This window comes from Streptomyces sp. NPDC050732 (assembly GCF_040654255.1).
Classification (GTDB): domain Bacteria; phylum Actinomycetota; class Actinomycetes; order Streptomycetales; family Streptomycetaceae; genus Streptomyces.
In genome coordinates this window covers 1-57,671 of record NZ_JBFAHP010000022.1, presented here as the reverse complement: position 1 = coordinate 57,671, position 57,671 = coordinate 1, and the positions used below count along the sequence as shown (strand labels likewise).

The window sequence follows — 57,671 nt, the reverse complement described above, 5'->3', positions numbered from 1 at the left end:
GCGGGCCATACGGGTGACTCGCTGTGGGCTGGCTCACAACATCACCGTTCAACATCACGTTCAACCAACTTGGTCCAGACCTATTGACGCACTGGTCTAGTCCTCTTAATCTCTGCGTCACCTCCGAGGAGCCGGAGCCGACGGTGTGCGCACACCGGGGCCCCAGAACGATTCACATCTCCACCAGTTGTGTTGTTCCGCCCCGCCTCTCCCCCGTACCCGCGTGCCGACCCTCCCCAGGAGGTCCCCTTGCCGTCCCTCATCCGTGCGAGACCGACGCTGCTCGCGTCCGGCGCAGCCGTCGCCGGCCTGCTGGTCAGCCTCGTCTCCGGCGGCGCCACCCAGGCTGCGGCCGCCGACAACGCTTCCTGCCGACCCGACGGCCTCTACAAGACGCCCGGCGTCGACGTCCCCTACTGCTCCGTCTACGACGGCGAAGGCCGCGAGAAGATGGGCGCCGACCACCAGCGGCGCGTCATCGGCTACTTCACCGGCTGGCGCACCGGCAAGAACGGCGAGCCCGCCTATCTCGCCAAGGACATCCCGTGGGAGAAGGTCACCCACGTCAACTACGCCTTCGGGCATGTGAACAAGGACAACAAACTCTCCGTCGGCTCCGACAGCGACACGAACCCCGCCACCGGCATGACCTGGCCGGGCGTCGCGGGCGCCGAGATGGACCCGGCGCTGCCCTACAAGGGCCACTTCAACCTGCTCAACAAGTTCAAGAAGAAGCACCCGAACGTCAAGACGCTGATATCCGTGGGCGGCTGGGCCGAGACGGGCGGCTACTTCGGGGACGACGGCAAGCGCGTCAACTCCGGCGGCTTCTACTCCATGGCCACCAACGCGGACGGCTCGGTGAACCACGCGGGCATCGACACCTTCGCGGACTCCGCCGTCTCCTTCATAAAGAAGTACGGCTTCAACGGCGTCGACATCGACTACGAGTACCCGACCACGATGAAGGACGCGGGCAACCCGCTCGACTACTCGATCTCCAACGCCCGCCGCGGCGGCCTCGTCAAGGGCTACGCGGCGCTGATGAAGTCCCTGCGCGAGAAGCTCGACAAGGCGGGCGCGGCCGACGGCAAGCACTACATGCTGACCGTGGCGGCCCCCTCGTCCGGCTATCTGCTGCGCGGCATGGAGACCTTCCAGGTCCAGAAGTACCTGGACTACGTCAACATCATGTCGTACGACCTGCACGGCGCCTGGAACGAGTACGTGGGCCCGAACGCCGCGCTCTTCGACGACGGCAAGGACGCGGAGCTCGCGGCGGCCAACGTCTACGGAAGCTCGCAGTACGGCGGCATCGGCTATCTGAACACCGACTGGGCCTACCACTACTTCCGCGGCTCGATGCCCGCAGGGCGCATCAACATCGGCCTGCCGTACTACACGCGCGGCCACAAGAACGTGCAGGGCGGCACCGACGGACTGTGGGGCAAGGCGGCGGCCACCAGCTGTCCGGCCGGCTCCGGCCTGACCAAGTGCGGTGACGGCGCGGTCGGCATCGACAACCTGTGGCACGACAAGGACGACAACGGCAAGGAGTCCCCGGCGGGCTCCAACCCGATGTGGCACGCCAAGAACCTGGAGAAGGGGATCGTCGGCGACTACGTCACCAAGTACGGCTTCCCCGCGGACACCAAGCTCACCGGCACGTACGCCCGCAAGTACAGCTCCTCGCTGGTCGCGCCCTGGCTGTGGAACGCGGACAAGAAGGTCTTCCTGTCCACGGAGGACGAGGAGTCGGTGGCGAAGAAGGCCGACTACGTGGTCGACCGGGGCATCGGCGGCACGATGGTCTGGGAGATGGCCGGTGACTACGACTGGAACGCGGCCAAGGGCCAGTACGAGATCGGCGACACGCTCACCTCGCTGATGTACGACAAGTTCAAGGCCGCGAAGCCGTACGGCGCGAAGGTCTCGAACAAGGAGCTGCCCACCAAGGCCGTCGACATCGGCGTGGACTTCGGCGACTTCAAGCTGGGCGACTCCAACTACCCGATCACGCCCAAGGTGAAGATCACCAACAACACGAAGACGGCGCTGCCGGGCGGCACGGAGTTCCAGTTCGACTACTCCACCGCGGCCCCGGGCAACGCATCCGACCAGTCCGGTTTCGGTACGAAGGTGATCAGCAGCGACCACACGGGCAGCAACGCCGGCGGCCTGAAGGGCGACTTCCACCGGGTCTCGCTGAAGCTCCCGGCGTGGCAGTCCCTCGCGCCCGGCGCCTCCGTGGACCTGTCCTTCAACTACTACCTGCCGGTCTCCACTCCGTGGAACTGGACGGTGGACATCAGCGGCACGACGTACGCGCTCGCCGGTGACCTGGCGCGCGGCACCACGCTCGTCGAGCCGGGAGGCGGCACAGGTCCGACCGACCCGCCGGGCCCGACGGACCCGCCGACGCCGGGCAAGTGCACGGCGCCCGCGTGGAGTGCGTCCGCCGAGTACGGCAGCGGGACCAGCGTGTCCCACAAGTCCCACACCTGGAAGGCCAAGTGGTGGACGAAGGGCGATGAGCCCGGCGCCGGCGGCGCGTGGGGTGTCTGGCAGGATCTCGGCGCCTGCTGACCGTCGCGCGTGCTCACGCCCGTAGGATTTGGCACCCTGTGGGCGTGAGCAGCGCAGCGGCACTGGCCGAGGAGTTCGAGTCCCACCGCCCCCGGATGTTCGGCCTGGCCTACCGCATACTCGGCTCCGCGCACGAGGCGGAGGACGCCGTGCAGGACGCGTACCTGCGCTGGAACGGCGCCCGGCGCGAGGACATCGCGCAACCGGCCGCCTGGCTGGCCAAGACCGTCACGAACCTCTGTCTGACCAGGCTGACCTCGGCCCGCGCCCGGCGCGAGCAGTACGTGGGGACCTGGCTGCCCGAGCCGGTGATCACCTCCGGCGGCACCCTCGGCCCGCTGGAGTCGGCCGAGCAGCGGGAGGCGGTGTCGATGGCGCTGCTCGCCCTCCTGGAGCGGCTCACGCCCAAGGAGCGTGCCGTGTACGTGCTGCGGGAGGCGTTCGCGTACAGCCACCAGGAGATCGCCCGCGTCCTCGACGGCAGCGAGGCCAACTGCCGCCAGCTGTACCGCAGGGCGGTGCGGGCGGTCGCCGAGGCGCGGTCCCGCTTCGAGCCGGGGCACGAGCTGCGGCAGGCGTTCGTGGAGTCGTTCGTCGCGGCGGCCCGCGAGGGCGACGTGGCGAGCCTGGAGAAGATACTGGCCAGGGACGTGACGTGGTGGGGCGACGGCGGCGGCAAGGCCGCCGCGACCCGCACACCCGTCCTCGGACGCAACAACGTCCTGCGTTTCCTGGTCGGCGTCATGGCGGACTTCGCGGCCGACGAGGTGTCGTACGCCGAGGTCAACGGCGCCCCCGCGCTGGTCGTGCGCGCGGCGGGGCATCTGAGGGCCGTCGCCGCGTTCGAAGGGGGCGACGGGCTGGTCACCGGGGTGCGGTCGGTCGTCAATCCGGACAAGCTGGGGTTCGTGGAACGCCAGCTGGCCGCCGCCTGACGGCGAACGAGCGCCCCCGGGGCCGCCCGCGCCTCAGTGACTCGTCGGCGGCCCGAACAGCTCGTCCTGCGCCGCGTCCCGCGCGGCGAGCAGCGCGCCCCGCAGCACCGCGGCGCCGCCGAGCGTACTCGCGCGGACCTCGGTGCGCAGGGGTGACATGGCGGTGACGCGGTCCGCGACCCGGGCGGCGAGCGCGGTGCCGCCCGCGCGGCCCACCTCGCCGCCCAGGACGACACAGCCGGGGTCGAGGATCGCGGCCATCGCGGCCGCGCCGACGGCGATCCGGTCGGCGACGGCGTCCAGGAAGGCGTCCTCCCCGGTCCCGACCGCGTGCCGCACCACGTCGGCGGCCGACATGCCGGGCCCCGACAGGCCGTGTTCCGCGCCGAGTTCGAGCAGGGCGGCGGCGCAGGCCAGCGAGTGGAAGCCGCCCTCGCAGCCGGTGGCCGACGGCAGGGAGCCCGTGCCCGGCACCGGCAGGAAGCCGATCTCGCCGGTGCCGCCCGACGCGCCCCTGCGCAGCACGCCGTCGAGCACGACGGCGGCGCCGACGCCGTCGCCGAGCCAGAGCAGCACGAAGGTGTCCCGGTCGTGCGCGGCGCCGTCGCGGCGCTCGGCGCGGGCCGCGAGGTTGGTCTCGTTCTCCACGAGGACGCGGGCGCCGAGCCGCTCCTGGAGGCTCCCGGCGAGGCGGCGGTGCCAGGCGGGCAGCGAGGTCGTGTCGTGCAGGTCGCCGGTGGCGGGGTCGATGAGGCCGGGGGCGCCGATGCCGACGGTGTGCAGCCGCTGGACGCCGCCCTCGCGCAGCGTGCGCCCGACGAGGTCGAGGACGCGCCCGAGGGCGGTCTCCGTGTCGCCGCCGACGGGCTCGGAGGCCTCGGCGAGCACCGCGCCGAGCAGGTCGGTGACGACGACGGAGACGCTGTCGGTGCGCACGTCGAGGGCGGCGAGGTGGGCCCGGTCGGCGACTATGCCGTAGAGCCGGGCATTCGGGCCGCGCCGCTGGGCACCCGCCTCCCCGACGACGGTGATGAGCCCGGAGCCCTGGAGCCGCTCGACGAGGTCGGCCACCGAGGGCCTCGACAGGCCGGTGAGCTGCTTCAGCTGGTTCGCGGTCAGGGGCCCCTCGCGCTGCAGGAGCCCCAGGGCGAGCCGGTCGTTGATGGCCCGGGCGGTCCTCGGTGAGGCAGGCGAGACAGGCATGTCCGGATCCTCCCACAGGAAAGCTTCTATTTATCAGGCAGGGTTCCTGATAGTTTACGTCGCCGTATCGGTGCGGCGCTCGGGAGGGGCGGAAACGTCATGAGTGAAGTGGTCTACGACAAACGCCGGTTGAAGCGGGCGCGGATCGCCGTGGCGGCCGTCTTCTGCGTGCACGGCGCGGTCGCGGGGTCCTTCGCGACGCGGGTGCCCTGGATCCAGGAGCACGCCGACGTCAGCGCGGGCATGCTCGGTCTCGCGCTGGCCTTCCCCGCGATCGGCGCCTCCGTCGCGATGCCTCTCGCCAGCCGGATCAGCCACCGCTTCGGCGCCCGGCCCGCGCTGCGCGGCCTGCTCGCCCTGTGGACGCTCGCCCTGATCCTGCCCTCGCTGGCGCCGAACCTGCTGACGCTCTGCGTGGCGCTCTTCGTGTACGGCGCCTCCTCCGGCATGTCGGACGTGGTGATGAACGCCCTGGGCGTCGAGACCGAGACCCGCATGCGGAAGTCGATCATGTCGGGCCTGCACGGCATGTGGAGCGTCGGCGCCCTGATCGGCTCGGCGGCCGGCACCGTCGCCGCCCACCTGGGCTCCGACGCCCGCCTGCACCACGTGCTCGCCGCCGTCGCGCTCACCGCGCTCGGCCTCGTGGCCTGCCAGGGCGTGCTCGACGTACAGGCGGAACCGGAGGAGGAGGCGCCGCCGCGGTTCTCGCTGCCGCCCAAGTCGGCGCTGCTCATCGGCGCCGTCGGGTTCTGCGCGGTCTTCGCGGAGGGCGCGAGCCTGGACTGGTCGGCGGTCTATCTGCGGGACGTCCTGGACACGTCGGCCGGTGTCGCCGCCGCGTCGACCACCGGCTTCACGCTCACCATGGCGATCGCGCGGCTCGCGGGCGACGCCGTGGTCGACCGGTTCGGCGCGGTGCGCACGGTGCGGGCGGGCGGCGTCCTCGCGGTGCTCGGCGGGCTGCTCGTGGTGCTGGCCTCCCATCCGGTCATGGCCATGGGCGGCTTCGCGCTGCTCGGCCTCGGCATCGCGGTCGTGGTGCCGCTCGCCTTCGCCGCCGCCGGGCGCAGCGGCCCGAACCCGAGCCAGGCCATCGCGGGTGTCGCCACCATCACGTACACCTCGGGTCTGATCGCCCCCTCGGCGATCGGCGGCCTCGCGGACGCGACGAGCCTCGTGACCTCGTTCGGCCTGGTGACGCTGCTCGCCTTCGGGCTCGTGCTCTTCGCCGGCGTGCTGCGCACGGACGGCCGCAGGGCGGCCGGGGCCGGGAGCCCGCAGCCGACCGGAGAGAAGTCGCACTGATGTCGCATTAACATGGCGTCGATCATTTCGGGCCACTCCCCACTGGAAGACGAACCACTGGAACGGCCCGGCCCGGCGCACAGAAAGCGACACTCACCATGGATCTCGGCGTGCGCTGGAAACTCCACGGCGACGGACGCACCCCCGCTCCCGGCGCGGTCGTCCGGCCCGACGAGCGCCTCTCCTGGCCCCGCACGTTCGGCCTCGGGGCGCAGCACGTGGTGGCCATGTTCGGGGCATCCTTCGTAGCACCCATCCTCATGGGTCTCGATCCGAATCTGGCCATCATGATGTCGGGCGTCGCGACCGTCATCTTCCTGCTCGCCACGCGCGGCCGGGTCCCCAGCTACCTGGGCTGCTCGCTCTCCTTCGTGGGCGTCGCCGCCGTCATCCGGGCGCAGGGCGGCTCCAGCGCGACGGTGACCGGCGCGGTCCTCGTGGTCGGTGCCGCGCTGTTCCTGGTGGGGCTCGCGGTGCAGAAGTTCGGGGCGCGGATCATCCACGCCGCGATGCCGCCGATCGTGACCGGCGCGGTCGTCATGCTGATCGGCTTCAACCTGGCGCCGGTCACCGCGTCGACGTACTGGCCGCAGGACCAGTGGACGGCACTCCTGGTGATGCTGTTCACCGGATTGGCCGTGGTCTGCCTGCGCGGCTTCTGGTCGCGCGTCGCGATCTTCCTCGGCCTGGTCTTCGGGTACGCCATCTCCTGGGTCCTCGACCAGGTCTTCGGGAAGATCCACTCGGCGGACGCCTCGGGGAAGGTCGTCGACCACTGGCGCCTCGACCTGTCCGCCGTGGGCCAGGCCGACTGGATCGGCCTGCCGTCCTTCCACGCGCCGAGCTTCGAGTGGTCGGCGATCCTCGTGGCGCTGCCCGTCGTCATCGCGCTGATCGCGGAGAACGCGGGCCACGTGAAGGCCGTCGGCGAGATGACCGGCGACAACCTCGACGACAAGCTCGGCACGGCGATCTCCGCCGACGGCGCCGCCTCCATGCTCTCCACCGCGGTCGGCGGCCCGCCCAACACGACGTACTCCGAGAACATCGGCGTGATGGCCGCGACCCGCGTCTACTCCACGGCCGCGTACTGGGCCGCGGCGTGCTTCGCCCTGCTCTTCGGGCTCTGCCCCAAGTTCGGCGCCGTCGTGGCCGCGATCCCCGGCGGTGTGCTCGGCGGCATCACCGTCATCCTGTACGGCATGATCGGCCTGCTCGGTGCCCAGATCTGGATCAACGCCAAGGTCGACCTGCGCAATCCGTTGAACCTCGTGCCGGCCGCGGCGGGCATCATCATCGGCGTCGGCGGCGTCTCCCTGAAGATCAGCGACAACTTCGAGCTGAGCGGCATCGCGCTCGGTACGATCGTCGTCATCACGGGCTACCACGTGCTGCGCGCCTTCGCCCCCGAGCACCTCAAGTCGCAGGAACCGCTGCTGGACGCGGGCACGTCGACGTACGACAAAGAGGAACGCTGATCGGTCGGAACGCCAATCCGTTGGACGTGGTGCGTGACGCCTGATTAGGGTGCGCACCATGTCCAGCCCCGAGTCCGACAGACTCCCGCCACCGGTCGTCCGGTGGCTTCTCGCACCGCCGCGCTGACGCGCCCGCGGCACCGCCACCGGACCACCGCTCCCGTGTCCTGATCGTCCCGATCGATCCACACCGTGGTTGCGGAGTCCTGCTGTGCCCTTTGCCCTCCATCTCCTCGGACTCGCCGTGTTCGCGCAAGGCACCTCCGAGTTCATGCTGTCCGGACTGGTCGCCGACATCGCCGCGGACCTGGACGTCTCCATTCCGTCCGCCGGCCATCTGACCTCGGCGTTCGCCGTGGGAATGATCGTCGGCGCGCCGCTGATGGCCGTCCTGAGCCGCCGCTTCTCCCGCCGGAGCACGCTCCTCGTCTTCCTGGTCACCTTCCTCCTCGTCCATGTCGCCGGCGCGCTCACCACGAGCTTCGCCGTGCTGCTCACGACGCGCGTCGTGGGAGCCCTCGCCAACGCCGGTTTCCTCGCGGTCGCCCTGGTGACCGCCACTGACCTGGTCGAGCCGGACGCGAAGGGGCGCGCGACCTCCGCGCTGCTCGGCGGCGTCACCCTCGCCTGTGTCGCGGGCGTGCCCGCCGGCGCGCTGCTCGGCGAGGTGTGGGGCTGGCGCTCGGCGTTCTGGGCCGTGGCCCTGATCTCCCTGCCCGCCGTCCTCGCCATCGCGCGGGCCGTGCCCGCCGGTGCGCCGGACGTCGCGGGGCCGAGCGCGCTCGGTGAGCTGCGCGCGCTGCGCCGCCCGCGACTGCTGGTGACGCTGCTGCTCGGCGCGCTGGTGAACGGCGCGACGTTCTGTACGTTCACCTACCTCGCGCCGCTGGTCACCGAGGTGACCGGCCTCGGCTCCGGCTGGGTCCCCGCGGTGCTGGCGCTGTTCGGCATCGGCTCGTTCGTCGGTGTCACCGTGGGCGGTCGCGTCGCCGACGTACGGCCCGTGCCGCTCCTGGTGTGCGGCTCGCTCGCGCTGCTCGCCGGCTGGGTCCTCCTCGCCGTGACCGCCGCGAACCCGGTGGCGGCGGTCGTGCTGGTCCTCGTTCAGGGCGCGCTGTCGTTCGGCGTCGGGTCCACGCTCATCGCGCAGGCGCTGTACGCGGCGGCCGACGCGCCGCACCTGTCGGGCGGGTTCGCCACGGCCGCGTTCAACGTGGGCGGCGCCCTCGGTCCGTGGCTCGGCGGCCTCGCGATCTCCGCGGGGCTCGGCTACCGCTCGCCGCTCTGGGTCGGCGCGCTCCTGGTGGCGGCGGCCCTGGCCGTCGGGGGTGCGGCGGCCGGCCTGAGCCGTCAGGCCCCGCGCGGCGGCCGTTCCCTCGTTTCGGGGAAGCGGCCGGTGCGCTGACGTCCGGGCGCGCCCGGGGCTGGGACCCTGCCCCCATGGCGCAGTTGGAGCGGTTCGCGGAGTTCAGGGCACCGACCGGTGGGGACGACGACGTCGACGCCGTGGCGGCACGGATGCGTGCGCTCGGCGCCGGCTGGCCGCCGCGCGACGGGGTCGCCGTCTTCAACCGCGTCTACCTCTCGGTGACGGAGGAAGTCGGCCGGCGTCTCGACGGCGGTGCGTTCCCCGACGCCCGTGCCGCGCTGACGCTGGCCGTCCGCTTCGCCGAACGCTATCTGGCGGCCGTCGAGGCGGCGACCGCCGGGCACCGCCCGCCCGCCTGCTGGCGCCCGCTGTTCCAGTACCGCCGGCATCCGGGCGTCAGCCCGCTGCAGTTCGCACTCGCGGGCATCAACGCGCACATCGGGCACGATCTGGCGCTGGCCCTCGTCGACAGCTGCCGCACGCTGGGCTGCGAACCGGCCGATCTGGAGGACGGGTTCGACCGCGTGGGCGATGTCCTCGCGTCGCTTGAGGAACGCATTCGCGAAGAGCTGATGCCCGGCCCCGACCTGCTCCAGGTCGGCGACCCGCTGACGCATCTGGCCGGTTCCTGGAGCCTGGAGCGCGCCAGGGACGGGGCGTGGGCGTCGGCGCGGGCCCTGTGGGCGCTGCGCGAACTGCCCGCTGTCGCCGAGGAGTTCGTGGAGCGGCTGGACGGGGCGGTGGGGTTGGTGGGACGCATCCTGTTGACGCCCCTTCCGGACTGAAGTCGCTGTACGTTGAATCGACTGGCGTTGCATCGACTGGCGTTGCATCGACGGACCCCGACGTGAAGGAGCACCGGAATGGCGACGCGACTCGGACTGAGTCTTCCGCAGGGCCGGCAGTACACCATCGGGCGTGACGTCCCCGCGGTCGCCCGGGCCGCCGAGGACATCGGCTACGAAAGCCTCTGGGTCTACGAGCGCGTCCTCTACCCCGAGCCCGCCACCCAGGGCCTTTACGGCATCCCGGGCCGCCCCTGGCCCGACACGTACCGCTCGGTCGCCGATCCCCTGATCACCCTGACGCTCGCCGCCGCGGCCACGGAGCGCGCCCGCCTCGGCACCAGCGTGCTCGTCGCCCCGCTGCACATCCCGTTCCAACTCGCCCGCGCGCTGGCCTCGTTGGACGCGGCGAGCGGCGGCCGGGTCGTCGCGGGTCTCGGCACGGGCTGGTCCCACGACGAGTACGCGGCCGCCTCGGTCGCCCCCTTCGAGCGGCGCGGCAAGGTCCTGGACGAGCTGATCGACGTCTGTCACGCGGTGTGGGGCCCGGACCCGGTGGCGTACGAAGGGGAGCTGACCACCATCGCGCCGTCCGTGGTGGGCCCCAAGCCCGCCCGGCCGATCCCGATCCTGCTGCCCGCCAACAGCCCGCGCGCGCTGCGCAGGCTGGTGGACCGCGCCGATGGCTGGATGCCGGTGGCGACGGGCGCCGACGCACTCGCCGAGCAGTGGGCCACGGTGCGCGAAGCGGCCGCCGAGCGGGGCCGCGAGCGACCGGTCCAGAGCGTGCTGCGGGCCAACACGCGCTACACACGCAAGGCGTACGACGGCCCCGACCGCGCCCCGTTCCGCGGCAACGTCGAGCAGATCGTCGAGGACCTCGCCGCGCACGCCGCGGTGGGCGTGGACGAGATCCTGATCGACCTCGGCGGCTCGGCGCGGGACGCACAGGAACTCAAGGACCTGGCGGCGCAGGTGTACGAGGCGGCGAGGGCGGCGGGGGTATAGGGCAGGCGCCCCGCAGGGGCGCGGCCCTAGGGGCGCGGGGAACTGCGCGACCAGCCACAACGGACCAGCACATGCCCCCGCACCCCACCCAAAACGGCGCCGTCAGTCCTCAGGCAGCTCGACGGGCGCAATCTCGTCGTAAACATCCCCCGGCCCGGGGTTGGTCGCATCCGTGGCCCCGCCGAAGTGGTGCATCACGCCCCACACCGCGTTGAGCGCGGTCTGAATCGCCCCCTCGGCCCAGCCGGCCGTCCACGAGATGTCGTCGCCTGCGAGGAAGATGCCCCGCTTGTCCTCGGGCAGCGACTCCTGCATGAAGTGCGTGAACAGCCGCCGCTGGTAGCGGTAGTGACCCGGCAGGTTCGCCTTGAACGCGCCCATGAAGTAGGGCTCGTTCTCCCAGGACACGGTCACCGGGTTGCCGATGATGTGCTTCCGGATGTCGACCTTCGGGTAGATCTCGCCGAGCGACTTGAGCATGACCTCCATGCGCTCGTTCGCCGACAGCGGCAGCCACTTCAGGCTGTCGTCGCACCAGGTGTAGGAGAGGCAGATGACGGCGGGCTTGTCCGGCCCGTCGTCGAGCAGATATGTACCGCGCGTCATGCGGTCGGTGAGGGTCATGGACATCACGTCGCGCCCCGTCTCCTCGTCCTTGTCCAGCCAGAACGGCCGGTCGACGGGCACGAAGAGCTTCGAGGACTCCATGTAGTGGGTGCGCTCCATCGCCGTCCAGTGGTCGATGGGGAAGAGCGAGTCGTCGCACTCGATCTTCGAGAGCAGCATCCACGACTGGGCGGTGAAGATCGCCGCCTGGTAGGTGCGGATGTCACCGGAGGCGTCCGTGACGGTGACCCGGTTGCCGGCGGTGCGGTTGAGCCGGGTCACGGCGGGCTTGGGCTCGCCGCCCTCGTGCAGCGACTTCAGGGACGTACCGGGCTCCCAGTGCACGATCTTCTGCGGCTCGCGCTCCCACAGGCGCAGCGGCAGCTGCTGGCTGCCGCCGACGATGCCGCGGTGGTGGTCGTCGGCCTCGGTGTAGACGACGCGCAGGATCTCCAGGATGGAGTTCGGGAAGTCGGTGTCCCAGCCGCCCGTGCCGAAGCCGACCTGGCCGAAGATCTCGCGGTGCCGGAAGGACTTGAAGGCCTCGGAGTCGCAGAGGAAGCCGTAGAAGGTCTGGTTGTCGAGCTTCTCGACGAGCTTCGACCAGATCTCACGGATCTTCGGCACGTCGCGCTCGCGCAGGGCGCGGTTCATGTCGGAGAAGTCCGCGCCCTCCTCCAGGCAGTCGGCCCAGGCCTTCGCCACGTCGCGGTAGACCTGCGGCAGGTCCTCCACGGTCTCGGCGTAGTGCGACTCGCCCTTGAGGTCGACGACCGTGGAGGGCGTCGACTCGGCGAGCGGGTTGGGGAACGCCCGCGTCTTCAGACCGACGAGGTCGATGTAGTGCTGGAGCGCCGTGGAGGACGGCGGGAACCGCATCGCGCCCATCTCGGCGGTGAGGTCGCCGTCACAGCCCTCGAAGCCCACGGTCCGCAGCCGGCCGCCGATCTGGTCGGCCTCGTAGACGACGGGCTTGAGGCCCATCTTCATCAGCTCGTACGCGGCGACGATGCCGGAGAGGCCGCCGCCGATGACGGCGACCTCGGTGCCGTGCTCGGTCGCGGGTATCTGGCCGAGGCCCGCCGGGTGGGCGAGGAAGTCGTCGTAGGCGTAGGGGAAGTCCGGACCGAACATGGTGATCGGCGGCTGCGCGTCGGTGTGCTGGATGGCGGTGGGCACCGTGGACGTCATGGGGTACGGACTCCTTGCACGGAACTGAAAGACAGGTGAGGGGGCGCGGGCCGGGACTCGGGCTCGCGGGCGGTCGGACTCGCGGGGGTCAGACGAGGGAGGCGTACAGGCCGGGCCGCCGGTCGCGCAGGTAGGGGTTGGTCGCACGGGAGGCGCTCAGGAACTCCGGGTCGACGTCACCGAGGACCAGCTCCTCGCCGCGGCCCGCGCGGGCCCGCGCCACACCGTCGGGCCCGGCCAGCGTGGAAAGACCGACGAACTCGAACTCTCCCTCGGCCCCGACCCGGTTGACGTACGCGACGTACATCTGGTTCTCGAAGGCACGCACCGGCACGACGGACTCGGCGACGAACTGGAAGGGGTGCATCTGGGCGGTGGGGACGACGAGGAGGTCGGTGCCTGCGACCGCGTGCGCGCGGACGTTCTCCGGGAACTCCACGTCGTAGCAGATCATCAGCCCGATCCGGATGCCGCCCAACTCGGCCTGCACGACGGTCTGTTCACCGGGGGTGAAGGCGTCGCGCTCGAAGCCGCCGAAGAGATGGGTCTTGCGGTAGTTCGCGAGGCGGACCCCGTCCGGGCCGGCCAGCTGGACGGAGTTGAAGACGACATCGCCCTCGCGCTCCGGATACCCGTAGGCGACGCCGAGCTCGTGGCGCGCCGCGATCTCGGCGACGGCCTTGGCGGACTCCCCGTCGACGGGCTCGGCGAGCCGGGCGATGTCGTCACCGATCGCGTACCCCGTGAGGAACAGCTCCGGCGCGATGAGCAGCCCGGCACCCGCCGCGGCGGCGCGGCCCGCCGCCTCGTCCAGGACCGCGAGGTTCTCGGCGACGGATCCAAGCTGCCCGGAGCTCTGGAGCAGGGCGGTGCGCAGCGCAGGCATGGCGGAACCTCAAAGGGTACGAAGGGGAAGGCGGGACCGATAAGACGGTACGGTCGTCAACCACCCCCGGACAAGCTCAGACCGTTGCGCTCAGCTGCACGATCTGTTGCGCATAAACCCCTCGGAACGACGATTCATTGCGCTTCTCACGGGGGTACGAGGCCCGCAGCCGAAGATCCGAGCCGGGGAACGATTCAGGGGCGCGGGGAACTGCGCAAAACCCACCACACACCCGCACCCAGAGAACTAAGCCGGAGACCCCGAAGAAAACCTCCGCATAAGCGGCGAAAGCACGAGCACGGACTTCGTCCGCTCCACAAACGGCTCCCCCGCGATCCGCTCCAGCACCCGCTCGAAGTGCCGCATATCAGCCGCGAAGACCTGAACGATCGCGTCCGCGTCCCCCGTGACGGTGGACGCGGACGAAATCTCCGGATACCGCTCAAGCCCCCGCTGGATCGCCTCCGGCGAGGTGTTCCGGCGACAGTAGATCTCGATGAACCCCTCGGTCTCCCAGCCGAGCGCCGCCGGGTCCACCCGCACGGTGAACCCGGTGATGGCGCCCGTGGCCCGCAGCCGGTCCACGCGCCGCTTCACGGCGGGCGCGGAGAGTCCGACCAGCTGGCCGATGTCGGCGTAGGAACGGCGGGCGTCCTCGGCGAGGGCGTGCACGATGCGTTCGTCGAGATCGTTCAGTCGCACGGGGGGTGGATCACTTCTCTGCTGTGGCCAATCGGGAGCGGCTCATGCCGTACAGGAAGTAGAACACGAGGCCGACGGCCATCCAGACACCGAAGACCGTCCAGGTGACGGAGTCGAGGCTGAACATGTTGTACGCGCAGAAGCCGAAGCCGAGCACAGGGAAGAGCCAGCCGAGCGGCACCCGGAAGGTGCGCGGCATGTCGGGGCGGGTCCGGCGCAGCACGATCACGGCGATGTTGACCAGGCCGAAGGCGAAGAGCGTGCCGATGCTGGTGGCATCGACGAGCTTGCCGAGCGGGATGACGGAGGCGAGCGCGCCGCAGAAGAGCGACACGATGACCGTGTTCACGCGGGGGGTGCCCGTCTTCTTGCTGACCTTGCCGAACGCCTTGGGGACGAGGCCGTCGCGGGACATGGCGAAGAGCACGCGGGTCTGGCCGTACAGCACGGTGAGCACGACGGACGCGATGGAGATGACGGCGCCCGCGGCGAGGATCGTGCCCCACATGTTCTGCCCGCTGACGTCGTTCATGATCGCGGCGAGCGTGGCCTCGGAGCCCTCGAAGTCCTTCCAGTTCCAGGCGCCGACGGCGACGGCGGCGACGAGGACGTAGAGCGCGGTGACAATGACCAGGGACAGCATGATCGCGCGGGGCAGGTCGCGCTGCGGGTTCTTGGCCTCCTCACCTGCGGTGGAGGCGGCGTCGAACCCGATGTACGAGAAGAAGAGGCTCGCGGCGGCGGCGCTGACGCCGGCCGTGCCGAGCGGCATGAAGTCGGAGTAGTTGCCGGACTTGAAGCCCATGAAGCCGATGGTGCAGAAGAGCACGAGCGCGGCGATCTTCACGATGACCATGATCGTGTTGGCCGTCGCCGACTCCTTGGCGCCGCCGAGCAGGAAGACCATGGCGAGCAGCACGACGATCAGGCCGGGCAGGTTGATGATCGCGCCGTCGACCTCGCCGGGCGCCGCGGAGAGCGCGTCGGGGATGGTGACGCCGATCGTGCCGTCGAGGAGTTCGTTGAGGTATTCGCCCCAGCCGACCGCGACGGCGGCCACGGACACGCCGTACTCCAGGACCAGGCACCAGCCGCACACCCAGGCGATGAGTTCGCCCATCGTTGCGTACGCGTACGAGTAGGAGGAGCCGGCAACCGGGATGGAGCCCGCCAGCTCGGCGTACGAGAGGGCCGAGAAGAGGGCGGTGAGGCCGGCGATCACGAACGAGATCGTGACGGCGGGGCCGGCCTTCGGGACGCTCTCGCCGAGGACGACGAAGATGCCGGTGCCGAGCGTGGCACCGATGCTGATCATGGTCAGCTGCCACATGCCGAGGGAGCGCCTGAGCGAGCCTCCCTCACCCTGGCCACCCTCCTCGACCAGGGCTTCGACCGGCTTGCGGCGCATGAGCCGGCTGCCGAGGCCGGGGGTGCCCGGGGTGCTTGGGCGGTTCTGCGGGGGTGCGCCTTGGTCGAGCACGCGCTGGCTCCTTCATCGCTGCCGGTCAGGGCGGCGAGGACCTCGGGGCAGCCGCGCTTGGCGACGGGAACCACCGAGCAGGCAGTCCCCGCCACACCACGTTCAGGGCCTGACTCTAGAGTCCACGGTTCCCGACCGTAATGCAGCAACCTTGCGTACCGACGGTTGATCATTGCGCACTTCCGTCATATGCGTCTCTTCGTTGCGCAGTCCGTTTCGTCCGTTGCGTGCCACGCCTGTCCTGACTCTGTTGACACTTCGTCAGATCTGCCGCATCGTGCACGCCTCTCGCCCGAGACGGAGGCACGGCATGGACCTCGACGTCCTGTACGAGATCGACGTACCGAAACCGTGGGGCGCGCCCCACCCGCACGGTCAGCGGGCCGCCGAGCAGCGTGCCTACCGCGAGGCCGTCGAGCAGATCCGGCTCGCCGACCGGATGGGCTTCCGCACCGTGTGGGCGGTCGAGCACCACTTCCGCGAGGGCCGCTCGCACTGCCCCGCGCCGGAGGTCCTGCTCGGTCACCTCGCGGCGCTGACCGAGCGCATCCGCCTCGGCTTCGGCGTCACGCTCACCCCCTTCGGCTTCACGCCGCCGCAGCGGATCGCGGAAAAGGTTGCCGCGGTGGACGTGCTCTCCGAGGGCCGCGTGGAGTGGGGCACGGGCCGTTCGACCCCCATGGAGCAGACGGCCTTCGGCGTCGACAGGGAGCGGTCGCGCGCCGACTGGCGCGAGGCGATCGAGATCGTCACGGGCATGTGGCGCGAGGAGTACTTCTCGTACGAGTCGGAGCGCTTCAGCTTCCCCCGGCGGATGGTCACCCCGAAGCCGGTCCAGGATCCGCACCCGCCGTGCTGGATGGCCGCCACGTCGCCCGGCTCGGCGGAGGTGGCGGGCGCGGCCGGTCTCGGGCTGCTCTCCTTCTCGATCATGCAGCCGCTGGAGGCGATGGCGCGCCAGGTGGCGGCGTACCGGAGGGCGGCGCGCACCCCGTCCCCGATCACGGACGTCACCACGGACCGCGTCAGCGCGTACACCCTCGTACACGCGGCGGACCGGCCCTCGAAGCGCGTCTGGGACTCGGTCGCGTGGTGGTACCGCAACCTCGCCCAGTTCACGCTGGACTGGGAGCTGCCGCACCTGACCCCCGAGGAACGCGAGCGGACCTTCCCGTTCCTCACGCCGATCATCGAGGGCAGCGTGCCCGTCGAGGAGTTCGACGCCGGGGACATGATCCTCATCGGCGACGCGGAGACCATCGTCCGCAAGGCCAAGCGGTACGCCGACCTCGGCATCGACCAGCTCATCTGCTACGTCCAGTGGGGCTATCTGGAACACCGCGAGATCCTGCGGACCATCGAGATCCTCGGCAAGGAAGTCATCCCGGAGCTGGCGTCGTACGTGCCGAGGGGAACGCCCGCATGACGGAGCCCCTGGACACCTCCCCCGTCCCCGACTACGCCGCCCTGCACCGCCTGGACAGCCGCGCCATCGTCCTGCTCGGCGCGGGCAACGGCATCGGCCGCCAGACCGCGCACGCGCTGACGGCGGCGGGCGCGCGCGTGCTGTGCGTCGACGTCGACAAGGGGCGCGCGGAGGCGGTGGCCGCCGAGACGGGCGGCATCCCGTACGTCGCCGACGTGACCCGGCGCGAGGACGTCCGGGACCTCTTCGCGTACGCGCGCCGGGAGTGGGGGCAGGTCGGCGGCCTCGTCGACATCGTCGGCATGGCCCGCTACTCGCCCCTGGCCGACCTGGACGACGAGGGGTGGGACTGGCACTTCTCGATGGTCCTGCGGCACGCCTGGCTGGCCGTGCGGTACGGCGGCGAGGCCCTCGCCGACGGGGGCGGCGGCGCGATGGTCTTCGTCGCCTCGGTGTCGGGTCTCACGGCGGCGCCCCTGCACGCCGCCTACGGCGCGGCCAAGGCGGGCCTGGTCTCCCTGGTCCGCACGGCGGCGGTGGAGTACGGCCCGCGCGGGGTGCGGGTGAACGCGGTGGCGCCCGGCGTCGTGTGGACTCCGCGGGTGGCCGCCCTGGTCGGCGACGAGGGGCGCGAGCGCAACGCCCGCAACGCGCCGCTCGGCCGCGTCGCCGAGACCTCGGACATCGCCTCGGCCCTGCTGTTCCTCGCCTCGCCGCTCGCGTCGTACGTCACCGGGCAGACGCTCGTCGTGGACGGCGGGGTCGGCGTGAAGTTCCCGTACCCGACGATCGGCGGCGCGCGGTGAGAGAGTTCGTGCGGGGCGCGCCCTGGTGGACGGAGGACGGCCGGATGGTGCGCGCCGACCCGGCCGACTGGGAGCGGCTGCCCGGGGACACGTGGGACCGTGCGGGCATGCCCGCCGGGGTGCGCCTGGAGTTCACGGCGCGCGGAGTGAGCGCCGTGGAGGTCGCGTACACCGCGTCGCCTCCCGAGGGAGCGGACACGCACCGCGCCGCGCCCGCGCTGTTCACGCTCCTCACCGGCGAGGAGGCCATCGACACCCCCGCCTCCCCCGGCGAGCACCGGGCACTGATCCAACTCCCCGCCCCGGACGGTGAGTTCACCCTGCACCTGCCGGAGACCCTGCGGCCCGCCCTGCACGGGATACACCCGGTGGACGGCACCCTGACGCCCACCGCCCGCCGGCCGCGCTGGCTCGTGTACGGCGACTCGATCGCGGAGGGCTGGTCGGCCTCGCGGCCCCACCTCGCGTGGCCCGCGCTCGCGGGGCGGGCCCTCGGCGTGGAGACGGTGAACCTCGGCTACGCGGGCGCGGCACGCGGCGAACTGGCGTCCGCCGAGCAACTGGCCTCACTGGACGCCGACTTGATCACCCTCGCCCTCGGCACCAACTGCTGGTCGCGGGTGCCGCATTCGGCGCGGCTGCTGTACGAGACGCTGCGCGCGTTCCTGGACCTGGTGCGCCGGGGCCACCCGGACGTCCCCGTCCTGGTCCTCTCCCCCGTACTCCGCCCGGACGCCGAGGCGGTGCCGAACGCGCTCGGCGCCACGCTCCGGGACCTGCGGACCGCCGTGGAGCGGGCGGCCCTGGACGCGGGCACCGAACTGCTGCCGGGCGGCGGGCTGCTGGACGCCGGGCACCTGGTGGACGGGGTCCACCCGGGCGACGCGGGCCACCGCGTGCTCGCCGAGGCGGTGACGGCGGCGGCCGCCAAGACACGCGCGGCGGCGGTGCGCCCCTGACGGAGCGCACCGCGCAGTGGCTAGCTCCAGCTGGCGTGCAGCGGCTTGCCCTCGGCGTAACCGGCGGCGCTCTGGATGCCGACGGTGGCCTTCTCGGCGAACTCCTCCAGGGAGGCCGCGCCCGCGTACGTGCAGGAGGAGCGGACGCCCGCGATGATCGAGTCGATCAGGTCCTCGACGCCCGGCCGGGTCGGGTCGAGGAACATTCGGGAGGTCGAGATGCCCTCCTCGAAGAGCGCCTTGCGGGCACGGTCGTACGCCGACTCCTCGGACGTACGGTTGCGCACCGCGCGGGCGGAGGCCATGCCGAAGGACTCCTTGTACGCGCGGCCCTGGGCGTCGTGCTGGAGGTCGCCCGGAGACTCGTACGTCCCCGCGAACCAGGAGCCGATCATGACGTTCGAGGCACCGGCGGCGAGCGCCATGGCGACGTCGCGCGGGTGGCGGACACCGCCGTCGGCCCAGACGTGCTTGCCGAACTTCTTGGCCTCGGCGGCGCATTCGAGCACCGCGGAGAACTGCGGGCGGCCGACGCCGGTCATCATGCGCGTGGTGCACATGGCGCCGGGACCGACACCCACCTTGATGATGTCGGCGCCGGCCTCGATGAGGTCGCGCACACCCTCGGCGGCGACGATGTTGCCCGCGACGATCGGCACCTGCGGGTCGAGCGCGCGCACGGCCTTCACCGCGGCGATCATCGACTCCTGGTGGCCGTGCGCGGTGTCGACGACGAGCGTGTCGACGCCCGCGTCGAGGAGCTGCTTGGCCTTGCCCGCCACGTCGCCGTTGATGCCGACGGCGGCGGCGATGCGCAGGCCGCCCTTGGCGTCGACGGCCGGGGTGTAGAGCGTGGCGCGGAGGGCGCCCGTGCGGGTGAGGATGCCCGCGAGGCGGCCGTCCTTGTCCACGGCCGGGGCGTACCGGCGGTTGGCGTGGTCCAGCTTGTTGAACGCGTCGCGCGGGTCGATGTCGGCGTCCAGGAGCAGCAGGTCCCTGGACATGACCTCGGAGAGCTGCGTGAAGCGGTCGACGCCGCTCAGGTCGGTGTCGGTGACGACGCCGACGGGCTTCTGGTCGGCGTCGACGACGACGCCGGCGTTGTGCGCGCGCTTGGGCAGCAGGGCCAGCGCGTCCGCGACGGTCTGCGACGGGGCCAGGACGATCGGGGTGTCCAGGACGTGGTGGCGCGTCTTGACCCAGGAGATGACGTCGGTGACGACCTCCATCGGGATGTCCTGCGGGATGACGACGAGGCCGCCGCGGCGGGCGACGGTCTCGGCCATGCGCCGGCCGGCGATCGCGGTCATGTTGGCGACGACCAGCGGGATCGTGGTGCCGGTGCCGTCGGGGGAGGTGAGGTCCACGCCCTGGCGGGAGCCGACGGCGGAGCGCCTCGGGACCATGAAGACGTCGTCGTACGTCAGGTCGTACGCAGGCTGGATGTCATTGAGGAAGCGCACGTGCTGCTCATCCCAGTCGATCAGAGGTGGCCCCCGGACAGTTAGGCCGAGGGAAAAGCACGTACTTCATTCTCCCATGCCGACCAGGTTGTGCCGCCTGGGACGATCACCCAGGCGGGCGGCACGGGCGGTGGTCGGATCGTCCAAGAACCCCCGGGAAGCGGAACAGCCCGTTCAGGACTCGGCACGCTCCGTGGCGGCGGGGCCGACGGCCGGCCCGGCCGCGGGGCCGAGCGCGAGGACGACCTCCAGGCCGGTCTCCGCGTCCCGCCAGTGCTCGACCGCCGAGGAGAACACCTCCTGCGCGATCCGCCACTCCCCCGGCGCCGCCCGCGCGTACTCCTGCCAGCCGGAGACGACGAGCAGCCGCCCCCGCGCGGCGGGCGCCCACGACAGGTCGGTGAGGCAGTCGGCGAGGGCGTCCCAGTTGTGCCCGAACCAGTCGGGCAGGCCGAGCCCGCGGGCGCAGCGCTCCATGAACGCGGCCTTATCCTTCACCCCCGCCAGGGAGAGCGTCGCGGTGGTCCAGCCCGCGCCGCGCGCCGCGTCGAGCACGGGCGCGAGCGGATTCCTGCCGGCATCGTCGGCCATTACCTCAGCACCGCCTTGAAGGACGCGTAGTGGTCGTCGGTGTAGTAGATCTCGCCCCCGCCGCCGGTGACGATCCGCCGGGCGCCGCGGTCGTGCTCGCCGGGCGTGCGGACGGTGTACTCGCGGTAGTAGCCGCGTTTCCGCCGCGGCAGCTCCCGCTCGAAGTTCCCGAAGACGGCGCCGTCCTTCTCGTACGGGAAGGGACCCCCGTCGTCGATGCGCCGCAGCGTCTTCCGCGCCTCGGCGGGCAGCCGGTCCGCCTGGACGGTGGCCATGCCACGGGCCCAGGCGGGGACATCGCTGCCTGCCTCCGCCGAACACCCACTCACCAGAACGGCGAGACAGACCAGCACCAGCCCCAGCACACGGGGCACAAACCGGTTCAGCATGGCTCAGACCCTGCCACAGCACCCCGCCAGGGGCGCGCGGAGTGCGCCCCTTAAGGGGCGCGGGGAACTGCGCGACCAGCCCCCACGACCCGCAGGGACTCAGCTACCGTCCGGGTCGGCCCGGTTCAGAGCGGGCCGAGGCGGCGTACCCGCCACGAGCAGCTGATCGGCAGCCGCCGTGTCCGTCACCAGACTGGTGACGAGCCCGGACCGCAGCACCGCGTCGATCGCGGCGGCCTTCCGCTGCCCGCCCGCGATGGCGACGACCTCAGGAATCCGTCGAAGCCGATCCGCTTCGACGGTGATGCACCGCTCCCCGAGATCCCGCCCCACCCGACGCCCCTCGGCGTCAAACAGGTGCGCGGACATCTCGGCGGCCACGCCCAGCGAGGCGTAGTGCGCGCGCTCCTCGTCGCTGAGCATGTCGTGGACGGTGGAGATGCCCGGCTCCCAGGAGCCGATGGAGACGCAGGCGACCGTGACCTTGTCGAAGTACTCGAACGCGCGGGCGATACCGGTCTGGTTGCGCAGCGCCGCCGCCGTGGCGGGGTCCGGCAGCAGCATCGGCGCGTAGATGGGGTGGGCCTCGCCGCCGGACACCTGGGCGGCACGGCGGACGGCCTCGACGGAGCCGCGCTCCGCGGTCCCGGCGTCGTACACGCCCGTCAGCTGCACGACCGTGCACGGCGGCAGCTGGTCCAGCGCGGCCGCCATGTGGATCGTGGAGCGGCCCCAGGCGAGACCGAGGACGTCGCCCTCGTTGACGAGCTCGCCGAGGAGATCCGCCGCGACCTCGCCGAGGTTCTCGGGGTCGGGCGAGTCCTCGATCTCGTCGGTCGGCGCCGGGGACTCCACGACGACCGCGTGCCGCAGACCGTAGCGGGCGCGCAGCGCGTCCGAGCGCTCGGCGTCCAGTTCCGCTGGGACCCTGATCTCGATGCGTACGAGATCCCGCTCAAGGGCGGTCTCCAGGACCCGGGCCACCTTGAAGCGGCTGACGCCGAACTCCTCGGCGATCTGGATCTTGGACTTGCCCTCAAGGTAGAAGCGGCGGGCCATGGCCGCCGCCTGCACCAGCTCCGCGGGTCCCATCCGCATGGCTGACCGACCCGCCGACATGGCCGACACGGCGCTCTCCTCACTGCTGTTCACAAACTGGGTTCGCCGTTCATCCTTGCAGATCCGGCCTAGTCGATCAGCCCTGAGGGACTGCGTTCACGTTCCCGTGGCTCAGTGGTCGCACGCCCAGCCGCTTGACGCGGTCTTTGCCTGCGCTTGGGCGCGCAATGAACGTACCGCTTCCGCGGGATCCTTGGCGCCGTAGACGGCCGAGCCCGCGACGAAGACATCGGCGCCGGCCTCGGCGCAGCGCTCGATCGTCTCGGCCGAGACACCGCCGTCGACCTGCAGCCACATCTCCAGGCCGTGCTTGGCGATGAGCTCACGGGTGCGGCGGATCTTGGGCAGCATGATGTCCAGGAAAGCCTGGCCGCCGAAGCCGGGCTCGACCGTCATGATCAGCAGCATGTCGAGCTCGGGGAGCAGGTCCTCGAACGGCTCGATCGGCGTCGCGGGCTTCAGCGCCATGGAGGCGCGGGCGCCCTTCGCGCGGATCTCGCGGGCGAGCCGGACCGGCGCGGCGGCGGCCTCGGCGTGGAAGGTGACCGATCCGGCGCCCGCCTCGACGTACTGCGGCGCCCAGCGATCGGGGTCCTCGATCATCAGATGGCAGTCCAGGGGCGTGTCCGTCGCACGGGCCAGTGACTCTACGACCGGCACACCGAGAGTCAGGTTCGGGACGAAGTGGTTGTCCATCACGTCGACATGGAGCCAGTCGGCGCCTTCTGTGCCTGAAACGGACTTCGCCTCCTCGGCAAGACGGGCGAAGTCCGCGGACAGGATGCTGGGGTTGATCTGCACGGCCATGCCCCAAGCCTGCCATGCCCGGCGCACGTCGCCGACCGCAGTCCACCGCACGGGCACAGCGGCTCCCGCGCGCACCCGCCGAGTGCCATGCTGGGCGGTCCAGCGGCACCGCGCACGGCAAGCGGGGGGAAGCCATGGCGGACGGACGGCGGCAGGAGCGGCGCGGGGTCGCGTGGCTGGTGTGCGGGCGGCGCACCAAGTGGCTGGTGGTGCTGTTCTGGCTGGCGGTGCTGATCGTCGCCGCGCCGCTCGCCCAGAAGCTCACCGGCGCCCAGGAGAACGACGCGGAGTCCTGGCTGCCCGGCTCCGCGGAATCCACCCAAGTCCTGGACATCTCCGCCGACTTCAGGCCCGAGGCGATCCCCGTCATCGTCGTGTACGCCCGCGAAGACGGCCTCACCGCGGCGGACCGCGCACGGATCGCCGAGGACGTGCGGCAGGCGAAGGCGCTGCGCGACCACGGGACCCGGGGCGCCGAGACCCGCGGCCCCGTCTACGACAAGAAGGCGGGCGCCGAGGCGGCCCAGGTGTTCGTCCCGATCACCATGGACGCGGAGGGCTGGGAGCGCATCGGTCCGGCCGTCGACGCCGTCCGGGAGCGAGTCGGCGACGGCGGCGACGGGCTGGCCGTGCACGTCACCGGCCCTGGTGGCACGGCCGCGGACTCCGCCGAGGCCTTCGAGGGCATCGACTCGACGCTGCTGCTCGCGGCGGCGGGCATCGTCGTCGTGATCCTGCTGTTCACCTACCGCAGCCCGACGCTGCTCCTGGCCCCGCTGCTCGCCGTGATCACCGCGCTGTTCACGGCCCAGGCCCTCATCTACCTGCTCGCCGAACACGCGGACCTCACCGTCAACGGCCAGAGCGCGGGCATCCTGACCGTGCTCGTGTTCGGCGCGGGGACGGACTACGCGCTGCTCCTGGTCGCTCGCTATCGCGAAGAACTGCGCCGCCACGAGGACCGCCACGAGGCGATGGCGCTCGCCCTGCACCGGGCAGGACCCGCGGTCCTCGCGTCCGGCGCGACCGTCGTCCTGAGCATGCTGGTGCTGCTCGCCGCCGAGATGAACTCGACGAGCGGCCTCGGCCCGGTCGCCGCGATCGGCGTCACGGTGGGCCTCCTGGCGATGCTGTCGCTCTTCCCCGCCCTCCTCGTCATCTTCGGCCGGTGGTTCTTCTGGCCGCTGATCCCGCACGTCGGCTCCCCCGAGCCGACCGAGCGCGGCGTCTGGGCGCGCACGGGCCGGCGCATCGACCGCCGCCCGCGGCTGATCTGGGGCATCACGGCGGCGGCCCTCGCCCTGCTCTCCCTCGGGCTGCTGCAGCTGCGGGCCGAGGGGCTCAGCAACGCCGACGCGTTCACCGACAAACCGGACTCGATCACCGGCCAGGAGGTGCAGGCGAGGTACTTCCCCGCGGGCTCCGGCGACCCGCTGGTCGTCGTGACCGACTCGGCGCGGGGCGACGACGTCGCCGAGGCCGTCCGGAAGACCCGGGGCGTGGTGCCCGACAGCGTCGCCCGCCCGCCGGGGACCAAGGCCGAGCACGACGGCAAGGTGCTGTTCGAGGCGACGGCGGCCGACCCGTCCGACAGCGCGGCCGCCAAGCGGACCGTGGAGCGGGTGCGCGACGCCGTCCACGCCGTCCCGGACGCGGACGCGCGGGTGGGCGGCGGCACGGCGGCCCTGCTCGACATGGACCGCGCCACGGCCCACGACAACAAGCTGATCATCCCGCTGGTCCTGGTCGTGGTCCTGCTGATCCTCGCCGTGCTGCTGCGCGCCGTGGTCGCCCCGCTCCTCCTGATCGCCACGGTGGTCCTGTCCTTCGCCACCGCGCTCGGCCTGAGCGCGCTCGCCTTCCGCCACCTCTTCGACTACGCGGGCGAGCCGACCGACTTCCCGCTCTTCGTCTTCGTGTTCCTGGTGGCGCTCGGCATCGACTACAACATCTTCCTGTCGACCCGCATCCGCGAGGAGGCGGGCCACCAGGGCACCCGCGCGGGCGTCCTGACGGGCCTCGCCGCGACCGGCGCGGTGATCACCTCGGCGGGCCTGGTCCTCGCGGGCACGTTCGCCGCGCTCGGCACGCTCCCGATGGTCGCGTTCGCCGAGATCGGCTTCGCGGTGGCGCTCGGCGTCCTGCTCGACACGTTCGTCGTACGGTCGATCCTCGTCACGTCACTGTTCCTGGACGTGGGTCCGAAGGTGTGGTGGCCGCACGCGCTGGCCGCACGGCCCGAACCGGACCGCACGGAACCACCGGACCGTACGGAGTCGGAGGCGGTCAGGCCGTCCGGCGAATGAGCGCCAGATACATCGCGTCCGTCCCGTGCAGATGCGGCCACAACTGCACGTCGGGCCCGTCCCCCAGCGCCGGAACACCCGGCAACAGCGGCCGCGCGTCGATGAGTTCGGCGCCGCCGGTCTGCTTGAGCACGTCGTCCACGACGGCCCGCGTCTCGGCGAGGTGCGGCGAGCACGTGGCGTAGCCGACGACACCGCCGACACGGACGGACTCCAACGCCGTGCGCAGCAGCCCGCGTTGGAGCGGGGCGAAGCCGTCCAGGTCCTGCGGGCGGCGGCGCCAGCGGGCCTCGGGGCGGCGGCGCAGCGCGCCGAGCCCGGTGCACGGCACGTCCATCAGGACGCGGTCGAAGGTGCCGGGCCGCCACGGCGGACGGGTGCCGTCCGCCGCGATGACCTGGTAGGGGCCGGGGTTGCCCGCGAGCGCCTGCGCGACGAGACCGGCCCGGTGCGGCTGCTTCTCGGAGGCGACGAGCCTGGCGCCCCGCTGGGCGGCGAGGCCGGCGAGCATGGCCGCCTTGCCGCCGGGACCCGCGCAGCCGTCGAGCCACTTCTCGTCGGAGCCGTCGAGCGGCACGTTCGCCAGCGCGAGCGCGACCAGCTGGCTGCCCTCGTCCTGCACGCCCGCACGCCCCTCGCGCACCGCCTCCAGGGAGCCCGGCTCACCGCCTTCGCTCATCCGCACGGCATACGGCGACCAGCGCCCCGGCAGCGCGGAGTCCTCGCCGACGGAGTCGAGGAGGTCGTCGGCGGTGGTACGGCCGGGCCGCGCCACCAGCGTCACCTCGGGCCGTTCGTTGTCCGCCTCCAAGAGGTCCTCGATGCCGGCGCGGCCGCCGCCGAGCGCGTCCCACAGCGCCGAGACGACCCAGCGGGGATGCGAGTGGACGACGGCGAGGTGTTCCTCGGCGTCCTCGTCGTAGGGCGGCGCGACCTTCTCCACCCAGGCGTCGAGATCGTGCTGCGCGACCTTGCGCAGCACGGCGTTGACGAACTTGGCCCGCCCGTCGCCGAGGACGACGCGCGCCAGCTCCACGGAGGCGGAGACGGCGGCGTGCGTCGGGATGCGCGTGCCGAGCAGCTGGTGCACGCCGAGGTTGAGCACGTCGAGGACCGGCGGATCGACCTCGCGCAGCGGCCGGTCGATGCAGGCCGCCACGATCGCGTCGTACGTCCCCTGCCTACGCAGCGTGCCGTAGACCAGCTCGGTGGCGAGCGCCGCGTCCCGCGCGTCGAAGTTCTCGTCCTTCTCCCTGGCCTTGCGCAGCAGGGGCGGCAGGACGAGGTTCGCGTAGGCGTCGCGCTCGTCCACGGCCCGCAGCGCCTCGAAGGCGAGGATGCGGACCGGGTCCTTCTGCGGGCGGCGGTAGGGCTTCCCCGGCTTGACGGGCTTACCGGACTTGCCGGACTTGCCTGCCGGGTTACGGGGTCGCCGGTTCGGCTGGTCGTTCACAAGGTGCTCCGCTGCTGGTACGGGTCGAACCCACCTAGCCTACGTCGCCCGCGCCCACCCGCTCGCCGGAGGCGATCCGCACCCCGCGCGCCCAGTCCGCGCCGCGCATCGGCTTCTTGCCCTGCGGCTGGACCCAGAGCAGCTCGACGGCGTGCGATCCGGAACCCACGTACACGTTGTTCTTGGCGGCCGACAGCTCACCGGGCGCGAGATCCGTGCGGTCCGGGACCTGCGCGGCCTGGATGATCTTCAGCCGCTCGCCGCGGAACACCGTCCAGGCGCCCGGCGCGGGCGTGCAGCCGCGGACGACGCGGTCCACCCGCAGCGCGGGCGCCGCCCAGTCCACCTGCGCGTCCTCGACCGTGAGCTTGGGGGCGAGGGTGACGCCGTCGGCGGGCTGCGGCACCGCCTTCAGGCTGCCGTCCTCGATGCCGTCCATGGTCGCGACGAGCAGCCCCGAGCCCGCGAAGGCGAGCCGGGTCAGCAGGTCACCGCTGGTGTCGGTGGGCCGCACCTCCTCGGTGACCGTCCCGTACACCGGACCGGAGTCGAGGCCCTGTTCGATCAGGAAGGTGGAGGCGCCGGTGATCTCGTCGCCCGCCAGCACCGCGTGCTGCACCGGTGCGGCGCCGCGCCAGGCGGGCAGCAGTGAGAAGTGCAGGTTGACCCAGCCGTGGGCCGGGATGTCCAGGGCGACCTTGGGCAGCAGCGCGCCGTAGGCGACGACGGGACAGCAGTCGGGGCCGATCTCCCGCAGCCGCGCCAGGAACTCCTCGTCGCGCGGCTTCGCGGGCTTGAGCACCTCGATGCCGGCCTCCTCCGCACGCTCCGCGACCGGGCTCGCCACCAGCCTGCGGCCCCGGCCCGCGGGCGCGTCCGGGCGGGTCACGACGGCGGCCACCTCGTGCCGGTCGGAGGCGATCAGGGCGTCCAGGGCGGGGACGGCGACCTCGGGAGTGCCTGCGAAGACGAGCTTCACTGAGGGGTACCTCGGATCTCTGGTCAGTGGTGGTCAGTGGGGTGGGGCGACGGCAGCGCACCAGTCTATGGGCCGCTCCGGGAGCGCGCCCCGGACGGTCTTCCCGAGGCCTGGGGTTGACGCTCCTGGGGGCGTACGAAGCGGCGCGCGCCCCGTGCATATGCGCATACGCCCCTGCACCGTGACCCCACACGAGCTAGCGCGTTGGTCAAGAAAGAGTTGACCACAACGGGCCACCGATGCGGCCCGATCCTTTTCAACGCCGGTTCGAGAGGCTTGTTCATGGCCGACCACGCAACCCACGACGCCCAGGCACGAGCCAGCCTGCACCTCCTGGTGCGGGACATCGAGCGGGTCCGCCGGCAGGTGGATGCACTGCGCACCCTGACCGCCCAGCTCGGCAACGTCTACCGCCCGCGCCGCTCCAGCCCCTCCGCGGGCTTCGTCGTGTACGGGCGGGCTCCCGCCCCGACCGTCCGCCTCGCCCAGGAACTGCGGGACAGCGTCGAGACGCTGGTCACCGCGGCGGTGGACTTCGACCGTTCGCTCGGCTTCTCGTGGGACGCGGTGGGCTCGGCCCTCGGCGTCACCAAGCAGGCGGTCCACCGCCGGTACGGCGCGCGCCGGGCCACCACGCAGGCGGCGGCCGAGGCGGAGCGCGCCGCGGAGACCCCGGCGCCGGCCGTGACGTCCACGGTGACGTCCACGGCCACGCGACCGCTCCCGGTCGGCGTCCCGCTGCCGTCCGTCCCCGCCGCCCGCACGATGCCGACCCAGCCCACCGCGGGCAGCCCCACACTCCGCGACGAGCCCAGGCCGAACGCCTTCCCGGGCCCGCGCAACGGCTGACGTGCGTCGGCCGACGCCCACCGCCCGGCCCACGCGTCGGCTGACGCACACCGGCCAGCCCACGTCACGGCTGACGTGCGTCGGCTGACGCACACCGGCCAGCCCGCGCCACGGCTGACGCACACAGCCGCAGTCCGCGCGACGGAGGAGGCGCGACGGCTGACGCACATGGCCGCCACCCGCGCGTCGGCTGACACGCAACGGCGGCCGCACACCGCCCGCCGCAGTCCGCAGTCCGCAGTCCGCAGTCCGCAGTCCGCACAACGGCTAACGCACCCGGCCGCCGCCCGCGCAACGACCGACGCCCACCGCCAACCCATCTCTCCCCCCCCCGACCGCTGCCCCCTCGTTCCTCCGCCAAGGGCGAGGGGGCAGCTCCGTGCCGTCATCCGTCCGACGCGGTCACCCGATGTCCGGCGGATCCACCCGGACCCGCACCGCCTCGCCCCCCGCCTCCCGAGCGCCCTTGGCCCCCCGGGCCATCCGCGCGGCCTGCGCCACCTTCAAGGAGGCGGCGAGAGCGGAACCGCTGCCCGGCGGCACCCGGATCAGCACCCGCTCCCACGCCTCTCCGGCGGACGCACCAGCAGCAGCACCAGCCCCCGCACCCCGCCGCGAACCCCCGGCACCGGGGGCGGGACCCCCACCCCCGTCCCACACCGGAACAGGCCCCAACACCACCGCGTCCGGCGGCAGTTCCGCGGCGGACAGGAACTCCGCGAGCGCCTCGGGCGGTCCGGACACCGCCGCCATCCGCGACACCGGCGGAAACCCGAGCTCGGCCCGCTCGGCGAGCTCCCGCACCGCGTGCCCCACGGGATCCCACCGCACCAGCGCCTGCACGGGCCGCAGCGTCGGCTCGGCGACCACCACCACCGTGCCGCCCGCGCCCTGCGGCCGGACGAGCGAGGAGGCCCCGATCCACCGGCGCAGCGCGTCCTCGCCCGCCCGCAGGTCGGGCCGCCCGAGCATCGCCCACCCGTCGAGCAGCAGCGCGGCCGCGTAACCGCCCTCGGCGACGGGCTCCGCCCCCGGTGTACTGACCACGAGCGCCGGCGCGTCCGGCACCGTGTCGAGGACCTGCTCCCGGCCCGACGTCCGCACCGGCACCGCGGGGAACGCCCGCCCCAGCTCCTCGGCGGTCCGGCGCGCCCCGACGACCTGCGCCCGCAGCCGGAAGGCGCCGCAGGCCTCGCAGTGCCAGGCCGCTTCCTCCACCCCGCACCAGCCGCACCGCAGGGCGGCACCGCTCTCCTGCGCCTCCAGCGGCCCGGCGCACCGCCGGCAGCGCGCGGGCTCACGGCACCGCTCGCAGGCGAGCCTCGGCACATAGCCGCGGCGCGGCACCTGCACCAGAACGGGACCGTGCTTCAGCCCCTCCCGCGCGACCTGCCACGCCAGCGACGGCAGCCGCGCGGCGCGCGCCGCCTCGTCCCGCGCCAGGTCACCGTCGCCCACGGTCCGCACGAGCGGAGCGGCCCCCCGCACCTGCTCGCGGTCGGCGACGAGCGGCGCGGCCCACCCGCTCTCGACAAGCTGCGCCGCCTCCACGGTGCAGCTCCAACTCCCCAGCAGGAAGCCGCACTTGTCCCGCGTGGCCCGAAGCTCCAGGACTTCCCGCACGTGCGGAAAGGGCGCGCGGTCGTCGCTGTGGCTGGAGTCCCCGTCGTCCCAGACGACGACCAGGCCCAGGTCCCGGACCGGCGCGAACATCGCGGCCCGGGTGCCGACGACGGCACGCACGGCCCCGCGCCGCACGGAGAGCCACTCCTGATACCGCCGCTCCTGCCCGGCGTCCGCGGTCAGCAGCGCGTGCTGCCCCGGACCGAGCAGTCCGGTGAGCGCGGCGTCCACGCGCGCGGCGGGCCGCCCGGTCGGTACGACGACGAGCGCGCCGCGCCCCGAGGCGAGCGTGGCCTGCACGGCGCGGGCGATCTCCTCGGCCCACTGCGGCCCGGGCAGCGCGGTCCACACGGCACGCGGCGCGCCTCCCGCGGCAAGGGCCCGCAGGAACTCGGGCCCGTGCCCGTACCGCCGCCAGGTCCCCGCGTCGGGGGCGGCCGGCGGGGCCGGCGGCTCGGGCGACACCCGCGCCTCGGCCCGCGCGTGCCGCGGCGGAACCGCCAGCTGCAGCACATCGGCGAGGCTGCCCGCATACCGGTCGGCGACGGCCCGCGCCAACTCAAGCAGCCCGGGCGACAGCACGGGCTCAGGAGACACGACCTGCGCGAGCGCGGCCAACGGCCCCCTGTACTCGGTCTCGGCGCACCGCTCGACGATGAACCCGTCGATCAGACCGCCGCCCTCGCGCCGCCCGTCCCGCACGTTCCGCGCCCCGGCCCCGAACCGCACCCGCACCCGCACCCCGGGCTGCGCCGCGTCGTCCAGCTCCTCGGGCACGGCGTAGTCGAAATACCGGTCGAGATGGAGCACGCCCTTGTCGACGAGCACCCGCGCCACCGGCAGCTCCTTGGCCAGCGCGGCCCCCCGCCACGTCCGCGGCTTGGCCCGCGGCACCTTGGCCTTGCGCACCGACTCCCGAATGAGCGCAAGCTGCTCCGGCTCCTCGTCTCCCCCCACCCCGGACCCTTCGTTCTCCCTGCTCACAGCTGCATTCCTACCAGACCCCACTGACACCCGACCGGTCGCGAACGTCGAGCGGCGACAGCATGGACCAGCCACGCCAGTGGCCGGTTCGGCCATCTCGACAGCGGTCTGGCCGTCAGGTTGCCTTCCACCTCGGAAAGGAAGCGCAGGTCAAAGTGGAAACGGGAAACACAGTCCACGGGCTTGCCGGTGTCATCGCGCGGGCACGACGCTGACGTCCACCGATGGATGCCCGGCATCGCCTGGGCATGGGGCAGATGGGAGTTCCTGTGCAGGAACAACCGGCGAGGTTCGGAGCCGAGCTCCGCCGCGCCCGAATAGCGGCCGGTCTCACGCTCACAGAACTCGCTGCGGCGGTCCACTACAGCAAGGGCCAGATCAGCAAGGTAGAAACCGGGAAGAAGCGGCCCAGCCTTGGATTGGCCAGGCTCTGTGATGCGGCGCTGCACACCGATGGCGTCCTGGTCTCACTCGTCCCGACAAGGCCTCGGAGGGCAGACGGTCCACTGGCCGAAATGGGCACGAAGCGTGCGATGGGGCCGAGCAGGCGACATGCGATGGCCGTCGGCGCGGCCTCGCTCCTAGCCATACCGGAGGCTGCCGCCCCAGCCGGGGCGGCCGAGCCGATGGGCTCGAATCTCCTGGAAATCTCCTATGCCCTGTTCCATCAGTACCGCCGCCTCGGGCAGATGTCTCCGGCGAGTACCATCCTGCCCGGCCTCGCTGAGCAGACGGATTCACTGTGCGTACTTGCTGCCCGAACCGGCCCACGCACCGGCCGAAAATTATGGGGCCTCGCGGCCCGTTACGCGGAGTATGCCGGCTGGATGGCGGAGGAGTCCGGTGACGACGAAGCGGCGCTGCGCTGGACAGACCATGCCGTCGACCTGGCCGACATCGCCGGCGAGCAGGATCTGGCGTCCTACGCGCTGGTGCGTCGAGCTTTGATCACGTATTACCAGGGAAACTCCGCCGACACGATCGCCCTGGCCGCGCGCGCCCGCTCGCCGCGGCTCGTCCACCGCATCCGCGGGCTCGCCGCGCAGCGCGAGGCCCAGGGCCACGCGTTGGCGGGCGATTACGACTCCGCTATGCGCGCTCTGGACTCGGCGCGCGAGCTCCTCTCCACGGCCGCCAGCGAGACCGGCGCCCCGACCCTGGGGACCACGCACCTCGGGAACCCCGCCGACATGATCACCGGATGGTGTCTGGTGGACCTCGGCAGGCCGCGGGAGGCCGCCGAACACTTGGATCGCGAATGCGTCCGCATCCCGGGGCATGCCCTGCGCACTCAAGCGAGATACGGCGTGCGCCGTGCCCTCGCGCACGCGGCCGCCGGGGAGCTTGACTACGCCTGCGAACTGGCGGGCAGTCTTCTGCGGACCACGAGCTGTGTGGGCTCGGCGACCATCACCACCGATCTCCGCCGACTCGAACGCGCCCTGGCCCGCCATCCACACCGCCCGGCATTCCTGGCGATTTCCCCGCACCTCACCGCAGCGCTCACGCCTCTCGGTCACTGAGCGAAATCTCCCCATCCCACCCGGAGAAAGAGGTCGTTCCGCCATGCCCGACGTCTTTGTGAACTACCGCACAGGTGACGGCGACCAGACCGCCACGACCCTGCACAACAAGCTCACGGCCCGGTTCGGTAAGGACCGGATCTTCCGTGCGAGCCAGTCCATCCGACCCGGCGCATTCTTCGACGATGAGCTGACGCGCGGAGTCCGCCGAAGCGGCGTACTCCTGGCCGTCATCGGCCCCGACTGGATCGGCCACCCAGCCCTGCACCGTACGGACGACTGGGTGCGCAAAGAGATCCTGGAAGCATTTCGCTGCGGCATACCCGTGATACCGATCCTGGCTGGGCGCCGCACCGAACGGCCTACGAGAAGTTGCCTTCCCAAGCCTCTCGCCCGCCTCGCCGACTGCCAGACGCTGAGGTACGACAACCAGAACGACGCGTACGACATGCAGCGCATCGGCGACGCGCTCACCGATCTGATCCCGGAACTGGCGAAAGCCGAAGAGGTCGCGGCCAAGAACTCCTCCTTGAATGCTGCACAGAACACCGTGGACACCGCGTACGGCGGCACCGTCGTCCAGGCCGGCACCGTCCACGGTGACGCGGGCACTGTCATCAGGGGCTCGCAGGGGCCCGTCCACACAGGCCCTGGCAATCTCTACAACAACTCGGCGCACGTCACCGGCGACGACTCGATTTCAACTTTCGTCGCGGGCGACAATCACGGCGGCATTCGGCAGGACTTCGGTGCGGCACGGAGTGGGCGAGACAAGGACGACGAACGGTGAGTGGCGACTCCCATACGGGGTTCTCAGGCCCGACCGGGGCCGTCAACAGCGGACCCGGGGACATGTACGTCACATTGACGTCGGAAAACCTGCTGAAGGCCCCGCCCACCGCACGCCGACGGGTGGCCGAAAGTCAACTGCGCCATCTTCAGCAGCAATTCGCCCGGCCAGCGCACTTCAACTCCGCCTACGACGTTTTGGAGTCCCGCGGCATCCTCTTCCTCGACGGAGCTCCGGGCAGCGGAAGAAGTTCCGCTGCCCGTGTCTTGTTGTGTGAACTGCCCCGCTCGACAGGGACCTATCACGAACTCAGCACCGAATTGGACGAAGGAAAGGGGGCGCGTCTGTCACCGGACGACATCGGTGAGCAGGACCGCATGCTCCTCGACCTGTCAGCCGCCGACGAAAGCCTCTGGAACACCGTCCAGACACAGCTGTGGGACTTCTACCACACAGTGCAGAGAAAGCAGGCCCACCTGGCCGTCGTTCTCCCGGCGCTGCAGCCGAACCGACTGGCGCCCGAATTCCTCGCACTACGCAAGAAGATCGAGCGACCGGACGGCATGGAAGTGATCATCCGCCATCTCCGCTGCGGCGGTCTGGACGTCAGAATCTGCGACCCACCTCCCCGGGTCCTGCTCTCCTTCGTCGAGAAGGAGCCACCGATGCGGGAGCTGGCGCTGCTGGGGGACCGAATCCTGTCCGTGCGGGCGGCGGAGCACGAGCAAAACACCTTCGACGCCTGGTGCGCGCGGGCCGTCGCGGCACAGACCGACCGCGGACCCGAGGTCGCTGCACTCGTCCCCCACTTACGCAAAGGGGCCCAGCGCGCCCTGCTCCTGTCGTCGGCGCTCCTCCACGGCGCACGGTCCGAGGCCGTGCACCAGGCCACGGCGGCCCTGCTCTCAGCCGTCGGAGCCCCTGCGGAGGTTCGCCCCCTCCTGGAACACCCGGGCCTCGACGAACGCCTGGCGACTATCGACGCCCTCTCGGACGAGAACTGCCGAGTCACCTTCGAGAGGCTCGGCTTCGCAGCTGCGGTGCGTCGGCACTTCTGGACCACCAGGCCGGACCTCAGACCTCCCTTGCGCACCTGGGTCGGCCAAGTCCACGCCCTGCCCGATCTCGCCGACGCCGACCGGGACAGTCTGGTCCGACGCTTCACCGATCTCTGTCTGTCGACCCAGGACGCAGGGGAGCTGATCGCTCTCGTCGAACTCTGGACTCGCGATTCGGCGCCAAGGGAGCAGTGGCGAGCTGCGGCACAGCTTCTCGAGCGGAGCGTCCCCAGCGAAGCGTGTGGCGGGAAGCTGAGGCGTCAGATCTACGACTGGTCCAAACGCCAACTGTCCGACAGCCTGCGCCAAGTACTCGTCGAAGTCTGCGAGAAAGTCATGTCGGTTCGCCACCCCGAAGCCGCACTGGTCCGTCTGCACCACATGGCCCGCCACGAGCGCTCCACGGGAGTTGCCCGGGAAGCCCTCCTGCGGTACGTCACCAACGACCCCGAGGACCTGCGACTTCGCCGACGGCTCTTGTACCGCCTCGTCTCGTCGTCCGACACCCACCGGTGGCCGGACACCGAATTGTTTCTCGACCTCACCACTCCGGCCAGGCTTCCCAAGCCTTTCCTCCGCTCATCCAACACCCGAAGCTGGCTCACGACGGGATGGGCCGCTGTCTTCGACCGTGCCGAGCGGCGGCGTTGGAGCGCCTGCGCCGACGCGTGGATCTCTGCCGCCGATGTCACCGACGACCATGTGATCGCGGACAGGCTCCTCGACGTCCTGGTGTGCGCGGCCGGCCCCCGATACGCCGTCCTCAACCACCTCTACGCAGCAGCCCGCGAGCACTCTCACCCCGATCTTTCCGCGTTCCTCCTTCGGAAGATCAGCGCGGCACAGGCCACGCGTCTCTCACAGAATCCGACCACGCCACAGCCGCAGGAGGCATCCCCATCATGAGCACCGGCCAGAAGACCGTCTCGGTTTTCCTCACTCTCATCGGCGCACTGCTCGTACTCATCCTCGGTCTCTGCCTCGACTGGCCCCTCTGGGTGTGGCCCGCAGCTGCAGCCGTCCTGCTGTCCACGCTCGCCGTGGCGGCCACGGCCGCTACGCGAGCCCGCAGGCGAGACCTGTTCCCGCCCGGCACGGTGCCCGACCAACCCATCGCTCCGGTCGAGCGCCGCGAGGTGTACGTGGACCGGATCTCCCTGCCCAGTCAGCTGGCGGACTACGACTTCCTGTTCTCGGCCACGATCCGCTGGTGCCCGGCCGATCCCTCAGCCGATGTCTCGCACATCAACGCGGGCGCGCTAGCAATGGACGCCGTCATCGAGCGCGCCCGAGCTGTGACGTCGGGCCGCAAGCCCTTCAGAAGCTCCCTCGTCCAGCATGAGCTCAGCGGCGCTCTGGGGGTCATGGAAACGGGGCCGGGGGGCCACATCCGCGCTATGGCCTTGGATGTCGTCCTCGTTCTCCCGGAAGACGACCAGCAGCGGCTGGAGCGGCTCGCCGCCATCCGCAAGAACGAGGACCTCTGGGAACACGAGCGCAATTACGAACGCAACAAACGTGAGTACCTGGGCGGCGACGTCCTGCGGGACACCGGCAGTGCGGTCGTGTGGTGGCTCGCGAAGAACGACGACCAGGTGGAGAAGGCAGTCAACGACATAGGCCTGCTGGCCCGTCTCACGTCCGCAGCCAACAACGAAGAAGTCTCCGAGCCATTCCGGCACCTCGTTCCAGAGGCGTTCTCACCGTTCACAGCCGAACCTCCCACGCTCAATGGCTTCGGGGAGTTCAGTGAACCCTCCAGACCACAGGAACCCACCGCGCCGGACCCGGCAAAAACATTCGCAGATTTCGTTCGAGGACTGGGACGCACGCCTGGGGACGAGGAGTGCCTGCTGCTCGCCGAACAAGTGGCCATGAACATCGAGGAGTGGGACGAACACGCGGCCCGCGAGATACGTCGTCGCTTCACCGCAAGGACAGTTTCCGCCGATACGGCATCTCCCAATGGAGCGGAACCGGCCCCGCCCGCTTCCGCATCCTGACCATCTCGCCCTTTTTCAACGGGCTCGGGCCCGGTCCTCCCGAAGGAGAGCCGGGCCCGAGGCCAGGAGCAAGGGGGCTTACAGCCCCGCCGCCTTCCGCAGCGCGTCCACGCGGTCCGTGCGCTCCCACGTGAAGTCGGGGATCGCCCGGCCGAAGTGCCCGTACGCGGCGGTCTGCGAGTAGATCGGGCGGAGCAGGTCGAGGTCGCGGATGATCGCGGCCGGGCGCAGGTCGAAGACCTCGCCGATGGCCGTCTCGATCTTGTCCGTGTCGATCGTGGCCGTACCGAAGGTCTCGACGAAGAGACCGACCGGCTCGGCCTTGCCGATGGCGTACGCGACCTGGACCTCGCAGCGGGCCGCGAGGCCGGCCGCGACGACGTTCTTGGCGACCCAGCGCATCGCGTAGGCGGCGGAGCGGTCCACCTTGGACGGGTCCTTGCCGGAGAAGGCGCCGCCGCCGTGGCGGGCCATGCCGCCGTACGTGTCGATGATGATCTTGCGGCCGGTCAGGCCGGCGTCGCCCATCGGGCCGCCGATCTCGAAGCGTCCCGTGGGGTTGACCAGCAGGCGGTAGCCCTCGGTCTCCAGCTTGATGCCGTCCTCAAGGAGGGCCTTCAGCTCGGGCTCGACCACGAACTCCCGGATGTCGGGAGCGAGGAGCGAGTCCAGGTCGATGTCGCTCGCGTGCTGCGAGGAGACCACGACCGTGTCTAGGCGGACGGCCTTGTCGCCGTCGTACTCGATGGTGACCTGGGTCTTGCCGTCGGGGCGGAGGTAGGGGATCGTCCCGTTCTTGCGCACCTCGGAGAGGCGGCGCGAGAGACGGTGCGCGAGGTGGATCGGGAGCGGCATGAGCTCCGGGGTCTCGTCGCAGGCGTACCCGAACATCAGGCCCTGGTCGCCCGCGCCCTGCTTGTCGAGCTCGTCCTCATCGCCCTCGACACGCTTCTCGTACGCCGTGTCGACGCCCTGCGCGATGTCGGGGGACTGCGAGCCGATGGACACCGAGACGCCACAGGAGGCGCCGTCGAAGCCCTTCTTCGAGGAGTCGTAGCCGATTTCGAGGATCTTGTCGCGCACGAGCTGCGCGATCGGCGCGTACGCCTTCGTCGTGACCTCGCCGGCCACGTGGACGAGGCCGGTGGTGATCAGCGTCTCCACGGCGACGCGGGAGGTGGGGTCCTCCCGCAGAAGCGCGTCGAGAATGGTGTCGCTGATCTGGTCAGCGATCTTGTCGGGGTGACCCTCGGTCACAGACTCCGAGGTGAAGAGGCGCCGGGACACATCGCTCCCTGTGGTTGCAGCGGCTGCTGGCTGATCATGGGTGGACGGCCGGGAGCTGCGCCCGGCGTCGTCCGAGACCAGTTTATCGGTCACACTCGGCCGCCGGTCCACATGTCTCGCCACTTGGGAGGCCTGTGACCTGCGGCACTGTCTTGCGCGGTACGACGATCGTCCTCCACAGGGCGGCCTCGCGCCCGTTTTCCCCGGGTTTGAGGCGCCCGATGAGGCGAAGGTGACATTGAGCCCTGCCTGCGGAGACCTCGTCAAGAGAGGCGTCAGAATGTGGCCAAGTTCCGCCAGAAGACGAAAATGGTGTGCGACAGGTGCCCGGGCGGCTGTCAGGAAAGCCGCTGCGCGACCAGGTCCCAGACCGTGTCCGCGAGGGCTTCCTTGGGGCCGTGGGGCACCGGCGTTTCGCTGCCGTCGGCGCCGAGCACGACGGCCTCGTTCTCCTCGGCGCCGAACGTCTTGCGCTCGCCGACCTCGTTGACGACCAACAGGTCGCAGCCCTTGCGGGCGAGCTTGGCGCGGCCGTTGGCCAGGACGTCGTCCGTCTCCGCGGCGAAGCCGACGATCACCTGGCCGGGGCGGGTCCTGTCCCCCGCGATCTCCGCGAGGATGTCGGGGTTGCGGACCAGGGCGATCGGCGCCGGTTCCTGGCCGTCCTTCTTCTTGATCTTCCCGGTCGCGTACGTCTCGGGGCGGAAGTCGGCCACGGCGGCCGCCATCACGACGGCATCGGCGTCCGGCGCGGCCTTCAGGACCGCCTCGCGCAGCTGCACGGCGGTGCCGACCGGCACCACGTCCACGCCCGCCGGGTCGGGCAGCGCCGCGTTGGCCGCGACGAGCGTGACGCGGGCGCCGCGCGCCGCCGCGCTGCGGGCGAGCGCGTAGCCCTGCTTGCCCGAGGAGCGGTTGCCCAGGAAGCGGACGGGGTCGAGCGGCTCGCGGGTGCCGCCGGCACTCACGACGACGTGGCGGCCCGCGAGGTCCTGGGCGAGATCCCCCCGGGCGAGGACGCGGCGTACGACTTCGAAGAGCTCGACGGGGTCGGGGAAGCGGCCCTTGCCGGTGTCGACGCCGGTGAGGCGCCCGACGGCGGGCTCGACGACCAGCGCGCCGCGGCGGCGCAGCGTGGCCACGTTCTCCTGGGTGGCCGGGTGCTCCCACATCTCCGTGTGCATGGCCGGGGCGAAGACCACCGGACAGCGGGCGGTGAGGAGCGTGTTGGTGAGCAGGTCGTCGGCGAGGCCGTGGGCCGCCTTGGCGAGCATGTCGGCGGTGGCGGGGGCGACGATCACGAGGTCGGCGTGCTGCCCGATGCGGACGTGCGGCACCTCGTGGACGTCGGACCAGACCTCGGTCGAGACGGGGTTGCCGGACAGCGCGGACCACGTCGCGGCGCCGACGAAGTGCAGCGCCGACGCGGTCGGCACGACGCGCACGTCATGGCCCGACTCGGTGAGGCGCCGCAGCAGCTCGCACGCCTTGTAGGCGGCGATGCCACCGCTGACCCCCAGGACTACCTTCGGCTTCTCGGCCACTGCCTCTGTCTCCCCGCACTCGGAAACGCACTCGGATGCGTACTGCTCCATGACACACCACAGGCCCGGCAGCCGTGCTGCCGGGCCTGTCGTGAACGTACGAACCGCTTACTGGGCCGGGCCCTCGATGGCCTCGGACGTCAGCAGACCCGCGTTGATCTCGCGGAGCGCGATCGAAAGCGGCTTCTCGTGGACGTGCGTGTCCACGAGGGGGCCGACGTACTCCAGGAGGCCCTCACCGAGCTGCGAGTAGTACGCGTTGATCTGGCGCGCGCGCTTGGCGGCGTAGATCACGAGGCTGTACTTCGAGTCGGTGGCTTCGAGCAGCTCATCAATCGGCGGGTTGATGATGCCCTCGGGCGCGGTGATGGAAGAGGACACTCTTCGCCTTCCGATGGGGTCAAGACCAGAAGGGTCAAGACAGGGGTAAAGATCAAAGAACCTTCATCAAGGCTAGCAGCTCACGAGCCACGTCCTCGACTGAGGTGTTGACCAGGGTCGTGTCGAACTCGGCCTCCGCGGCCAGCTCCACCTTGGCGGCGGCGAGCCTGCGCTCGATCACCTCGGGCGCCTCGGTCCCCCGGCCGGTGAGCCGGCGGACCAGCTCCTCCCAGCTCGGCGGGGCGAGGAAGACCAGCTGCGCCTCGGGCATCGATGCGCGCACCAGGCGCGCGCCCTGCAGGTCGATCTCCAGGAGGACGGGCTCGCCCGCCTCCAGACGCTTGAGGACCGCGTGCCGCGGCGTGCCGTAGCGGTTGCCGGCGAACTCGGCCCACTCCAGCAGCTCACCGTTGGCGATGAGCTTGTCCATCTCTTCGTCGGAGACGAAGAAGTACTGGACGCCGTCCTTCTCACCGGGCCGCGGCTTGCGGGTGGTGGCGGAGACCGAGAGCCAGACCTCGGGGTGTTCTTTGCGCATATGAGCGACGACCGTGCTCTTGCCGACCCCGGAGGGGCCGGAGAGCACGGTCAGCCGCGGACGTACGTCCGGGGGCGCGGGGGTCGTCCCCCGGGATGTTGCAGCCATGCAGCGATTATCCAGGTTCTCAGGAGTGCCTGAGAACATCAGCCCGCGGCACCGCCACCGAACTCTCGCTCGAGCGACGCGATCTGGTTGGAGCCGAGACCGCGCACACGGCGGCTCTCGGAGATGCCAAGACGCTCCATGATCTGCTTGGCGCGGACCTTGCCCACGCCAGGCAGGGACTCCAGGAGGGCGGAGACCTTCATCTTGCCGATGACATCGTTCTCCTGGCCCTGCTTGATGACCTCGTGGAGAGAGGCACCGGAGTGCTTGAGTCGATTCTTGACCTCGGCCCGCTCCCGGCGAGCCGCGGCGGCCTTTTCGAGCGCGGCTGCGCGCTGTTCAGGGGTAAGGGGCGGAAGAGCCACGCCTACGTCACCTCGGATGTCGAACTGTCGGATACGGACCGGTGAGGAACCTAGTCGCCCCACACCTGGTGAGCAACGTGCAACGCGCTTGCCCGTTCGCTCTCGTCGGAGACTAGCGGCCATGGCCGCTGGAGTCAGCGAGAACAGACGAAAAGTCCTGGTCAGCCTGCGCCGAGCCGTACATATCGGGCATTTCTCCCCGGATTTGAGCCGGCGGTCGCTCTCAGGCCGCTCCGACCGCCGCTCTGATCTCGTCCGCGAAGCGCTCCGCGGAGTCGCGCAGGGCCGTGACATCGGGTCCGTGCCGCAGCACACCCCGGCTGACGTTCGGCACGACGTTGCGCACGGCCGCGCCGAAGACGCCGGGAAGGTCGGCCGGGGTCGCGCCCTGCGCCCCGATGCCGGGGGCGAGCAGCGGGCCGTTGATGCCGAGGTCGTACGAGGACAGGTCGCCCAGCGTCGCCCCGACGACCGCTCCGAAGGACCCCAGGGGCGTCTCTCCCGCGTTCTCCGCCGCGAGGTGCCCGAGGACGGTGGCCGCGACGGTCCGCCCGTCCTCGCGCACCGCGTGCTGCACCTCGGCGCCCTCCGGGTTGGAGGTGAGGGCGAGCACGAAGAGCCCGGCGCCGCTCTCGCGGGCGAGGTCGACGGCCGGCTTCAGGGAGCCGTAGCCGAGGTAGGGCGACACCGTGAGCGCGTCGCTGAAGAGCGGCGAGTCCTTGCGCAGGAAGGTCTCGGCGTACGCGGCCATGGTCGAGCCGATGTCGCCGCGCTTGGCGTCCATGACGACCAGGGCGCCGGCGGCCCGCAGCTCCTCGACCGCCTTCTCCAGGACGGCGATGCCGCGCGAGCCGAAGCGCTCGAAGAAGGCGCTCTGCGGCTTGAAGACGGCGACGGTCCCGGCCAGCGCCTCCACGACGGTCCGCGTGAACCGCTCCAGGCCCGCGATGTCGTCGTTCAGGCCCCACGCGGTGAGCAGCGAGGCGTGCGGGTCGATGCCGACGCACAGGGGGCCGCGCTCGTCCATGGCGTGGCGCAGGCGCGTGCCGAAGGGCTCCAGGGGGCTCATGCGGTGACCTCTCGCTTCCTGACATCGGCGCCGACGGCGTCGGCGAGGGTGGCGTACGGGCTGGTCCGCAGGCGTGCGGCGAGGCCCTTGTGGATCGTGCGGCCCCAGAACGGCCCTTCGTAGATGAAGGCGCTGTAGCCCTGGACCAGGGTGGCGCCCGCGAGGATGCGCTGCCAGGCGTCCTCGGCGTTCTCGATGCCGCCGACGCCCACGAGCGTGATCCGGTCGCCCACGCGCGCGTAGAGGCGGCGCAGGACCTCCAGGGAGCGCTCCTTCAGCGGGGCGCCCGAGAGGCCGCCGGTCTCTCCGTAGAGGGCGGGTTCGGATGTCAGACCGAGGCTCTCGCGCGCGATGGTGGTGTTCGTGGCGATGATGCCGTCCAGGCCGAGCTCGACGGCGAGGTCGGCGACCGCGTCGATGTCCTCGTCGGCCAGGTCCGGCGCGATCTTGACGAGCAGCGGGACGCGGCGGCCCTCGACGCTGCGGTCGGCGGCCTCGCGCACGGCCGTCAGGAGGGGCCGCAGCGACTCGGTGGCCTGGAGGTTGCGCAGGCCGGGGGTGTTGGGCGAGGAGACATTCACCACGAGGTAGTCGGCGTGGCGGGCGAGCCGCTCGGTCGACTTCACGTAGTCGGCGGCGGCCTCCTCCTCGGGGACGACCTTGGTCTTGCCGATGTTCACGCCCACGACGGTCTTGAAGACCGCCGTGCGGGCCGCCAGGCGGGCCGCCACGGCCGCCGAGCCCTCGTTGTTGAAGCCCATGCGGTTGATCAGCGCGCGGTCCTGCACGAGGCGGAACAGCCGCTTCTTGGGGTTGCCGGGCTGCGGCTCACCCGTGACCGTGCCGATCTCGATGTGGTCGAAGCCGAGCATCGACATGCCGTCGATCGCGACGGCGTTCTTGTCGAAGCCCGCCGCGAGCCCGAAGGGGCCGTGCATCCGAAGCCCGAGGGCCTCGGTGCGCAGCTCCTTGTGGCGCGGCGCGAGGACGGCCGCGACGAAGGTGCGCAGCACAGGGATGCGGGCCGCGAGGCGGATCCAGCGGAAGGCCAGGTGGTGGGCCTGTTCCGGGTCCATGCGTTTGAAGACGACGTTGAAGAAGAGCTTGTACATGAGTGTCCTCGGGGGTCCTCACCAGAAGGGGGACACCGTCTCCGGTGTCCCCCTTCTGGGCTGCTAGTCGCGGGTCGCGGTCAGGTGTTCCGCGTGTTCCTGGAGTGACCGGACGCCCACGTCGCCGCGGCCCAGCGCGTCAATGCCCTGGACGGCCGCGGCGAGCGCCTGGACCGTGGTCAGACACGGCACGGAGCGTGCCACTGCGGCGGTGCGGATCTCGTAGCCGTCGAGGCGGCCGCCGGTGCCGTACGGGGTGTTGACGATGAGGTCGACGCCGCCGTCGTGGATGAGCTGGACGATGGTCTTCTCGCCGTTCGGGCCCTCGCCCTCGGACTGCTTGCGCACCACCGTGGCGTTGAGGCCGTTGCGCTTGAGGACCTCGGCCGTGCCGGACGTGGCGAGCAACTCGAAGCCGTGCGCGACGAGTTCACGCGCCGGGAAGATCATCGAGCGCTTGTCGCGGTTGGCCACCGAGATGAAGGCGCGGCCCTTGGTCGGCAGCGGGCCGTACGCGCCGGCCTGCGACTTGGCGTACGCGGTGCCGAACACCGAGTCGATGCCCATGACTTCGCCCGTGGAGCGCATCTCCGGACCGAGGACGGTGTCGACGCCGCGGCCGTGGATGTCGCGGAAGCGCGACCACGGCATGACGGCCTCCTTGACGGAGATCGGCGCGTCCATGGGGAGCGTGCCGCCGTCACCGACGGCCGGCAGCATGCCCTCGGCGCGCAGCTCGGCGACGGTCGCGCCGAGCGAGATGCGCGCGGCGGCCTTGGCCAGCGGCACCGCGGTCGCCTTCGAGGTGAAGGGGACGGTGCGCGACGCGCGCGGGTTGGCCTCAAGGACGTAGAGGATGTCCCCGGCCATCGCGAACTGGATGTTGATCAGACCGCGTACGCCGACGCCCTTGGCGATGCCCTCCGTGGAGGCGCGCAGGCGCTTGATGTCGAAGCCGCCGAGCGTGATCGGGGGCAGCGCGCACGCCGAGTCGCCGGAGTGGATGCCGGCCTCCTCGATGTGCTCCATGACGCCGCCGAGGTAGAGCTCCTCGCCGTCGTAGAGCGCGTCCACGTCGATCTCGATGGCGTCGTCGAGGAAGCGGTCGACGAGCACCGGCCGCGTGGGGCTGATCTCGGTCGACTCCTCGATGTACGCGGAGAGGCGGGTCTCGTCGTAGACGATCTCCATGCCGCGCCCGCCGAGCACGTACGAAGGACGGACGAGGACGGGGTAGCCGATCTCGTCGGCGATGGCCTTCGCCTCCGCGAACGTCGTCGCGGTGCCGTGCTTCGGCGCGGGGAGCCCGGCCTCGGCGAGCACCCGGCCGAAGGCGCCGCGGTCCTCGGCGGCGTGGATGGCCTCCGGTGAGGTGCCGACGATCGGCACGCCGTTGTCCTTGAGCGCCTGGGCCAGGCCCAGCGGGGTCTGGCCGCCGAGCTGGACGATGACGCCCGCGATCGGTCCGGCCTGCGCCTCGGCGTGGACGATCTCCAGGACGTCCTCCAGGGTGAGCGGCTCGAAGTAGAGCCGGTCGGAGGTGTCGTAGTCCGTGGAGACGGTCTCCGGGTTGCAGTTGACCATCACGGTCTCGTAGCCCGCGTCGCTGAGCGCGAAGGAGGCGTGGACGCAGGAGTAGTCGAACTCGATGCCCTGGCCGATGCGGTTCGGGCCCGAGCCGAGGATGATCACCGCGGGCTTCTCGCGCGGGGCGACCTCGCTCTCCTCGTCGTACGAGGAGTAGAAGTACGGCGTCTTCGCGGCGAACTCGGCGGCGCAGGTGTCGACCGTCTTGTAGACCGGGCGCACGCCGAGGGCCTGGCGCACCTCGCGCACGACGTCCTCGCGCAGGCCGCGGATCTCGGCGATCTGGGCGTCGGAGAAGCCGTGCCGCTTGGCCTCGGCCAGCAGGTCGGCGTCCAGGCGCTCGACGGCGGCCAGCTCGTCGGCGAGCTCCTTGATGAGGAAGAGCTGGTCGACGAACCACGGGTCGATCTTCGTGGCGTCGAAGACCTCCTCGGGGGTGGCGCCCGCGCGGATGGCCTGCATGACGGAGTTGATGCGGCCGTCGGTGGGGCGCACCGCCTCGCGCAGCAGCTCGGCCTTGTCGCCGGGCTCGCCCACGAAGGTGAACTGCGAGCCCTTCTTCTCCAGCGAGCGCAGCGCCTTCTGCAGGGCCTCGGTGAAGTTGCGGCCGATGGCCATGGCCTCGCCGACCGACTTCATGGTGGTGGTGAGGGTGGAGTCGGCGCTCGGGAACTTCTCGAAGGCGAACCGCGGGGCCTTCACGACGACGTAGTCGAGGGTCGGTTCGAAGGACGCCGGCGTCTTCTCGGTGATGTCGTTCGGGATCTCGTCCAGCGTGTAGCCGACGGCCAGCTTCGCCGCGATCTTCGCGATCGGGAAGCCGGTGGCCTTCGACGCGAGCGCCGAGGACCGCGACACGCGCGGGTTCATCTCGATGACGATGACCCGGCCGTCCTCGGGGTTCACCGCGAACTGGATGTTGCAGCCGCCGGTGTCGACGCCGACCTCGCGGATGATCGCGATGCCGACGTCCCGCAGGATCTGGTACTCGCGGTCGGTGAGCGTCATCGCCGGGGCCACGGTGACCGAGTCACCGGTGTGCACGCCCATCGGGTCGAAGTTCTCGATGGAGCAGACGACCACGACGTTGTCGTTCCGGTCGCGCATCAGCTCCAGCTCGTACTCCTTCCAGCCGAGGATGGACTCCTCCAGGAGCACCTCGGTGGTCGGCGAGAGGGTGAGGCCCTGACCGGCGATGCGGCGCAGCTCCTCCTCGTCGTGCGCGAAGCCGGAACCGGCGCCGCCCATGGTGAAGGAGGGGCGGACGACGACGGGGTAGCCGCCGAGCTCGTCGACGCCCTTGAGGACGTCGTCCATGGAGTGGCAGATGTACGAGCGGGCGGACTCGCCGTGCCCGATCTTCTTCTTGACCTCTTCGACGACGCCCTTGAAGAGGTCGCGGTCCTCGCCCTTGTTGATGGCCTCGACGTTGGCTCCGATGAGTTCGACGCCGTACTTCTCCAGGACGCCCTGCTCGTGCATGGAGATGGCCGTGTTGAGGGCCGTCTGGCCGCCCAGCGTCGGCAGGAGGGCGTCGGGGCGCTCCTTGGCGATGATCTTCTCGACGAACTCGGGGGTGATCGGCTCGACGTACGTGGCGTCGGCGATCTCCGGGTCGGTCATGATCGTCGCCGGGTTGGAGTTGACGAGGATGACGCGCAGGCCCTCGGCCTTGAGAACGCGGCACGCCTGGGTACCGGAGTAGTCGAACTCCGCGGCCTGGCCGATGACGATCGGGCCGGAGCCGATGACCAGGACGGACTGGATATCGGTGCGCTTAGGCACGCTGGGCTCCTTCTGCGGTCATCAGCGATACGAAACGGTCGAAGAGGTACGCGGCGTCGTGCGGGCCGGCGGCGGCTTCGGGGTGGTACTGGACGGAGAAGGCCGGCTGGTCGAGCAGCTGGAGGCCTTCCACGACGTTGTCGTTGAGGCAGACGTGGGAGACCTCGGCGCGGCCGAAGGGGGTCTCGCTGGCCTTGTCGAGCGGCGCGTCCACGGCGAAGCCGTGGTTGTGCGCGGTGACCTCGACCTTGCCGGTGGTGCGGTCCTGCACCGGCTGGTTGATGCCGCGGTGGCCGTACTTCAGCTTGTACGTGCCGAAGCCGAGGGCGCGGCCGAGGATCTGGTTGCCGAAGCAGATGCCGAAGAGCGGCGTCTTCCGCTTGAGGACGGCGGTCATCAGCGCGACCGGCCCTTCGGCGGTGGCGGGGTCGCCGGGGCCGTTGGAGAAGAAGACTCCGTCGGGGGCGACGGCGTACACGTCCTCCTCGGTGGCGGTCGCGGGCAGCACGTGCACCTCGATGCCGCGCTCGGCCATGCGGTGCGGGGTCATGCCCTTGATGCCGAGGTCGATGGCGGCGACGGTGAACTTCTTCTCGCCGACCGCCGGGACGACGTAGGCCTCCTTGGTGGCGACCTCCTCGTACAGGCTGGCGCCCTTCATCTGGGGCTGTGCCTGCACGCGGGCGACCAGCTCGGCGTCGGCGGCCAGCGCCTCGCCGGAGAAGATGCCGGAGCGCATGGAGCCGCGCTCGCGCAGGTGGCGGGTGAGGGCGCGGGTGTCGATCCCGGAGATGCCGACGACGCCCTGGCGCGACAGCTCGTCGTCGAGGGAGCGCGCGGAGCGCCAGTTGGAGGGGATGCGGGCGGGGTCGCGGACCACGTAGCCGGAGACCCAGATGCGGTCCGACTCGTCGTCCTCGTCGTTCCAGCCCGTGTTGCCGATCTGGGGGGCGGTGGCGACGACGATCTGGCGGTCGTACGACGGGTCGGTGAGGGTCTCCTGGTAGCCGGTCATGCCGGTGGAGAACACCGCTTCGCCGAAGGTCTCCCCCACGGCCCCGTAGGCACGGCCGCGGAAGACGCGGCCGTCCTCCAGGACGAGTACGGCGGAAACCTTGCCGGTTCCCCTTGTGGAGGTCGTCATCGTGCGGTGCCTTCCGTAGTGCTGGTGTTGATCATGTTGCTGATGGCCTCGACCCACTCGGACTGCTCGGCCGCGTGGTCCGAGCGGAAGCCGGAGTCGAGCAGCTTCCCGCCGTGTTCCCAGGTGACGATCAGCAGACCGCCCTCCGTGAGGACCTTGCCCGCGATGCCCTTGTCGAGGCGGGCCTCGCGCAGCTGTGCGACCGGGATGAAGAAGTCGGTCGCGCCGGGGCGTACGACGTCCAGGCCCGCGTCGGTGAGCGTCAGCTCGACGCGGCTGCGGGTGCCCAGGCCGTGCGCCACGATGCGGTCGAGCCACTGCCCTGCCGTGGTCGAGCCGTGGTAGCGGCCGCTCAGCTCAAGTCTGGCCGGGCCGGAGTCATCCGGCGCGGCGGGCAGTTCGGGCAGGTCGCCCTGGAGCGTGCCGCGCCACTTCCAGCCCTCGCGCATCAGCCAGTAGACGAGCGCGATGAAGAGCAGGAGTCCGATGACCCAGCCGAGGCGCGCGGCCCAGTCGGTCACCTCCGCCGATTCCTTCTCGGCGGCCAGTTCCAGAAGAGGTGTTCCCAGCGGAGATGTCACGTGAGCTTCCCGTCGTCGAGCGTGGCCCGACCCCGGAGCCACGTGTGCGTGACGCGGCCCGGCAGCTCACGGCCCTCGTAGGGAGTGTTGCGGCTGCGCGAGGCGAAGCCCGCGGGGTCCACTTCCCCACGGTAATCGGCGTCGACCAGGACGAGGTTCGCGGGCTCACCTGCCGAGACGGGGCGTCCGTGGCCGGTGGCCTGTCCGATCCGCGCGGGCTTGAAGGACATCCGGTCGGCGACGGCCTCCCAGGTCAGCAGGCCGGTCTCGACCATCGTCTGCTGGACGACGGAGAGCGCGGTCTCCAGGCCGACCATGCCCATGGCGGCCGCGGCCCACTCGCAGTCCTTGTCCTCGTGGGGGTGCGGGGCGTGGTCGGTGGCGACGATGTCGATGGTGCCGTCGGCGAGGGCCTCACGGAGCGCCATGACGTCGCGCTCGGTGCGCAGCGGGGGGTTGACCTTGTAGACGGGGTTGTAGGAGCGCACCAGCTCATCCGTGAGGAGGAGGTGGTGCGGGGTGACCTCGGCGGTGACGTCGATGCCGCGCGACTTGGCCCAGCGCACGATTTCGACCGACCCGGCGGTCGACAGGTGGCAGATGTGCACCCTGGAGCCCACGTGCTCGGCGAGCAGCACGTCGCGCGCGATGATCGATTCCTCGGCGACGGCGGGCCAGCCGCCGAGGCCGAGCTCGGCGGAGACGACGCCCTCGTTCATCTGGGCGCCCTCGGTGAGCCGCGGCTCCTGCGCGTGCTGCGCGACGACGCCGCCGAAGGCCTTCACGTACTCCAGGGCGCGGCGCATGATCACGGCGTCGTCGACGCACTTGCCGTCGTCGGAGAAGACGGTGACCCCGGCGGCGGACTCGTGCATGGCGCCGAGCTCGGCGAGCTTCTTGCCCTCCAGGCCGACGGTGACGGCGCCGATGGGCTGCACGTCGCAGTAGCCGGACTCCTTGCCGAGCCGGTAGACCTGCTCGACGACGCCGGCGGTGTCGGCGACGGGGAAGGTGTTGGCCATGGCGAACACGGCGGTGTAGCCACCGGAGGCGGCGGCGCGGGTGCCGGTCAGGACGGTCTCGGAGTCCTCACGGCCGGGCTCGCGCAGGTGGGTGTGGAGGTCGACGAGGCCGGGGAGCAGCACCTTGCCCTCGGCCTCGACGACGGTCGCGCCCTCGGCGGTCAGGCCCGTGCCGACGGCCTCGATGGTCTCGCCGTCGATCAGGACGTCCTGCGCCTCGCCGCCGAGCACCTTCGCACCACGGATCAGGATCTTGCTCATGGGTCTTACTTCTCCTCGGAACCGGTGGGGCGGGTGTGGGTGACGGCAGGCTCGTTGCCGCCGAGCAGCAGGTAGAGGACGGCCATGCGGATGGAGACTCCGTTGGCGACCTGTTCGACGACCGTGCAGCGGTCGGAGTCGGCGACCTCGGCGGTGATCTCCATGCCGCGGACCATGGGTCCGGGGTGCATGACGATGGCGTGCTCGGGCATCTTCGCCATGCGCTCGCCGTCCAGGCCGTAGCGCCGCGAGTACTCGCGCTCGGTGGGGAAGAACGCGGCGTTCATGCGCTCGCGCTGCACCCGCAGCATCATCACGGCGTCGGACTTGGGCAGCACCCGGTCCAGGTCGTACGAGACCTCGCAGGGCCACTGCTCGACGCCGACCGGCACGAGGGTGGGCGGGGCGACGAGGGTGACCTCGGCGCCGAGGGTGTGCAGCAGGTCGACGTTGGAGCGGGCGACGCGGCTGTGCAGGACGTCGCCGACGATGGTGATGTGCTTGCCCGCCAGGTCCTGGCCGAGGCCCGCGTCGGGTCCGACGAGGCGGCGCCGCATGGTGAAGGCGTCGAGCAGGGCCTGGGTGGGGTGCTGGTGGGTGCCGTCGCCCGCGTTGATGACGGCGGCGTCGATCCAGCCGGACGTGGCGAGGCGGTAGGGCGCGCCGGACGCGCCGTGCCGGATGACGACGGCGTCGACGCCCATCGCCTCCAGGGTCTGCGCGGTGTCCTTCAGGGACTCGCCCTTGGAGACGCTGGAGCCCTTGGCGGCGAAGTTGATGACGTCGGCGGAGAGGCGCTTCTCGGCGGCCTCGAAGGAGATCCGGGTCCGGGTCGAGTCCTCGAAGAAGAGGTTGACCACGGTGCGGCCGCGCAGGGCGGGCAGTTTCTTGATCGGCCGGTCGGCGACCCGGGCCATCTCCTCGGCCGTGTCGAGGATGAGGACGGCGTCGTCGCGGGAGAGGTCGGCGGCCGAGATGAGGTGTCGCATCATCTGCGTGTACTCCGGTGTGTGGAGGTCTGCGGGCGCGCGGGCGCACAGGGGTGTGCCCCTGGGCCCGTGAGGGAGGAAACCGGTCTTACGCGGAGGCGGGCTTGGCGCCGAGCAGCACGGCGTCGCGGCCGTCCTCCTCGGCGAGCTGCACCTTGACCGTCTCCCGCAGCGACGTGGGGAGGTTCTTGCCCACGTAGTCGGCACGGATGGGCAGTTCGCGGTGGCCGCGGTCGACGAGGACGGCGAGCTGCACCGCGCGGGGGCGGCCGATGTCGTTCAGCGCGTCGAGGGCGGCGCGGATGGTGCGGCCGGAGAAGAGCACGTCGTCGACGAGGACGACCAGGCGGCCGTCGATGCCCTCGCCGGGGATCTCGGTGCGGGCCAGCGCGCGCGGCGGATGCATGCGCAGGTCGTCGCGGTACATGGTGATGTCGAGGGAGCCGACCGGGATCGTGCGGCCGGTGATCTCTTCGAGCTTCTCGGCGAGCCGACGGCCGAGGAAGACGCCTCGGGTGGGAATGCCGAGGAGGACCACGTCGTCGGCGCCCTTGGCGCGCTCGACGATCTCGTGGGCGATGCGGGTCAGCACCCGCGCGATGTCGGGCCCTTCGAGTACGGGGCGGGCGACAGCGGAGTCTTTGGTGTCCTGCGTGTCCATATGAAAACGGACCTCCTTCTCCGCCTCACGGGACGGACCTTAAAGGACGTCGAAATTGCGCCAGTCATGCTACCAGTACCCGGCTCTCAGCACGTCATCGGCCTCCACCGAAGGGGCGGTAAGGACCTTTCGGCTTGACGCAGGCAAGTAACGCTGCGTAACCTCACAGTGAGTTACCAGCCACGCGGCGGAGCCGCATGATGTCGCAGCGTCCGGGGAGCTATATGTCCAGCGAATACGCCAAGCAGCTCGGGGCCAAGCTCCGCGCGATCCGTACCCAGCAGGGCCTTTCCCTCCACGGAGTCGAGGAGAAGTCCCAGGGACGCTGGAAGGCGGTCGTCGTGGGGTCGTACGAGCGCGGCGACCGTGCCGTGACCGTGCAGCGCCTCGCCGAGCTGGCGGACTTCTACGGCGTCCCGGTGCAGGAGCTTCTTCCCGGCACGGCTCCCGGTGGTGCCGCCGAGCCGCCGCCGAAGCTCGTCCTCGACCTGGAGCGCCTCGCGCACGTCCCGCAGGAGAAGGCGGGTCCGCTGCAGCGCTATGCCGCCACGATCCAGTCCCAGCGCGGTGACTACAACGGCAAGGTGCTCTCGATCCGCCAGGACGACCTGCGCACCCTCGCCGTCATCTACGACCAGTCGCCCTCGGTCCTGACCGAGCAGCTGATCAGCTGGGGCGTCCTGGACGCGGACGCGCGTCGCGCCGTCGCCCACGAAGAGGTCTGACCGCAGCGCGACGCAGCAGCAGAAACGTGCCGCCGGGGTGGCCGCAGCCGAAAGGCCGCGCCCACCCCGGCGTTTTTCTTGTTTCTCTCCGGTTCTCCGGCGAATTAACCGCGCGGAAGAAGCGGAAAACCCGGCGGGCCCGCAGCGGTTTGCTGCGGGCCCTCCGGTTGACGTACGACGACGCCTTACGACTCGTCGCGGCGCAGGGACGGCTTCAGGTCCTTGAAGCGTCCGAGCAGTCCGTTGATGAAGGACGGCGACTCGTCCGTGGAGAACTCCTTGGCGAGCTCGACCGCCTCGTCGATCACCACGGCGTCCGGCGTCCCGTCGACCCATACGAGTTCGTAGGCGCCGAGCCGCACGATGTTCCGGTCGACGACCGGCATGCGGTCCAGGGTCCATCCGACGGCGTACTGCGAGATGAGTTCGTCGATGCGGCGCTCATGCTCCGCGTACCCCTCGACGAGCTCCATCGTGTACTCGCTCACCGGCGGCTGCCGGGTGTCGGACCGCGAGTGGCGCACCCAGTCGGCGAGGACCGTCAGGACGTCCGTTCCGCGCTGGTCCGCCTCGAAGAGGATCTGGAAGGCGCGCTTGCGGGCCGTGTTACGAGCAGCCACGGTTAGCTGTTCACCCGGCCGAGGTAGTCGCTGGTACGGGTGTCGACCTTGATCTTCTCGCCGGTGGTGATGAAGAGCGGCACGTTGATCTGGTGGCCGGTCTCCAGGATGGCGGGCTTGGTGCCGCCCGTGGAGCGGTCGCCCTGGACGCCCGGCTCGGTCTCCTGGATGACGAGCTCGACGGCGGCGGGCAGCTCGACGAAGAGCACCTCGCCCTCGTGCTGCGCGACCGTGGCCGTGAAGCCCTCGATCAGGAAGTTGGCGGCGTCGCCGACGGCCTTCTTGTCGATGTGCAGCTGGTCGTAGGTCTCCATGTCCATGAAGACGAAGTACTCGCCGTCCATGTAGGAGAACTGCATGTCGCGCTTGTCGACAGTGGCCGTCTCGACCTTGACGCCGGCGTTGAACGTCTTGTCGACGACCTTGCCGGAGAGCACGTTCTTGAGCTTGGTGCGCACGAAGGCCGGGCCCTTGCCGGGCTTGACGTGCTGGAACTCGACGACGGACCAGAGCTGGCCGCCTTCGAGCTTGAGCACCATGCCGTTCTTGAGGTCGTTCGTGGAAGCCACGGTTGCGGAATCTCCTGCACTGACTGACTGGTGGACGACCCCGGGCGGGCACGCGCGCTAGAGCGCGAGCAGTTCCTTGGTCGTGATGGTGAGTAGCTCGGGTCCGCCGTCCGCCTCGGGGCGCACGACGAGCGTGTCATCGATCCGGACACCACCCCGGCCAGGGAGGTGAACCCCCGGTTCGACGGTGACCGGCACGCAAGCGTCCAGTTTACCCATGGCCGCGGGCGCCAATTGAGGGTCCTCGTCGATTTCGAGCCCCACACCGTGTCCAGTCAGCGGAGCAAGGGCCTCCGCATAGCCCGCTGAGTCCAGTACGTGGCGTGCCGCGCGGTCCACGTCACGGCAGGCGGCGCCGGGTACGAGGGCCTCACGGCCGGCCCGTTGCGCGGCGAAGACCAGGTCGTACAACTCGATCTGCCAGTCGGCGGGCGAGGTGCCGATGACGAACGTACGCCCGATCTCGCAGCAGTAGCCGCGATACGTCGCCCCCAGGCACACGGAGAGGAAGTCTCCCTCCTCCACCCGCCGGTCCGAGGGCCGGTGGCCGCCCTTCCCCGAATTCGGGCCGGTGGCCACGGAGGTCGGGAACGCGGGGCCGTCGGCGCCGTGGTCGACGAGCCGCCGCTCCAGCTCCAGCGCGAGGTGCCGCTCCGTACGCCCCACGAGAATGGACTCCAGCAGCTCCCCCAGCGCTTGATCGGCGATCTCGGCGGCGATCCGCAGACACGAGAGTTCGTCGGCGTCCTTCACCAGACGCAGCTGCTCGACGGCCGTTCCGAGGTCCGTCAGGCGCAGCCGGGGCGCGACCGAACCGAGCGCACGGTGCCGGGCGACGGTCAGGTGGTGCTCCTCGACGGCGAGCGCGCCGACGCCCGCGGCAGCCGCGAGGTCGGCTCCGGCGACGGCCGGGTCGGCGCCCGGCGCGGGCAGCACCTGCACCTTCAGTGCTTCGTCGGGCCGCCCCTCGCCCTGCTGCGCACCGGGCGGACGCCCGCACAGCAGTACGTCCTCGGCAGTGCCGAGGAGGAGCACGGCGCCGCGGGGCGCCGCACCGGCGAGATAGCGGACGTTGGCGGGCCGGGAGACCAACGCCGCCGCGCCACCACCGGCGGCACACCGCTCCCGAACCCGCTCCCTGCGGACCGCGTACACCTCTGACATGGGGCGAGCCTACGAGCGCCGCCGCCACACGGCCCGGCGGACGCGTCCGACCGGGCGTCGGCCACCGCCCCCGGCCCTCAGCTGTCGCAGCCGACCCCGTCACCATCCCGGTCCAGGTGCCTGCCGTAGCCCGGCTCACCCTGACGCACCGGAGCAGCACCGGCCGCTCGGGCCTCGGAGCAGTTCTCGTAGTACACGGCCCCGCCACCGCCCCCGGACCCACCCGAGCCACCGTCGTCGGACCCGCCGCCCGCCGGAGCCTCCGTGACCGTGGCGGTCGCCTTGACGGTCTTCGTCGACCGCACCGTGACGGTCGGCGCCGGCCCGGCCTCCGGGCTCTTCGTCACCGTCGCCGTAGCAGTCGCGGTCTTGGTCGCGGTGACAGTCGGTGCCGCGTCGGCCTTCTTCTCGCCGGTGGTGTCGTCCCCGCCGGTCCCGATCCCGACGCCCACGAACAGGGCGAGGACGAGGGCAGGGAGGACGTATCGCTTCCGGGGGCATGACCGTAGTACCGCCCTCGGACGGCGTGAAGGCGGTGGGAAGGCTTGGTGGCTCAACTGTGACCGAGGGGTGGTGCTACCACTTCGGGGGGCTTGCGATGGCGCGGGCCAGGACGTCGTCCAGGATGCGGGCCGTGGCGGGGACGTCCAGCTGGGAGTTGTCGATGATGGGCAGGCCCGAGCCGTACCAGCCGGCCATGCGGCCGTGGATGCGGGCCACTTCCTCGTCGGAGAGGCGGCGGTTGCCGCTGCGCTCCGCATTCCGCTCCAGGACGATCTCCAGGCCCGGGAGGAGGACGACGGGCAGCAGGCCGGGACCCACGTGCCGCTTCCAGCCGCCGAGGCCGACGACCGGGCGGTCGGGGAAGACCGCGTCGTCGAGGATGCACGAGATGCCGTTGGCCAGGAAGTTCCGCGCGGCGAAGCCGCAGGTGCGGCGGGCCAGGCGGTACTGCGCCTCGGAGTGGTCGTTCCACCCCGACTGGGGGTCGGCGAACCCCGAGCGCACCCATTCGCGCACGTCGTCGAGGCTGATGTGGGCGGTGGGCACACGGCGGTGCTCGGCCCAGTACTTCGCGACGCTCGTCTTGCCCGCGCCCGCGGGCCCGATGAGCAGCACGGCGAGTGTCGTGCCGCCGGTGTCGGTCTGTGCCGTGCCCGGCGGGGGGCTCGGCACGGCCACCGGGCCGCCCGGCGGCAGCTGTACGTGCCCCGTCTGCCCCGGGGTGTCCGGCGGCGGGGGCACCGGGCCGGGCCCGTGCTGGGGGGCCTGAGGGGGCTGGGGCGCCGCGTGCGGAGCCGCCGGGGCGTGCGGCATCGGCGCCTGCCCCGGCGCGTGAGCGGCCTGCGGCGCCTGCCCCGGAGCATGCGGGGCGGACGGCGGGACAGGACCGCCCGTGAAGCCGGGCGCGGAAGGCACTGCTCCGTGCGGCGCCGCTCCGGGGGGCGGAGCGGTCGGGTGGTGTGCGGCCGGCGACCAGCCGGTAGCCGGTCCGTGCCCCGGCTGGTGGGGCGGCGGCAGCGGAGATCCCACTGCGTGCTGCATCCGGTGCCACTCCGTCTCGTGCGACTGACGCTGGTCGGGCGGCGGCCGGGCCGCCCGTTACCGAACGGTACCGTCCCCGGCCGCCGTTGTGTGAACGGCCGGGGAGGCCGAGAGGTGCCCGTGGCCGGAACCGGCGGCCACGGAGAGCCGGTTACTGCCCTACTTCGCCGTACGCGGCGAGGAGAACGGCCGGGTCGGGGCCCTCCAGGACGGTCGGCTTGCCGAGGCCGTCGAGGACGATGAAGCGCAGCAGGTCACCGCGGGACTTCTTGTCGACCTTCATGGTCTCCAGGAGCTTGGGCCACTGGTCGTAGCGGTAGGTCAGCGGCAGCCCGACCGATTCGAGGACGGTGCGGTGCCGGTCGGCCGTCGCGTCGTCAAGACGGCCCGCCAGACGGCCGAGTTCGGCCGCGAAGTGCATGCCGACGGAGACCGCGGCGCCGTGCCGCCACTTGTAGCGCTCGTTCTTCTCGATGGCGTGCGCGAGGGTGTGCCCGTAGTTGAGGATCTCGCGGAGGCCCGCCTCCTTGAGGTCGCCCGAGACGACCTCGGCCTTGACCCTGATGGAGCGCTCGATGAGCTCGGCGGTGTGCGGTCCGGCGGGCGTACGGGCCGCCTGCGGGTCCGCCTCGATGAGCTCAAGGATCACCGGGTCGGCGATGAAACCGGCCTTGATGATCTCCGCGAGCCCGGAGACGTAGTCGTTCACGGGCAGCGAGTCCAGTGCCGCCAGGTCGCAGAGGACCCCGGCCGGCGGGTGGAACGAGCCCACCAGGTTCTTGCCCTCGGCGGTGTTGATGCCGGTCTTGCCGCCGACCGCAGCGTCCACCATGCCGAGCACCGTGGTCGGTACGGCGATCCACCGCACGCCGCGCAGCCAGGTCGCGGCCACGAACCCGGCGAGGTCGGTGGAGGCCCCGCCGCCGACGCCGACGATGACGTCGCTGCGTGTGAAGCCGGACTGGCCGAGGGCCTTCCAGCAGTACGCCGCGACCTCCGCCGTCTTGGCCTCCTCGGCGTTCGGGATCTGGATGGCTACGGCCTCGTAGCCCTGGTCGGCGAGGTCCTGGCGGAGCGCGTCGCCGGTCTCGGCGAGCGCCTCGGGGTGGATCACGGCGACCCGCTTGGCCTGGTCGCCGATGAGGCCGGGCAGCTCGCCGAGGAGCTGCCGACCGACCAGGACCTCGTACGGATCCGTGCCGGCGGTGCCACCGACCTGGATACGGGTGGGGGTCTGCTCCGTCGTCATGCTTCCTTCAACTCCAGTGCGTCGAGGACCGCCTGGGCGACCTCATCGGGGGTGCGGCCGTCGGTGGCGACGACCGCGCGGGCGACTTCGGCGTACAGCTGACGGCGGGCGTCCATCAGCTCGCGCCACTGCTTGCGCGGATTGACGGCCAACAGCGGGCGCGCCTGGTTGAGGCCGGTGCGCTTGACGGCCTCCTCGACGTCCATCGAGAGATAGACGACGGGGTGGGCGCCGAGCAGCGCGCGCGTCGTCCCGTCGAGGATCGCGCCGCCGCCGAGGGCGAGGACGCCGTCGTGTGCCGCGAGGGCGTGCGCCACGGCGGCCTTCTCCAGGCCACGGAAGTACGGCTCGCCCTCGTCGACGAAGATGTCGGAGATCTCCCGGCCCTGGGCGGCGACGATGTCGGCGTCGGTGTCCCGGAACGTGACACCCAGCCGCTCGGCGAGCAGCTCACCGACCGTCGTCTTGCCCACACCCATCGGACCGACGAGGACGATCTGCGGACCGGTCACCGGATCTGGAGGTTGTCGAGGTAGGACTCCACGTTGCGCCGTGTCTCGGGCACGCTGTCGCCACCGAACTTCTCGGCGACCGCGTCGGCCAGGACGAGCGCGACCATGGCCTCCGCCACGATGCCGGCCGCCGGCACCGCACACACGTCGGAGCGCTGGTGGTGCGCCTTCGCCGCCTCACCGGTGAC

Annotated in this window: 51 protein-coding genes; 17 read left to right on the top strand and 34 right to left on the bottom strand. The window is 71.2% G+C overall.

Annotated features, from left to right (window positions below):
- Positions 1-249 precede the first annotated feature (249 nt).
- Positions 250-2,586, top strand: coding sequence for a chitinase C-terminal domain-containing protein (locus AB0H82_RS21065; protein ID WP_362994825.1), 2,337 nt, complete (start codon positions 250-252; stop codon positions 2,584-2,586).
- Positions 2,587-2,630: 44 nt separating this feature from the next.
- Positions 2,631-3,521, top strand: a complete 891-nt coding sequence (locus tag AB0H82_RS21060; protein WP_362994823.1) for an RNA polymerase sigma-70 factor — start codon at positions 2,631-2,633, stop codon at positions 3,519-3,521.
- A gap of 33 nt (positions 3,522-3,554) precedes the next feature.
- Here AB0H82_RS21060 and AB0H82_RS21055 read toward each other — a convergent pair whose 3' ends face one another.
- On the bottom strand, positions 3,555-4,724 hold the full coding sequence (locus AB0H82_RS21055) for an ROK family transcriptional regulator (RefSeq protein WP_362994821.1): 1,170 nt from the start codon (positions 4,722-4,724) through the stop codon (positions 3,555-3,557).
- A 99-nt stretch (positions 4,725-4,823) separates the two neighbouring features.
- Between AB0H82_RS21055 and AB0H82_RS21050 the strand changes: the two genes are divergently transcribed.
- The 5 genes from AB0H82_RS21050 (at position 4,824) to AB0H82_RS21030 (ending at position 10,672) form a co-directional block, all read left to right on the top strand.
- Positions 4,824-6,032 carry an MFS transporter gene (locus AB0H82_RS21050; protein WP_362994819.1) on the top strand — a complete coding sequence of 403 codons (1,209 nt, stop codon included), beginning with the start codon at positions 4,824-4,826 and terminating at the stop codon, positions 6,030-6,032.
- A gap of 98 nt (positions 6,033-6,130) precedes the next feature.
- Positions 6,131-7,510 carry a solute carrier family 23 protein gene (locus AB0H82_RS21045; RefSeq protein WP_362994817.1) on the top strand — a complete coding sequence of 460 codons (1,380 nt, stop codon included), beginning with the start codon at positions 6,131-6,133 and terminating at the stop codon, positions 7,508-7,510.
- A 211-nt stretch (positions 7,511-7,721) separates the two neighbouring features.
- Positions 7,722-8,915 (top strand): Cmx/CmrA family chloramphenicol efflux MFS transporter, encoded by a 1,194-nt coding sequence (locus AB0H82_RS21040; RefSeq protein ID WP_362994815.1) that lies wholly within the window; start codon positions 7,722-7,724, stop codon positions 8,913-8,915.
- 35 nt (positions 8,916-8,950) lie between these two features.
- Positions 8,951-9,664, top strand: coding sequence for a DUF5995 family protein (locus AB0H82_RS21035; protein ID WP_362994813.1), 714 nt, complete (start codon positions 8,951-8,953; stop codon positions 9,662-9,664).
- Positions 9,665-9,742: 78 nt separating this feature from the next.
- On the top strand, positions 9,743-10,672 hold the full coding sequence (locus AB0H82_RS21030) for an LLM class F420-dependent oxidoreductase (protein ID WP_362994811.1): 930 nt from the start codon (positions 9,743-9,745) through the stop codon (positions 10,670-10,672).
- 102 nt (positions 10,673-10,774) lie between these two features.
- Here AB0H82_RS21030 and AB0H82_RS21025 read toward each other — a convergent pair whose 3' ends face one another.
- The 4 genes from AB0H82_RS21025 to AB0H82_RS21010 form a co-directional block, all read right to left on the bottom strand.
- Positions 10,775-12,469 (bottom strand): NAD(P)/FAD-dependent oxidoreductase, encoded by a 1,695-nt coding sequence (locus tag AB0H82_RS21025; protein WP_362994809.1) that lies wholly within the window; start codon positions 12,467-12,469, stop codon positions 10,775-10,777.
- A gap of 88 nt (positions 12,470-12,557) precedes the next feature.
- Positions 12,558-13,346 (bottom strand): carbon-nitrogen hydrolase family protein, encoded by a 789-nt coding sequence (locus tag AB0H82_RS21020; RefSeq protein WP_362994954.1) that lies wholly within the window; start codon positions 13,344-13,346, stop codon positions 12,558-12,560.
- A 255-nt stretch (positions 13,347-13,601) separates the two neighbouring features.
- Complete coding sequence (locus tag AB0H82_RS21015; RefSeq protein ID WP_268770070.1) at positions 13,602-14,057, bottom strand: Lrp/AsnC family transcriptional regulator; 456 nt, start codon at positions 14,055-14,057, stop codon at positions 13,602-13,604.
- Positions 14,058-14,067: 10 nt separating this feature from the next.
- Positions 14,068-15,537 carry an amino acid permease gene (locus AB0H82_RS21010; RefSeq protein WP_362994807.1) on the bottom strand — a complete coding sequence of 490 codons (1,470 nt, stop codon included), beginning with the start codon at positions 15,535-15,537 and terminating at the stop codon, positions 14,068-14,070.
- 310 nt (positions 15,538-15,847) lie between these two features.
- Between AB0H82_RS21010 and AB0H82_RS21005 the strand changes: the two genes are divergently transcribed.
- Genes AB0H82_RS21005 through AB0H82_RS20995 form a run of 3 tightly spaced genes read left to right on the top strand, consistent with a single transcriptional unit; the run spans position 15,848 to position 18,728 of the window.
- Complete coding sequence (locus AB0H82_RS21005; protein ID WP_362994805.1) at positions 15,848-16,963, top strand: LLM class flavin-dependent oxidoreductase; 1,116 nt, start codon at positions 15,848-15,850, stop codon at positions 16,961-16,963.
- A complete protein-coding gene (locus AB0H82_RS21000) occupies positions 16,960-17,769 on the top strand; it encodes an SDR family oxidoreductase (RefSeq protein ID WP_362994803.1) in 810 nt (269 codons plus the stop codon). The genes AB0H82_RS21005 and AB0H82_RS21000 overlap by 4 nt, the downstream gene beginning before the upstream one ends.
- On the top strand, positions 17,766-18,728 hold the full coding sequence (locus tag AB0H82_RS20995) for a GDSL-type esterase/lipase family protein (RefSeq protein ID WP_362994801.1): 963 nt from the start codon (positions 17,766-17,768) through the stop codon (positions 18,726-18,728). Before AB0H82_RS21000 ends, AB0H82_RS20995 begins: the two co-directional genes overlap by 4 nt.
- Positions 18,729-18,748: 20 nt before the next feature.
- On the opposite strand, the gene AB0H82_RS20990 is transcribed toward AB0H82_RS20995, so the two are convergent.
- The 5 genes from AB0H82_RS20990 to rpe all read right to left on the bottom strand — a co-directional run bounded on the left by AB0H82_RS20990 (position 18,749) and on the right by rpe (position 23,097).
- Positions 18,749-20,191: a GuaB1 family IMP dehydrogenase-related protein gene (locus AB0H82_RS20990; protein WP_362994799.1), complete on the bottom strand. Its 1,443-nt coding sequence runs from the start codon at positions 20,189-20,191 to the stop codon at positions 18,749-18,751.
- A 174-nt stretch (positions 20,192-20,365) separates the two neighbouring features.
- Positions 20,366-20,782, bottom strand: coding sequence for a barstar family protein (locus AB0H82_RS20985; RefSeq protein ID WP_362994797.1), 417 nt, complete (start codon positions 20,780-20,782; stop codon positions 20,366-20,368).
- The gene (locus AB0H82_RS20980; protein ID WP_362994795.1) at positions 20,782-21,171 is read right to left on the bottom strand and encodes a ribonuclease domain-containing protein; all 390 of its coding nucleotides are present in this window, start codon (positions 21,169-21,171) and stop codon (positions 20,782-20,784) included. The genes AB0H82_RS20985 and AB0H82_RS20980 overlap by 1 nt, the downstream gene beginning before the upstream one ends.
- 99 nt (positions 21,172-21,270) lie before the next feature.
- Complete coding sequence (locus AB0H82_RS20975; RefSeq protein WP_362994793.1) at positions 21,271-22,323, bottom strand: sugar-binding domain-containing protein; 1,053 nt, start codon at positions 22,321-22,323, stop codon at positions 21,271-21,273.
- Positions 22,324-22,401: 78 nt separating this feature from the next.
- The gene (gene rpe, locus AB0H82_RS20970; protein ID WP_362994791.1) at positions 22,402-23,097 is read right to left on the bottom strand and encodes a ribulose-phosphate 3-epimerase; all 696 of its coding nucleotides are present in this window, start codon (positions 23,095-23,097) and stop codon (positions 22,402-22,404) included.
- 134 nt (positions 23,098-23,231) lie between these two features.
- Between rpe and AB0H82_RS20965 the strand changes: the two genes are divergently transcribed.
- Complete coding sequence (locus AB0H82_RS20965; protein WP_362994789.1) at positions 23,232-25,403, top strand: MMPL family transporter; 2,172 nt, start codon at positions 23,232-23,234, stop codon at positions 25,401-25,403.
- Here AB0H82_RS20965 and AB0H82_RS20960 read toward each other — a convergent pair.
- Both AB0H82_RS20960 and fmt read right to left on the bottom strand, forming a co-directional pair.
- A complete protein-coding gene (locus AB0H82_RS20960; protein WP_362994787.1) occupies positions 25,384-26,856 on the bottom strand; it encodes a transcription antitermination factor NusB in 1,473 nt (490 codons plus the stop codon). The two genes, AB0H82_RS20965 and AB0H82_RS20960, sit on opposite strands and share 20 nt — an antisense overlap.
- 34 nt (positions 26,857-26,890) lie before the next feature.
- A complete protein-coding gene (gene fmt, locus AB0H82_RS20955; protein ID WP_362994785.1) occupies positions 26,891-27,835 on the bottom strand; it encodes a methionyl-tRNA formyltransferase in 945 nt (314 codons plus the stop codon).
- A gap of 282 nt (positions 27,836-28,117) precedes the next feature.
- Between fmt and AB0H82_RS20950 the strand changes: the two genes are divergently transcribed.
- Positions 28,118-28,684: a hypothetical protein gene (locus AB0H82_RS20950; RefSeq protein WP_362994783.1), complete on the top strand. Its 567-nt coding sequence runs from the start codon at positions 28,118-28,120 to the stop codon at positions 28,682-28,684.
- A 402-nt stretch (positions 28,685-29,086) separates the two neighbouring features.
- On the opposite strand, the gene AB0H82_RS20945 is transcribed toward AB0H82_RS20950, so the two are convergent.
- The gene (locus tag AB0H82_RS20945; RefSeq protein WP_362994781.1) at positions 29,087-31,291 is read right to left on the bottom strand and encodes a primosomal protein N'; all 2,205 of its coding nucleotides are present in this window, start codon (positions 31,289-31,291) and stop codon (positions 29,087-29,089) included.
- 224 nt (positions 31,292-31,515) lie between these two features.
- Between AB0H82_RS20945 and AB0H82_RS20940 the strand changes: the two genes are divergently transcribed.
- The 4 genes from AB0H82_RS20940 to AB0H82_RS20925 all read left to right on the top strand — a co-directional run bounded on the left by AB0H82_RS20940 (position 31,516) and on the right by AB0H82_RS20925 (position 36,665).
- The gene (locus AB0H82_RS20940; protein WP_362994779.1) at positions 31,516-32,814 is read left to right on the top strand and encodes a helix-turn-helix transcriptional regulator; all 1,299 of its coding nucleotides are present in this window, start codon (positions 31,516-31,518) and stop codon (positions 32,812-32,814) included.
- Between the two features lie 43 nt (positions 32,815-32,857).
- Positions 32,858-33,604, top strand: coding sequence for a toll/interleukin-1 receptor domain-containing protein (locus tag AB0H82_RS20935; RefSeq protein ID WP_362994777.1), 747 nt, complete (start codon positions 32,858-32,860; stop codon positions 33,602-33,604).
- A 62-nt stretch (positions 33,605-33,666) separates the two neighbouring features.
- Positions 33,667-35,568 carry a hypothetical protein gene (locus AB0H82_RS20930; RefSeq protein ID WP_362994775.1) on the top strand — a complete coding sequence of 634 codons (1,902 nt, stop codon included), beginning with the start codon at positions 33,667-33,669 and terminating at the stop codon, positions 35,566-35,568.
- Positions 35,565-36,665, top strand: a complete 1,101-nt coding sequence (locus AB0H82_RS20925) for a hypothetical protein (protein WP_362994773.1) — start codon at positions 35,565-35,567, stop codon at positions 36,663-36,665. Before AB0H82_RS20930 ends, AB0H82_RS20925 begins: the two co-directional genes overlap by 4 nt.
- A 78-nt stretch (positions 36,666-36,743) precedes the next feature.
- Here AB0H82_RS20925 and metK read toward each other — a convergent pair whose 3' ends face one another.
- From metK to pyrR, 13 genes are all read right to left on the bottom strand, one after another.
- The gene (gene metK / locus AB0H82_RS20920) at positions 36,744-37,952 is read right to left on the bottom strand and encodes a methionine adenosyltransferase (protein ID WP_055564207.1); all 1,209 of its coding nucleotides are present in this window, start codon (positions 37,950-37,952) and stop codon (positions 36,744-36,746) included.
- A 338-nt stretch (positions 37,953-38,290) separates the two neighbouring features.
- Entirely contained in the window at positions 38,291-39,547 is a 1,257-nt protein-coding gene (coaBC, locus tag AB0H82_RS20915) for a bifunctional phosphopantothenoylcysteine decarboxylase/phosphopantothenate--cysteine ligase CoaBC (RefSeq protein WP_362994771.1), read from the bottom strand.
- Between the two features lie 57 nt (positions 39,548-39,604).
- Complete coding sequence (rpoZ, locus tag AB0H82_RS20910; RefSeq protein WP_005319902.1) at positions 39,605-39,877, bottom strand: DNA-directed RNA polymerase subunit omega; 273 nt, start codon at positions 39,875-39,877, stop codon at positions 39,605-39,607.
- A 52-nt stretch (positions 39,878-39,929) separates the two neighbouring features.
- Positions 39,930-40,523, bottom strand: a complete 594-nt coding sequence (gene gmk, locus AB0H82_RS20905; protein ID WP_362994768.1) for a guanylate kinase — start codon at positions 40,521-40,523, stop codon at positions 39,930-39,932.
- 38 nt (positions 40,524-40,561) lie between these two features.
- The gene (locus AB0H82_RS20900; RefSeq protein ID WP_055564204.1) at positions 40,562-40,888 is read right to left on the bottom strand and encodes an integration host factor; all 327 of its coding nucleotides are present in this window, start codon (positions 40,886-40,888) and stop codon (positions 40,562-40,564) included.
- A 223-nt stretch (positions 40,889-41,111) separates the two neighbouring features.
- A complete protein-coding gene (gene pyrF, locus AB0H82_RS20895; RefSeq protein ID WP_362994766.1) occupies positions 41,112-41,957 on the bottom strand; it encodes an orotidine-5'-phosphate decarboxylase in 846 nt (281 codons plus the stop codon).
- The gene (locus tag AB0H82_RS20890; protein WP_362994764.1) at positions 41,954-43,069 is read right to left on the bottom strand and encodes a quinone-dependent dihydroorotate dehydrogenase; all 1,116 of its coding nucleotides are present in this window, start codon (positions 43,067-43,069) and stop codon (positions 41,954-41,956) included. Before AB0H82_RS20890 ends, pyrF begins: the two co-directional genes overlap by 4 nt.
- A 63-nt stretch (positions 43,070-43,132) precedes the next feature.
- Positions 43,133-46,441: a carbamoyl-phosphate synthase large subunit gene (gene carB, locus AB0H82_RS20885; protein ID WP_362994762.1), complete on the bottom strand. Its 3,309-nt coding sequence runs from the start codon at positions 46,439-46,441 to the stop codon at positions 43,133-43,135.
- Positions 46,434-47,585, bottom strand: a complete 1,152-nt coding sequence (gene carA, locus AB0H82_RS20880; protein WP_362994760.1) for a glutamine-hydrolyzing carbamoyl-phosphate synthase small subunit — start codon at positions 47,583-47,585, stop codon at positions 46,434-46,436. The genes carB and carA overlap by 8 nt, the downstream gene beginning before the upstream one ends.
- A complete protein-coding gene (locus tag AB0H82_RS20875; protein ID WP_362994758.1) occupies positions 47,582-48,166 on the bottom strand; it encodes a hypothetical protein in 585 nt (194 codons plus the stop codon). The genes carA and AB0H82_RS20875 overlap by 4 nt, the downstream gene beginning before the upstream one ends.
- Entirely contained in the window at positions 48,163-49,449 is a 1,287-nt protein-coding gene (locus tag AB0H82_RS20870) for a dihydroorotase (RefSeq protein ID WP_362994756.1), read from the bottom strand. Before AB0H82_RS20870 ends, AB0H82_RS20875 begins: the two co-directional genes overlap by 4 nt.
- A gap of 5 nt (positions 49,450-49,454) precedes the next feature.
- On the bottom strand, positions 49,455-50,441 hold the full coding sequence (locus tag AB0H82_RS20865; RefSeq protein WP_362994754.1) for an aspartate carbamoyltransferase catalytic subunit: 987 nt from the start codon (positions 50,439-50,441) through the stop codon (positions 49,455-49,457).
- Between the two features lie 85 nt (positions 50,442-50,526).
- Entirely contained in the window at positions 50,527-51,099 is a 573-nt protein-coding gene (pyrR, locus tag AB0H82_RS20860) for a bifunctional pyr operon transcriptional regulator/uracil phosphoribosyltransferase PyrR (protein WP_362994752.1), read from the bottom strand.
- A 224-nt stretch (positions 51,100-51,323) separates the two neighbouring features.
- Between pyrR and bldD the strand changes: the two genes are divergently transcribed.
- Positions 51,324-51,824 (top strand): transcriptional regulator BldD, encoded by a 501-nt coding sequence (bldD, locus tag AB0H82_RS20855; protein ID WP_030787240.1) that lies wholly within the window; start codon positions 51,324-51,326, stop codon positions 51,822-51,824.
- Between the two features lie 185 nt (positions 51,825-52,009).
- Here bldD and nusB read toward each other — a convergent pair whose 3' ends face one another.
- The 8 genes from nusB to AB0H82_RS20815 all read right to left on the bottom strand — a co-directional run.
- Positions 52,010-52,444, bottom strand: coding sequence for a transcription antitermination factor NusB (gene nusB / locus AB0H82_RS20850; RefSeq protein ID WP_362994750.1), 435 nt, complete (start codon positions 52,442-52,444; stop codon positions 52,010-52,012).
- Positions 52,445-52,446: 2 nt separating this feature from the next.
- Positions 52,447-53,013 carry an elongation factor P gene (gene efp, locus AB0H82_RS20845; RefSeq protein ID WP_345647318.1) on the bottom strand — a complete coding sequence of 189 codons (567 nt, stop codon included), beginning with the start codon at positions 53,011-53,013 and terminating at the stop codon, positions 52,447-52,449.
- A gap of 57 nt (positions 53,014-53,070) precedes the next feature.
- Positions 53,071-54,177: an aminopeptidase P family protein gene (locus tag AB0H82_RS20840; RefSeq protein WP_362994748.1), complete on the bottom strand. Its 1,107-nt coding sequence runs from the start codon at positions 54,175-54,177 to the stop codon at positions 53,071-53,073.
- Positions 54,178-54,254: 77 nt separating this feature from the next.
- Positions 54,255-54,629, bottom strand: coding sequence for an excalibur calcium-binding domain-containing protein (locus tag AB0H82_RS20835; protein WP_362994746.1), 375 nt, complete (start codon positions 54,627-54,629; stop codon positions 54,255-54,257).
- A gap of 124 nt (positions 54,630-54,753) precedes the next feature.
- Positions 54,754-55,722 carry a Pro-rich N-terminal domain-containing protein gene (locus tag AB0H82_RS20830; protein ID WP_362994744.1) on the bottom strand — a complete coding sequence of 323 codons (969 nt, stop codon included), beginning with the start codon at positions 55,720-55,722 and terminating at the stop codon, positions 54,754-54,756.
- Positions 55,723-55,873: 151 nt separating this feature from the next.
- Positions 55,874-56,971, bottom strand: coding sequence for a 3-dehydroquinate synthase (gene aroB, locus AB0H82_RS20825; RefSeq protein ID WP_362994742.1), 1,098 nt, complete (start codon positions 56,969-56,971; stop codon positions 55,874-55,876).
- On the bottom strand, positions 56,968-57,483 hold the full coding sequence (locus AB0H82_RS20820) for a shikimate kinase (RefSeq protein WP_362994740.1): 516 nt from the start codon (positions 57,481-57,483) through the stop codon (positions 56,968-56,970). Before AB0H82_RS20820 ends, aroB begins: the two co-directional genes overlap by 4 nt.
- A partial coding sequence (locus AB0H82_RS20815) for a chorismate synthase (protein WP_362994738.1) occupies positions 57,480-57,671 on the bottom strand: 192 nt, incomplete at its 5' end. The genes AB0H82_RS20820 and AB0H82_RS20815, both read right to left, overlap by 4 nt.

Coding starts and splice junctions, on each gene's coding strand:
- AB0H82_RS20865 (WP_362994754.1), bottom strand. CDS start 50,441: ATGATGCGACACCTCATCTCGGCCGCCGACCTCTCCCGCGACGACGCC.
- AB0H82_RS20980 (WP_362994795.1), bottom strand. CDS start 21,171: ATGCTGAACCGGTTTGTGCCCCGTGTGCTGGGGCTGGTGCTGGTCTGT.
- AB0H82_RS20985 (WP_362994797.1), bottom strand. CDS start 20,782: ATGGCCGACGATGCCGGCAGGAATCCGCTCGCGCCCGTGCTCGACGCG.
- AB0H82_RS20840 (WP_362994748.1), bottom strand. CDS start 54,177: ATGTCAGAGGTGTACGCGGTCCGCAGGGAGCGGGTTCGGGAGCGGTGT.
- AB0H82_RS20950 (WP_362994783.1), top strand. CDS start 28,118: ATGGCCGACCACGCAACCCACGACGCCCAGGCACGAGCCAGCCTGCAC.
- AB0H82_RS20830 (WP_362994744.1), bottom strand. CDS start 55,722: ATGCAGCACGCAGTGGGATCTCCGCTGCCGCCGCCCCACCAGCCGGGG.
- AB0H82_RS20940 (WP_362994779.1), top strand. CDS start 31,516: ATGGATGCCCGGCATCGCCTGGGCATGGGGCAGATGGGAGTTCCTGTG.
- pyrR (WP_362994752.1), bottom strand. CDS start 51,099: ATGGACACGCAGGACACCAAAGACTCCGCTGTCGCCCGCCCCGTACTC.
- AB0H82_RS20935 (WP_362994777.1), top strand. CDS start 32,858: ATGCCCGACGTCTTTGTGAACTACCGCACAGGTGACGGCGACCAGACC.
- rpe (WP_362994791.1), bottom strand. CDS start 23,097: ATGGCCGTGCAGATCAACCCCAGCATCCTGTCCGCGGACTTCGCCCGT.
- AB0H82_RS21005 (WP_362994805.1), top strand. CDS start 15,848: ATGGACCTCGACGTCCTGTACGAGATCGACGTACCGAAACCGTGGGGC.
- carA (WP_362994760.1), bottom strand. CDS start 47,585: ATGACGACCTCCACAAGGGGAACCGGCAAGGTTTCCGCCGTACTCGTC.
- AB0H82_RS21000 (WP_362994803.1), top strand. CDS start 16,960: ATGACGGAGCCCCTGGACACCTCCCCCGTCCCCGACTACGCCGCCCTG.
- bldD (WP_030787240.1), top strand. CDS start 51,324: ATGTCCAGCGAATACGCCAAGCAGCTCGGGGCCAAGCTCCGCGCGATC.
- AB0H82_RS20890 (WP_362994764.1), bottom strand. CDS start 43,069: ATGTACAAGCTCTTCTTCAACGTCGTCTTCAAACGCATGGACCCGGAA.
- coaBC (WP_362994771.1), bottom strand. CDS start 39,547: ATGGAGCAGTACGCATCCGAGTGCGTTTCCGAGTGCGGGGAGACAGAG.
- AB0H82_RS20925 (WP_362994773.1), top strand. CDS start 35,565: ATGAGCACCGGCCAGAAGACCGTCTCGGTTTTCCTCACTCTCATCGGC.
- pyrF (WP_362994766.1), bottom strand. CDS start 41,957: ATGAGCCCCCTGGAGCCCTTCGGCACGCGCCTGCGCCACGCCATGGAC.
- AB0H82_RS21035 (WP_362994813.1), top strand. CDS start 8,951: ATGGCGCAGTTGGAGCGGTTCGCGGAGTTCAGGGCACCGACCGGTGGG.
- AB0H82_RS21030 (WP_362994811.1), top strand. CDS start 9,743: ATGGCGACGCGACTCGGACTGAGTCTTCCGCAGGGCCGGCAGTACACC.
- AB0H82_RS20870 (WP_362994756.1), bottom strand. CDS start 49,449: ATGAGCAAGATCCTGATCCGTGGTGCGAAGGTGCTCGGCGGCGAGGCG.
- AB0H82_RS21025 (WP_362994809.1), bottom strand. CDS start 12,469: ATGACGTCCACGGTGCCCACCGCCATCCAGCACACCGACGCGCAGCCG.
- gmk (WP_362994768.1), bottom strand. CDS start 40,523: ATGGCTGCAACATCCCGGGGGACGACCCCCGCGCCCCCGGACGTACGT.
- AB0H82_RS21050 (WP_362994819.1), top strand. CDS start 4,824: ATGAGTGAAGTGGTCTACGACAAACGCCGGTTGAAGCGGGCGCGGATC.
- AB0H82_RS20965 (WP_362994789.1), top strand. CDS start 23,232: ATGGCGGACGGACGGCGGCAGGAGCGGCGCGGGGTCGCGTGGCTGGTG.
- AB0H82_RS21045 (WP_362994817.1), top strand. CDS start 6,131: ATGGATCTCGGCGTGCGCTGGAAACTCCACGGCGACGGACGCACCCCC.
- aroB (WP_362994742.1), bottom strand. CDS start 56,971: ATGACGACGGAGCAGACCCCCACCCGTATCCAGGTCGGTGGCACCGCC.
- AB0H82_RS20930 (WP_362994775.1), top strand. CDS start 33,667: ATGTACGTCACATTGACGTCGGAAAACCTGCTGAAGGCCCCGCCCACC.
- AB0H82_RS21055 (WP_362994821.1), bottom strand. CDS start 4,724: ATGCCTGTCTCGCCTGCCTCACCGAGGACCGCCCGGGCCATCAACGAC.